A 54986-nucleotide genomic window follows, 5' to 3' on the forward strand; every position below is an offset into this window, starting at 1 on the left:
CCAGGACAGGGCGACCACCGACGCCGCCACCGAGATCGCCGCCCAGGGTGCGACGAACCCGCCGACCAGCACGCCGAGCACGACGTTGCGACGCAGCAGCCAACCCAGTGACGGGCGGGGCATCCCGACCGGCCAGGCCAGCAGCACCAGGCCGGTGGTGAACAGGCCCCGGGCTACCAGCACGTAGGTCAGCCAGAGCGCGAACTCCCACCACGACCGGTGGTAGACGTAGAGCCACCGCAGGTCGTGGTACGTGTCGTACGGCCACAGGGCGGTCAGCTGCGGGGGGATGCCCTGGGCGGCCCGGAACCCGAGGGCGACCAGCACGGTGGCCTCGATCATCGGCACCAGGCTGGTCACCAGCAGCAGCCCGACGAACCTTCGGTTCAAGACCACCCCGTTCCGCCGTACCGTGCGCGATCGCGTCTCTCGCAGGCTCCACCGGAACGACGGCCGGCGTCGGCGAATCCGGCACATTGCCCCGGTTCGACCGACGCCGGCGCGTACGGCGACGACGCGACCAGGTCACCCGGACGGGTCCGGGTGACGCGGCGGACGGCGGCCGGTCCGGGGTGCCCCGGACCGGCCGCGGCGCGGATCACTGGACCAGGCAGACGCCTCCGTTGAACTGGAAAGCGGCCGGACGCGGGTTGCTCGCACCGAAGGTGCCCTGGACGCCGAAGCTGACCGTGCCGCTCTGCGGCACGCTGCCGTTCCAGGCGGCGTTACGGGCGGTGACCGCGGAACCGGACTGGGTGACCTGCGCGTTCCAGGCGTTGGTGATCCGCTGGTCGGCGGCGAAGGACCAGGTCAACGTCCAACTGGTGACCGGGAATCCCAGATTGGTGATCGACACCTCGGCGGTGAACCCGCCGTTCCACTGGTTGGGCTGCCAGATGACCCGGCAGGAGACGGGCGGCGGGGTGCCCGGCGTCGTGGGCGGAGGCGGCGTCGTCGGCGGGGGCGGCGTCGTCGGCGGGGGCGGCGTCGTCGGCGGGGGCGGCGTCGTCGGCGGGGGCGGCGTCGTCGGCGGGGGCGTGGTGGGCGGAGGCGTCGTCGGGGGCTGGGTGGTGGGTGGCGGGGTGGTGTCCTTCGGCGGGAAGCGCAGGATGCGGTCGTCGGTCGACGCCGGGGTGCCACGCCCGTCCCGGTTGCTGGTGGTGACCCAGAGCCAGCCGTCCGGCCCGTACTCGACGGTGCGCAGGCGGCCGTAGGCCCCGGTCAGCTCGGCGGTCGGGGTGCCGACCCCGCCGGTGCCGGTGAGCGGCACGGTCCACAGCCGGGTGCCGCGCAGGGCGGCGACGAAGAGCCGGTTGCCGGCGACCGCCGCGCCGCTCGGGGACGCCTCGGCGGTCGTCCAGACCAGCAGCGGGTCGCGGAACCGGGGATCGTTGGCCCGGCCCTCGACCGTGGGCCAGCCGTAGTTGCCGCCGGGCACGATGAGGTTGACCTCGTCCCAGGTGTTCTGCCCGAACTCGGCGGCGTAGAGCCGACCCTGGGCGTCCCAGGTCAGGCCCTGCACGTTGCGGTGTCCGAGGCTGTAGACCAGGGAGCCGGCCGTCGGGTTGTCCGACGGTGCGGACCCGTCCGGCCGCATCCGGAGGATCTTGCCGTTGCGGCTCTGCGGGTTCTGCGCGTTGGCGGTCTGTCCCGCGTCACCGACCCCGGCGTAGAGCATCCCGTCCGGGCCGAAGGCGATCCGGCCGCCGTTGTGGATGGTGGAGCGGGCCAGCCCGGTGAGGATCGGCTCCTGGTTCTGCGGGGCGCTGAGCCGGAACCGGACGATGCGGTTGTCGGTGGTGGTGGTGAGGTAGACGTATACGTAGCCGTCCTGGGCGTATCCCGGGGAGACCGCGAGGCCGAGCAGGCCGCCCTCGCCGCTGGCGCTCACGCCGGAGATCTGCGCCACCTGCTCCGGCGCCTGCCCGGGACGGACCCGCACCACCTGGCCGGAGTTGCGCAGCGCGGTCAGGGCGCTGCCGTCGGGCAGGAAGTCCATCCCCCAGGGCACGGTCAGACCGGTGGCGACCACCTGGGGGCGGGTGAAGTCGAAGTCGCCGACGGCCAGGGTCGTGGCGGCCGGTGCCGGGTCGGCCGGCGCGGCCCCGGCGAGCGTGGCGGTGCCGACGCCGGTGGCCGCCAACCCCGCCATGACCGCTGCCGCCACCATCGAACGGACTCTCACGTCGGGCACCTCCAGAGCAGTGAGTGACTTGCGTCAATATATCCCGACCTCGGGGAAAGCCGCAGTGGTGGACGAACCCGACGCCCGCCGGTGGAACCCCCGCTCGACCCGGCGGGCCAGGTCGACGGTGTGCCGTAGCGCGTCGGCGACGGTCCCACCGGCGGGCACCGGGGAAAGGTCGGGCACGGACAGGGCGGTCGTTGGCGTGGGTCGCCCCGTTTCTGCTCAGCGCGGTGGCGTCGGCGGTTCCCCGGTCATCGCGGCCCGCAGGGTCACCGCGTCCGGGTCGTCGGGGTGCCACCGGCAGACGGTGACCGGTCCAGGCAGTCGGTTTCGTCGGATCGGGATGCCGGGATCGCGCCCGTCAGGCGGCGGGCCGACGGGGGACGCCGTCCAGGCCACCGGGCAGGCCGGCGTAGCGGCCCCGGTGGTAGAGCAACGGCGACCCCATGTCGGCGTGCCGCACCAGTTCCGGCTCGGCGAGCACGATCGCGTGGTCGCCGACCGCCACCCGCTCGACCACCCGGCAGAGCAGCCAGGCCAGGGTGTCGTCGAGGATCGGCACCCCCTCCGGCCCGGCCTGCCACCGGGTCGGCGCGGCGAACCGGTCGATGCCGCTGGTCGCGAACGTACGCGCCAGGTCCTGCTGGTGGTGGGCGAGCAGGTGCACCGCCACGTGCCGGCTGCGGGCCACCGTGGGCCAGCTCGACGCCCCGAGGTTCAGGCAGAACGAGACGATCGGCGGGGCCAGCGACACCGAGGTGAACGAGGTGGCGGTGAAGCCGACCGCCGGGGCACCGGGGGCGGTGACCACCACGACGGTGCTGGCCTGGTGGCGCAGCAGCGTACGCAGGGTGTCGGCGTCGGCCTCGACCGGCGGTGGACGATGGTCGGACTCGGTCATCGCAGGGCCTCCCGCACGGGGGTCGAAGGGTCACGGCGGCACGGCGGACGCCGCGCGGGCCTGAGGAACCGTCCCCTGCCGGCGGCGGTGGCGGCCAGCGCTGTGGTGCGGCGACCGCAGCCGGTCAGGCGGCGGGGGACGGCCCGGGACACCGCTGGGCGGCGACCCGCATCAGGTCGACGACCCGGCGGGAGGTGAACAGCCGGACGAGCAGCACCGGACCAGTTTCCTATCGAATCGATAGGATTTCAAGCCCCGCCCCCGTAGGCGGGCCACCCCGGCCGCCCGCCGTCACCCCACCGTCACCCGGCGATGACCTCCCGCAGCCGGACGGCGAAGCCGGCCGGGTCGTCGGTGAAGCCGATGTGCCCGCCGGGGAACATGGTGGGCGGCACGCCCAGCGCGGCGGCCAGCGCACGGGAGCTGCGGTCGCACAGCTCCCCGGCCGACTCCTCACCGAGGCCGACCAGCACCCGGGTCGGGCCGTCGCGCAGGGCGGCGACGTCCGGCTGGTAACGGGTCGTGCCGCGCAGCGTGTGCAGGTACTGGTAGCGCTCGTCGGCGGCGTCCTGCGGGTCGGGTTCCTGGCCGAACATGCCCTGGATCATCTCCTCGGGCATGACGATGTTGGCGGTGGCGAGGAACTTGCGCCAGGCCCCCAGCCGGTCCCCCCGCCGGTAGGTGGCGATCATGTCGTCCTCCCGGGCGAGCAGGTCGTCGCGGTCGTCGAGCAGCAGCAGCAGCGGCGGCTCGTGGGCGATCACGGTGTGCGCCGCCTGCGGGTGCGCCTGGGCGAGCGCCAGCACGGTGACCGCGCCGCCGCTGGAGCCGAGCACCGTCGCCGGGCCGGCGTCGAGGTGGGCCAGCAGCCGGGCCAGGTCGTCGGCGCGCAGTTCGGGCGTGGAGTCCTGCTCGGGGTCGTGCAGTCGGCTGCGACGGATACCACGCGGGTCGGTGGTGAGCACGGTGTGGTCGGTGGCGAGCAGGTCGGCCAGCGGGGCGAACGCCCGGGCGTCCATCGGGGCGGCGACCAGCGCCACCAGGGGCCCCTGGCCGCGTACCTCGAAGTGCAGGGTGCCGTCGGGGACGGCCAGGGTGGCGGTGGTCACCGGGACGGTGGTGGAACTACTCATGATCGGGTCCTCCGGGTCGTGACGTGCGGCTCGTACACGGTGCAGACTCCCGGCGTGGGGCAGAATCGTCGGTCGTGAGCAGGATTCTCGCCGAGATCACGGCCGACGACCACGCCGCGACGCTGACCCGGGCCCGGGGCGGGGACGACGCCGCGTTCACCGCGCTGGTCGCGCCGCTGCGACCGGAACTGCACGCACACTGCTACCGGATGCTGGGTTCCCCGCACGACGCCGACGACGCGTTGCAGGAGGCCCTGCTGCGGGCCTGGCGGGCGCTACCCCGGTTCGAGGGGCGCAGCTCCCTGCGGACCTGGCTCTACACCGTCGCCACCCGCACCTGCCTGGACCTGGCGACCGGGCGGGGGCGGCGGGCGTTGCCGGTCGACCTGGGGCCGGCCAGCGAACACGCCGTGCCGGGCGACGTCGCCGCCGACCACGTACGGTGGCTCGGCCCGTACCCCGACGCCGCCCTGGCCGCCGGCCCGGCCGCCCCGGACGTCCGCTACGAGCAGCGGGAGGCCGTCGAGCTGGCGTTCGTCGCCGCGCTGCAGCACCTGCCCGGCAACCAGCGGGCCGCGCTGCTGCTGTTCGACGTGCTCGGCTTCACCGCCGCCGAGATCGCCGCCATGACGGGAACCTCCGCCGGGTCGGTCAACTCGGCGCTGGCGCGGGCCCGTCGGGTCGTCGCCGAGCGGGTGCCCGCCCGCAGCCAGCAGCAGGCGCTGCGGACCCTCGGTGACGCCCGGCTGCGGGAGGTGGCCGCCGGCTACGCCACCGCGCTGGAGAACGGCGACGCCGACGCCCTGGTCGCCCTGCTCACCGAGGACGTCACCTGGTCGATGCCGCCGCTGCCGCACTGGTACGCCGGCCGCGACGCGGTGCTGGACTTCGCCCGGGCGATGCCGTTGGGCAGCTGCGGCAGCTGGCGGCACGTGCCGGTCGCCGCCAACGGCCAGCCGGCGGTGGCCAACTACCTGCGCACGGGCGACACCGGCCCCTACCTGCCGTGGTCGATCACGGTGCTGACGGTGCGCGACGGCCGGATCGCCGAACTCGTCTCGTTCCTCGACACCACCCTGTTCCCGACGTTCGGCCTACCGGCCACCCGCTGACGGCCGGTGGGCGTGACTCCCACCCACCGGCCGACACGTCGGCCCGCTCAGGCCAGCGGCGCGGTGAGGGTGTACGAGGCGTCCCCGGCGAAGGTGCTGCCGGCGGCGTACGGGTCGACCCGCAGCACGTAGTCGTAGTGGCGCAGGTAGCGGCCGGGATGGTTCCACGACTCGAACGAGTAGCTGCCACCCCCGGCCAGCCCGGTACGGCTGCAGAAGGTGGCGTCCCCGGCGAAGACGGCGCTACCGTCGTTGCCGGCGAGCCGCATCGTGAAGTCCCAGTGCCGCAGGTAGGAGCCGTTGACCGCGCGGAACGAGTAGCAGGAGGCGTTGGCGAGCCCGGCGACGATCTGGAAGGTGGCGTCCTGCCGGTCAGCCAGCGCGCTGCCACTGCCCAGAACGTCGATGCGGGCGACGTTGTCACGGTGACGGACGTAGCGGTCGGGGAAGTTCGCCGAGCGCAGCGAGCGGCTGCCGGTGGGCGGGGCGGAGTTGTCCCCGACGCTCTCCCGCAGCACGGTGAAGTGCCGCACCGTGCCGGACAGCCCGGCCAGTTCGGTCTTGCCGGTGAAGCCGTACAGGTCGCTGCTGTCGGCGGAGTAGTAGCGGCCGGCGCCGTACTGGTCGAAGTAGATGCGCCACCGGTTGTCGGGCAGCCGGACCAGGGCGGGGCCTTCGAGGCCGGAACCCCAGCCGGCCCAGTTGCCGGTGCCGACCCAGCTCCACGGGCCGGTCAGCGCGGGGGCGGTGGCGTGCTCGATGTACTTGGTGGTCTCGTTCTTCATGAAGTTGTGGTAGGTGTTGCCGACCTTGACGATGAAGCTGTCGATGTGGTTGGTGCCGATGCCGTTGAGCGCCGCCGGTGCGCTCCACGCCGACAGTGCGGCGTTCGTCGCGGTGATCCGGTAGGGCTGGAACTGCCCGGCGGTGCCGGTCTGCGAGACGGACACGACGATGTGCACGCTGCCGTCGCTGTCGACGAACCACTCGGGGGCCCAGGTGCTGCCGTTGGCCGGCGCGACGCCGATGGTGACGTTGCGCTGGAACGTCCAGGTCAGGTAGTCGCTGCTGCGGGCGATGCCGATGGTGTTGCCGGTCCAGCCGGTGGTGTAGACGAGGTAGTAGTAGCCGTCGGTGTGCCGGATGACGCTCGGGTCGCGGACCAGCCCGGACGGCGGGGTGTAGGCGTTGGCCCGTTGGAGGGTGAACCGGGTGGCGTCGGCCGAGTCGTAGACGTACATGTTGGATTCGCTGCTGTTGGTGAACGCGGTCATCAGGTAGTGCGGGACCGGCCCGGCGGCGTTGGCCCGCGCCGGCCCGGCGACCAGCAGGCCACCGAGCACGCAGAGCACCGCCGCCAGAGCGCCGTAGCGGAGACGTCCCATCGACACACCTCTCTCTATAAATAGATGGTTGTCATCCTGCACTATTGCCAACGGTTTTCGTAAGTGTTGCGATAAGCGCCATGGCCCGGACCTCCCGCGACATCCGTTCCGCCAACCGGCTCACCGTCGTCCAACAGGTCGTCGCCGCCGGCACCACCAGCCGGCAGCGCCTCGCCGTCGACACCGGGCTCAGCCTCGGCACCGTCGCCACCCTGGTCGCCGAACTCACCGACCTCGGGCTGCTCACCGAGGCCGGCCGGGAGGACTCCGGCGGCGGCCGGCCCCGCGGCCTGGTCACCACCGACCCGCACGGCGGCCTGCTCGTCGGCGTCGACGTCGCCGAGACGTACGTGCACGTCGACCTCTTCGACACCACGCTGACCCGGCTGACCGGTGCCGAGGAGGCGCTACGCCCCCTGGAACGCCGCCCCCACCAGGTGGTCCGGCACATCGTCAGCGGCATCGACACCGTCCTGGCCGGCACCGGGGCCCGGGTGCTCGGCGTCGGGGTCAGCGTCCCCGGCCAGGTCGACCGGGAGGGTGGCGTGTCGGTGTTCGCGCCCAACTGGAACTGGCACGACGTACCGCTACGGGACCTGCTCGCCGACCACCTGCCGCTGCCGCTGCACCTGGACAACCCGCTGCGCGCGGCGGTGCTCGCCGAACTGTGGGCCGGGGCCGCCCGGGGCCGCGACGACGTCGCCGTGATCAACCTGGGCACCGGCGTCGGCGCTGGCCTCGCCTTCGGCGGCACCCTCTACCGGGGCAGCAGCAACAGCGCCGGCGAGTGGGGGCACACCACCCTGGTCCTCGACGGCCGGCTCTGCCGCTGCGGCAGCCGGGGCTGCGTCGAGGCGTACGTCGGCGCGCCCGGCATCATGCAGACCCTGCGCGACCTGGCCCCGACCAGCCCACTGCTGCACCCCGAGGACCAGACCGCCACCCTCGACGCCCTCGCCGCCGGACTGGCCGCCGACGACCCCACCGCCGCGAAGGTGGTCGCCGAGACCGCCCGCTACCTCGGCGTCGCCGTCGCCGACCTGGTCAACCTGCTCAACCCGGAGGTCGTGGTGCTCAGCAGTTGGGTCGCCGACCGGCTCGGCGACCGGCTGCGCGACGAGGTCCGCGCCGTGGTCGCCCAGCACGCGCTGCGCCGCCCGCTCGCCGCCACCGGGATCGTCCGCTCCCCCGTCGCCGGCAACCCGGTCAGCCTCGGCGCGGCCACCCTCGCCCTGGAGGGCCTCCTCACCCAGGGCCGCTGAGCCCGCGCGCATGATGGGCGCTATGTCGGCGATCCAGCGGTATCGGAGCGCTCGGAAACCACTGGATCGCCGACATGGGTCTCACCGAGCCGGGACAGTCAGTCCAGGATCGCCGTCGCCTCGACCTCGACGAGGACGTCGGGCTCGAAGAGATAATCGACGCCGATGAGCGACGACGGCGGCAACGGCTGCGGCAGGCCGAGTTCCTCCGCGACGTCCTGCACCCCGGCCATGAAGTCGCCGATCCGCTCGGGCGACCAGTTCGTCACGTAGAACGTCAGGCGGACGACGTCGGCGAAGCCCGCGCCGGCACCGGCCAGCCCGTTCCCCGTGTTGCGCAGCGCCTGGGCCACCTGACCCCGCAGGTCGCCGGTGGCGACCGGGCGGCCGGCCCCGTCCCGGCTGATCTGACCGGCCACGTGGACGTGGCGCGACCCCGACGCGACCGCGACGTGGTGGTAGGGAACGGGCTGCATCATGCCCGGCGCGGAGAAAAGCTGAACACCCATCTGAGTTCCTCCCTCGTTGGTATCTCATGGATACCTGGTGCTCCGAGGACACTTCAACGAGACTAGGTGTCATGCCGGAAACCACACCCCTGCCGTCGGAAGCCCTCCGGATCGCCCCGCCCCACCGCGAACTGCTGGACCAGGTGCTCGACAAGTGGTCGTTGGAGGTGCTCAACCAGCTCTGCGAACGGCCCTGCCGGTTCAACGAGCTGCGCCACGCCATCCCCGCCGTCTCCCAGAAGTCACTGAGCGCCACCCTGCGCCGGCTCGAACGCAACGGCATCGTCGCGCGGCACGTCCTGGCCTCGCGGCCGGTCGCCGTCGAGTACCGCATCACCCCGCTGGGCAAGACGCTCCGGCACCCGGTCGACGTGCTCCTCGACTGGGCCGGGCGGCACCTGCCCGCCATCGAGGCCGCCCGCCGGTCGTACGACGAGACGACCTGACCGGCGGGCGACCGTGCCACCTCCCCCGGGTGCCGCCTCAGACCAGGCGCTGGAGGCGTACCTTCGGGCGCTCGTTCCTGTCCGGCCAACTGAAGCCGGGCGACAAGCTGCCGTCGTTCGCTGCCCTGTGCGAGCGGTACGAGGTCAGTAACACCGTCATCCGGGCCGCGATGCTCATCCTCAAAGCCGAAGGCTTGATCGACGGCAGGCAGGGCAAAGGTGTGTACGTCGCGACGCCGCTCCCCCGCTAGCCTCGGTCATTCAGCGGGGATGGCGGCGGCACCGCCACACCGATCCTCGACCGGAGAACGCAGCATTCGGCGGCCGTCGAGCATGCACGAATCATCAGGGCTTACGGTCACTCATCGCCGCACAGAGGTCGACTGGAAGGTTCCCTTGAATCGCGCACAGCCCCCCGACTGTCGCGGCTACCACTACTGCGGTTCAGGTCGATCGCCGCCCGCCACCCCGGCAGGTGTTTGGCGTCGATCGCCACCTAACATCACCTCGTGGTTCCCACCAACACGGGATTAACCGGCGGGCGACCGCCTCGACACCTCCCGCCGGGAGTCAACATCGCCAGCGCGTTGTTCGCTCTCCAGGCATCGTTGCTGACATTTGCGGCCGTTTCCGCCCTATACACGCGAGGGGACATCAACGCTGCCGTTAACGACGCCGCGGAGCACTCCGGCACGCCGACAGACAGCAGTTCAATCGCCCTCAAGGCGTCCTACTTCCACTTCGAAGCCCGGCTCACCCTGTGGTATGCACTCTTCTTCGCGCCGGCATTGTTAGGCGTCGCCTTATGGGTCAGGACGGGTCGACAGACCGCGAGAGTAGCCGCCCTCACGACGGGCCTACTCAGCGCGCTTTGCTGCTGCGGGTCCGGATGGCGGCTGTGGCTGGCTGACGAAGCGACAGAGATTGACGAAGCACTTCCGGCAGCATTTGGCCGAATGTATCCGACATGGGTTGAAGTCGGCAAAATCGGACTGGTGGCGTCCTTTGTGCCTGCCATCATCGCGACAACCATCCTCGCCTTCAGCAGGCGTACCGCCACCCGCGCCTCCCCAGGGTCGAACCCGTGACCTCCACGGCGTGAAGGGCGACGCGGGCGGGAACATCAGGGCGCTGTCACCGTCCGGCCCCCGCTCACCCTGCGGGTCTACACCCACCTCCGGCCGCCCGGCGAGGACCGCACCCGCCGGGCGATCGACACCGCCGTCGGGCACGGCCCCACGACCCCCGACTGCCCGGCCACGGCCCAGCGGGGTGCCGGAACGGTGTCCGCGCAGCTCAGGATGGGTAACGGCGTCACTTGGCGTTGAACTGGTGCCTGGTGTCAGGCGAACCGGGCAAAGGGTGCCCATTCCCTGCCTGAGCTGCGCAAACACTTGGCATCGATCGCCACCGCTGGGTATCAATGGTCAACGTTCCACGGCCTGGCGACGGCCTGACTCCTTGAACCTTAGGCATCGTTCGAACCAGACCGTCTACGCTGAATTTCTGCCTTGATCTCCAACGCCCGCCGCCGCAACGACAACGCCTCCTCCGCCCGACCCAGACCCCCCAACGTGTACGCCAGGTTGTCCAACCGGATCGCGATATCGGGATGTCCCGCCGGCAACGCCGCCTCGCTGATCTCCAACGCCCGCCGCCGCAACGACAACGCCTCCTCCGCCCGACCCAGACCCCCCAACGTGCCCGCCAGGTTGTCCAACCGGATCGCGATATCGGGATGTCCCGCCGGCAACGCCGCCTCGCTGATCTCCAACGCCCGCCGCTGCAACGACAACGCCTCCTCCGCCCGACCCAGACCCCCCAACGTGCCCGCCAGGTTGTCCAACCGGATCGCGATGGTGGGGTGTCCCGCCGGCAACGCCGCCTCGCTGATCTCCAACGCCCGCCGCTGCAACGGCAACACCTCCTCCGCCCGCCCCAGATCCCCCAACGTGTACGCCAGGTTGTTCAACTGGAGCGCGATATCGGGATGTCCCGCCGGCAACGCCGCCTCGCTGATCTCCAACGCCCGCCGCTGCAACGACAACGCCTCCTCCGCCCGACCCAGACCCCCCAACGTGCCCGCCAGGTTGTCCAACCGGATCGCGATGGTGGGGTGTCCCGCCGGCAACGCCGCCTCGCTGATCTCCAACGCCCGCCGCTGCAACGGCAACACCTCCTCCGCCCGCCCCAGATCCCCCAACGTGTACGCCAGGTTGTTCAACTGGAGCGCGATATCGGGATGTCCCGCCGGCAACGCCGCCTCGCTGATCTCCAACGCCCGCCGCCGCAACGGCAACGCCTCCTCCGCCCGACCCAGATCCCCCAACGTGCCCGCCAGGTTGTCCAACCGGATCGCGATGGTGGGGTGTCCCGCCGGCAACGCCGCCTCGCTGATCTCCAACGCCCGCCGCCGCAACGGCAACGCCTCCTCCGCCCGACCCAGATCCCCCAACGTGCCCGCCAGGTTGTCCAACCGGGTCGCGATGGTGGGGTGTCCCGCCGGCAACGCCGCCTCGCTGATCTCCAACGCCCGCCGCCGCAACGGCAACGCCTCCTCCGCCCGACCCAGACCCCCCAACGTGCCCGCCAGGTTGTCCAACCGGATCGCGATGGTGGGGTGTCCCGCCGGCAACGCCGCCTCGCTGATCTCCAACGCCCGCTTCTCAGCTTGGAGGGCCTGGCCGTACCTGGCCTGCGTGTAGTGATAGAACCCAACCTGGCCTAGCAGGAAAGCGAAGGTCAGATCTACGGTGTCCTCGGGCATGTGTTGAGCAAACGCTTCGACGTGTGAGGCGAATGCTCTCCACTGCGGCCAGATATCTACGTCCTCTGATGGATTGCCTCGTGGACGGGCTTGGTCGAGCAGAGCCAACGCACGGTCAAGGACTTGCTGCCACAACGACTCGGGTAGGTCGCTGCGCTCGTCGCGGTAGTCACCCTCGGCCCGCATCTGCGCCTGACCGCGAACCACCGTCTGAAGAAGCCGGTGAGTGCTGACTGTCGTCTGCGTGAGCGTGACCAGGTTGTACGACGCCAACGCCGACAGCACCTGATCGACAGCACCGGGCTGTTCGGCAAATCCGGCCAGGATAGAACGCGGCACGTCGTCCGGCGCATAGCACGACAGAATCCGCAGCAGGTCGATCGCTGCCGGCCGGACCTCGCGCAACCGGTCAAGGGTCAGCAGCCACACCTGCGCCACCGCCCGCTCCGCCTGGTCCCCCTCCGCGATCGTGTTCAACACCTCAGCAGGCTGCACCCGCAGCCGATCCAGATAGACCGACACCGGCAGGCGGGTCTGCCTCAGATAGCCGGCCGCCTGCTGCAACGCCAACGGCAGATACCCCAACTCGTCAGCCAACACCGCCGCCGCCAACGAATCCTGCTGCTGGCCACTCTCCAACAACAGCCGCACCGCCGACTCACGATCCAGCATGTCCAGACGTAGACACCCGTCAACCAGCGACTCCCAGTTCACGTCACGCCGCGTCGTGATCAGAAGATGTCCCGTGTCCAACTGCGCCAACAACGGCTCGACATCCGAACGCTGCTCCACATTGTCCAACACCAGCAACCAACCCGACTGATTCTGCAACCAACCGACCGCCCACCCCGCAGCCTCCGCCGTGGTCGCCGCCAACACCAGCTCCGGGTTCAGCCGGGCCGTCAACGCCGCCAAACCGCTCTCGATCGCCGCCGGGCTATCAGCAGTCACCCACCACCGCACCAGATACCGCTCACGCCCCCGGTGGGCATACTGCAACGCCAACTCCGTCTTACCCACCCCACCCAGGCCATGCACCGCCTGACAGATCACCCCACTACCGGCCGACATCACCTCCTCCAGCTCAGCGAACTCCTCCTGACGACCCACAAACAACCGGGTCGGAGGCTTGGGCAGATTATGCAACCGCTTCCCCAAATCGGGTGCCGTCGATTGCCGATGCAGCTCGATCCTCCGCGCATCAACTTTCGCGTCATCCCCGGTGATAGCAAACCCGCTGATCTCACCCGCCGCGACCGACCGGTCACCCTCAGCGCTCACCCCACCAGGGCCGGCAGCATCGCGATCGGTCACCGAGTCACCTGGCCGCCATCCCCGGTGATCACCACCCCACTGATCGTCTGCGCGGCAACGGACCGCTCACCCGATGCCGTGACCGTCACTCCCGCCGACGCCAACAACTGCGACAACTCGGCAGCCAACTGCGCATCGGCAACCACCGCCTTACGAATCTGCAGCCGCAACGCCGCCAACCTATCCCCATCGGCCGGATCCTCGGCCACATCCAGCACCGCCGCCTCCACCATCGGCGCGGACTCCTCCCGCCCCAACAACCGACGCAACAACCGCCCACCCAAACCCACCGTCGCGTCCGCCGCCACCTCCTGCACCCGCGCCACCACACCCGCCCCATACACTCCCGCAGCCGCCGCCACGTACGGCACCACCACACCAGCCAACGCAGTCACATCCGGATCCATCAATCCTCACCCTCCAAGCCCTCTATCAGCGACCCCGATCAGTACCACACCGACACACACAGTGTCACGGCACAACCACAACCACTGCCATCCCGTCCGCCGTCGACCCGCACTCCTGTGGAGCGGGCCGCCGCCCGGCCCGCCACGTCAAGCGGACCTTGACGCACGGTCGGACGCTGGCGGGTCGGGCGGTGGTCTGCTCGGCTCGCCCGGGTCGACGGTGGGCGGGATGGCTTCCCACCGCCACCACCCACGAACCGCGACGCGCCGACGGAGCCCCGGCCATCCTGGAGCCGGAGCGCCCCCGCCGGAGGCGCAGTAACCGCAACCCCGACACCGACCCGGCAGCCGCCGACGGTCCCGGCGTCCGCTGCCCCTACGCCGCGCGGTGCTCGCCGCGCGGCCCGGCCGGCTGCCGGCCCCACCACCCCACCGGGGAAACGGCCTGTCGTCATCCGGCGGCCCATCGGGCTACCCGCCCTCCGCGCCAGCCGCCGGGCGTGTTGCGTGGCCGGAGTCGGAGCGCCAGCGGAGCGACGGACGCGCGCCCAGGCGGCGGCGCGTGCGGCCCGTTCAGGGCCGCCTTGAAGACGTACAGAAACTTTGAACCACATCGCCGGCAGCCGGCCGCCTCGGTCGCCGGTGACTGGACACGGGATGGTGCGTGGACCGGGTCGCTCCGTACCCTGGCGGGATGGCCGACATCGTCGATACCGCTCGGGAAGTTGCGCGACACCTGTTGGAGACGCCGTTGCCTCGTCGGTGGAGTCACGTCCAGGCGGTGGCCGCCAAGGCGGACCGGATCAGCGCGGCGGTCCCGGTCGAAGATCGCGCGGTGCTCGTAGCGTCGGCGTGGCTGCACGATGTGGGCTACAGCCCGGACCTGGTCGACACCGGCTTCCACTCCCTCGACGGTGGGCGCTGGTTGCGGCGTGAGCGGTTCAACGAGCGGATTGCCGCCCTGGTGGCTCATCACTCCTGCGCGTGGTTGGAAGCGGAGGAACGTGGGCTCGGTGAGGTCCTGGCCGCCGAGTTCCCTCGGGAGGAAACCGCGGTCACCGACGGGCTCTGCTTCTCGGACATGACGACCGGGCCGGACGGCCAGGACTTCGAGGTGTTGGAGCGGCTGGCGGAGATCAGGTCGCGGTATGGGCCAGACCACCTGGTGACCCGGTTCATCGGTCGGGCGGAACCGGAGATGGTGGCCGCTGTGCGGCGGACTCAGGAGCGGCTTGCCGGCGGTGTCCGTCAGCCGATGTAGGGCTCGGGGCGGTCCTCGTAGCCGTGGGTGATGCGGAGCAGGGTCGACGGGTGGATGTCGAGCGCGGCCAGCTCGTCAGGGGCAACCCACCGGGCTTCGTGTGACTCGTCGCTCGGGGTCGGGGTGCCGCTGACCGGTACGGCGCGGAAGCAGAGCGAGAACTGTTGCCGTACCTCGCCGTCTGAGTACGCGATGACGTGACCGGGGTCGGAGTAGACGCCGACCATCCCGGTCACCTCGACGCTGATGCCGGTTTCCTCGCGGGTTTCCCGGACTGCCGTCTCGGCGACCGATTCGCCGATCTCCTGGCCGCCACCGGGCAGGGACCACAGACCGTTGTCGGTGCGCCGGATCAGCAGCACCCGGGCCTGCTCGTCCCGGACGAAGACGGAAACGGCGACGACGATGCTGTTGGCCTTCGGCGCGTTCGGGTCGTGGTAGTGCTCGGTTCTCGCCATGTCCCTAGGCTGCCATCTCGTCGCCGGGTCGGCGCTTCGAGGCCAACACGACTCGATCGAAGCTGTCGGAGTAGGTGCGGAACAGGTCGCCTCCGTTGAGCTTGCGTAGGTGCATGACGGGCGCGTGTGGTGCCGGGAAGCCGAGGACGTGCATGTTGACCAGCATTTCGTCATCGAAGCGGTAGATCGAGTTGTAGAGGGTCGTGTCGTGGTAGAGCACGTTCACCCCGGGCGCATCCTCAAGCCGCTTGTAGTACCCCTGAACCTGGCGGATCTTTGCGGCCATCACGCCGGGGGCACCCTCCTCGACGCTCCTTCGCTCGATCGCGGTGCTGGTCGGATCACCGAGCAGGATGTTCACCGTTACGCCGTCAAGGCCCTTTTGACGCAGGACGTCGACAAGCATCGGGTCCTGCTCCACGAGGAATAGGCCGGCGTAGGCCAGTACGTCGATGCGCTGCTCGGCCCGTTCGATCAGTCGACGCCACAGTTCGTTCGGCACCGAGGACCGCCGGGAGTAGAGCTGGACCATTTCGCTCTGCCCGATCTTCGACGCCCGTTCCGGTGTCACTGCCTCCGGCCAGAGATACGGGACGTCTTCGCGCACCATCGCCGCGATGGCGTGCCGATGACGCGGATACGGCGTCCGATTCTGGGTGATCCAGCGTTCCACGGTCTTCGCGTCGACCCCGATCCTCTCGGCTACGGCGACGGGAGTCAGGCCGTTGCGCAGGATGGCATCGCGTAGCCGGTCGTTCGGCATCGGACACTCCTCAAGGGACGACTTTAGGACGACTACAAGGTAGCCGAGACGTCCCATAGTCGTCCAGTCCATCGGATGGGCTGTCCCCCGCTTTCCGGGAGTCTTTACCGCAGAGGCCAAGAGCAGAAAGTCCACCGGGGACAAGCTCACTACCTGGCCCGAGACACAGGAGGTTTGTTGTGAAGCTGTACGTGGACACCCAGAGCAAGCAGGTTCAGGTGACGAGGGACCCGGAGCCGAAGAACGACCAGAACGGCAACCAGCGGTCGGAGAAGAACACTGGCCGGCTCATGTGGTCCACCCAGGTCTTCGTGCTCGACGAGACCGGTGGCGAGATCATCACCATCACCACGGCGGGAGAGAAGCCGAGCGTGACGGTGGGACAGCTCGTCGCTGTCGAGCAGTTGGAGGCCATTCCGTGGGCGACCAACGGGCGTAACGGCGTCGCGTTCCGTGCCATCTCGCTGAAGCCGAAGGCTGGTGCATCGGCGGCCAAGTGAGGTTCTTCGCTCACCGTGCTGTGTGAGCCTCTGGTGTCTTCACACGAAGCGGCCTGACGGTCCGCTGATCTGATCCGCCCAAGGTTCCGGGAGCGTTTCTGGCTCCTACTCTCCCGGCCCTCGGCAACTGCGGTTGCCCTCTCGATATGGCGCGGGGTCGGTACTGGCTCCTACACCTGCCGACCCCGCCTGCCATCCAACCCGTCTGCCCATTGTCGTTGGGAGTGGTTGTCATGCTCGTTTCCGCCATCGTGTTCGCCGTCGTCGCGGCGACCTTCTACGCCGGCCACCAGGTGGCCGATCACGTCTTCGGTCAGTCCGACAAGCAGGCCGCCCACAAGGCCGCTCCCGGCTGGGACGGCTGGCGTCACCTGCTGGGCCACATCGTGGCCTATCACCTCGTGGTGGTGGTCATGCTGACCATCGCCATCGTCGCGCTCGACCTGCCCGTCACCGTTGTCGGGCTCACTGCCGGTGTCGGCTTCTCCGCCGTCTCCCACGCCATCCTCGACCGGCGTTGGCCGGTGCGGTGGCTGCTCATCCACACCGGAAGCGCGGACTTCGCCGACCGTCAGGCCCCGATCTGCGGCATGTACCTGGCGGATCAGTCCCTGCACGCGGCCTGCCTGTGGGTGTCCGCACTGCTCGTCGCCTGCATCTGAGCCCATCGGCTGCTGCGGCGGCCTGAGTGATTTCGAGCGCGGGGCCGGTACTGGCTCCTACACCTGCCGGCCCCGTGCTCTCCAACCCATCCAGCCCAATCGCTTGGGAGGACGTGTCGTGTCCAAGTCTAGCCCTCGCCGCTCGTTCGGGCGGAAGTCAACCGGAACCGTGACGGTTATCGAGGCCAAGGTTCACCGGTCGTCGGCCCGGAACGCCCGCATGGCGTTCATCCTCACTGCGGTCATCATCGGCGTACTCGCTGCCGTGGTGGCCGCTGCCTACGTACACCCGATCATCGCGCTGTTCATCGGCGCGGCCGTCAGCGTCCCGTGTGGTGCGCTGGCCTGGCTGCTGGTCCGCATCTGGCCGGTACTGCGGCTGCTGTGGTGGTGGACCCCGGAAATCGTCCTGGCCGTGCTGCTGCTCACCGGCTGGGTGCAGCTCGCCATGCACACTCCGACCCTGGTCACCCTGGCCGTCGTCGCCGTCGTTCTCGGCGTCCCGGCTGCTGTCCCTGCTCTCCGCCGTCAGGTCGTCGCCTGGGTGTGGTGCCTGATCGTGCGCCACCGGCTGCGGGTGTGCTTCGCACAGTTCATCATCGCCAACCAGTCGGGTTCCCTCCCGCTGATCCTGTGGGCCACGCCGACCCCGGTCGGTGAGCGGGTCTGGGTCTACCTGCGGCCCGGCCTGTCCCTGGCGGACCTGGAAGGCCGCCTCGACAAGATCGCCGTGACCTGTCACGCCTCGTCCGTCCTGGTCGAACGGGCCTAGGAAGGCAACGCCGCGTACCTGCGGTTCGACATCAAGCGCCGCGAGGTGCTCACCGCGACCGTCACGTCTCCCCTGGCCGACGTCATCGATCCCGACGCCCCGGCCACCGACCGGCCGACGCCGGTCATCCCCACCGCCCTGGACCTGCCCGACGTCCAGACGTCGACCATCACCCTGCCCGTCCAGCCCAAGAAGCAGGCCGCCACGTCGGTCAACGGCAGCAAGCCGGCCCCCGCGCCGTCGTCGGACGCCGACGACCTCTCCGACTGGCTCTGATCCCGCACCCAACCCGACCCGGACGCGGGGAGCCCTACGGGCTCCTTCGTGTGGCTTCCCGCGCCCACCAACGCCCAAGGAGGGCACACATGGCTACGGCATCCGCCCCGACCGCCGGCATTCCGGTGGGGCCTGGCCTGTCGATGTTCGACCCGATCTTCATCGGCATCGACGAGTTCGGCCAGCACGTCTACATCACTCTGGCCTACCGGAACCTCCTCGCCGGGGGTGAACCCGGCGGAGGCAAGTCCGGCCTCCTCAACACCATCGCCGCTCACGCCGCGCTCTCAGTCGACTCCCGCCTTGTGCTGCTGGACGGCAAGCTCGTCGAGCTGGGGCAGTGGGAGGACTGCGCCGACGCGTTCATCGGCCCCGACATCACCGCCGCCCTCGACGTCCTGCGACGCCTGCAAACGGTGATGAACAACCGCTACGCCTGGCTACGCGCCCACGGACGTCGCAAGGTCACCGCCCTCGACGGACTCTCCGTCATCACGGTGCTGGTTGACGAGATCGCCTTCTACTCCGCCACCATCGGCAGCAAGCAGGAGCAGGAAGAGTTCGTCGCCCTGCTCCGCGACCTGGTCGCCCGGGGACGTGCCGCCGGCATCCCCGTCATCGCCGCGACTCAGCGGCCGTCCTTCGACATCATCCCCACCAGCCTGCGGGACCTGTTCGGCTACCGCGCCGCGTTCCGCTGCACCACCCCCAACAGCTCGAACATCGTCCTCGGTCACGGCTGGGCCGAGCAGGGCTACACCGCCACCGACATCGCCCCCACCAACCAGGGCGCGGCCTACCTCATCGCCGAAGGCGGGACCCCTCGCCGCATCAAGGTGGCCTACCTCGATGACGCCCAGATCGCCGGCATCGCCGACTACGCCACCTGGACCCGTCGCCCCACCCGCTTGTCCGCACCCACCGGAACCCGAGTCGACTGGGAGACCGCCGCATGAGCCTGCTCCAGCGCATCCACGCACGTCGCACCCCGCGACCGACCACCCGGTACGTCAACCGCTTCGTCGTCGGCACGCCCGCCGAACTCGCCACGCTCCTGAAGCTGGCCGCCGATCACGGGATTCTCGCCTTCGCCTCCGCGCCCGTTCCGCTGCCCGACGACCCCACCCGATTCCGCCGCTACCTGCGGCTACGCACCAACTGAACGGCCGACGGAACCGGCTCAAGCCCTGGAAAGCAGACCGGTTCCGCCGACCTCCCACCAAGCCCTTCTGAAAGGACGTGGCTGCCGTGAAGGCTACCCAGAACCCACCCACCACCGGAACGGTCACCCCTGCTGACCTGCTCCGAATGGCTGCCCTCTACCTGCGCCGGCACGGCTGGCACCAGGGCACCTACTACGCCCCCACCACCGACATCCCCACCCCGCCGGCCTGCGCCGCCGGGGCCATCCGCATCGCCTGCGCCGGTCGCCGGGTCGAACAGTTCACCCAGCTCGATGGCAACACCATCGCCGACTACGTCACCGCTCTCGACGTGCTGGTCGACCACCTCGACGCCACCGCGCCCATTTTCTTCATCGACGAGGACGGCTACCTCCTCGACGAACACGCCTCCCCCTACTCCTGGAACGACGACCCGACCCGCACCGCCGAGCAGGTCATCACCGCCCTTGAGGCCGCCGCCGACGAGTGGGACCGCCTCCACACCGCCGGGGGTGAGAACCGGTGAGCACCGTCAAGGCGTCCTTGACGCCATCCGTCCCGGCGCAGAAGCGTCGTGAGGTCGTCGAGAACGACCAGTTTGCCGCCTTCACCCGGCGCATCATCCGCGCCCACGGCCGCCGCGTCGCCACCGGTGACGTCGAAGCGCTCCGCGACCTCGTCGCCCTCTCCGCCGACCTCGACCGGGCCATCGGTGACGCCGTCATCGGCCTGCGGGCCTTCGGCTACTCCTGGGCCGAGATCGGCTCCCGCCTCGGCATCTCCCGCCAGGCCGCCCAACAGCGTTGGGCAGACCGCTCATGACCGTCTTCTACGACCCGACCGGCAGCCGATACGGCATGCCCACCTACCCCTACCGGATGGCCCCCGACGGCCTTGCTACCCGGCGGCAACTCCGCGCCGCCGGCCTCCGGCCCGCCGGACAGGAGCCCGCCTGCCAGATCCTCTGGCGTCGCGGTAAGCGCGTCGCCTACCTCTACCGCCTCGATCTCGCCAAGCCGAAGCGGACCGCCACGCCCGCCCAGCGGGAGGCCGTCGCCAAAGCGCTCCGCGCCCGCCGCACCTGCGCCGTCTGCGGCCTGGTGCAGCCCTACTACATCCCTCGCCGCTACGGCTGCTGCCTCGACTGCCACGGAGGCCACTGATGCCCGCGAAGACCCCCACTGCCGGCACCCGTGTAGAGGGTGTCGTCCTGGTCCTCATCCTCATCGTCGTCGCCGGCTTCGCCGGAGCGGCCTCGTTCACCCACGTCAAGGACTGGACCCTCGCCAACTCCCCCACCGGCACCGGCGAATGGTTCGGCTGGGCCAACGCCGTCATCTCCGAACTCGTCCCCATCGCCTGCCTACTGACCATCCGCCGACGCCGCCGGGCCTGCGCTTCCATCGGCTACCCACTGTTCCTGCTCCTCGCCGCCGCCGGCCTCTCCCTCGCCGCACAACTCGCGGTCGCCAAACCTGGCCTCTCCGGGTGGCTCCTGTCCGCCGTACCCGCTCTGGCCTTCATGGCCCTGGTGAAACTCGTCCTCGCCCCCGCCCCGGCCGCCACCGACAACGTTCCGGCCGCTGAGCCGGCCGAGCCGATTCACGTCCAGGTGACCGAGCAGGTCACCACCGAGCCGGCACCACCGGCCGCCATCACCACCGACCCGGCACCCATCACGGTCACCCGGCCCACCGAGCCGGAACCCGTCACCACTGCGCCTGTCGCGCCGCGACCCGCCACCATGCCGGCACCGGAGCCGGTCGACGTCCCTACCCACCTGCTGCCCATGGCCCGCTTCGCCGCCGTCCAGCACGAGCAGAACACCGGGGCACCCATCACCCCGGACGAGCTGGCCGACCGGCTCGACGTCACCCCGGCCGTGGCCGGGCAACTCCTCACCACCCTGACCGGTGGTGCCCGATGACCATCGTCATCGTCGACATCGAACACGTCACCCACACCTGCCCCGTCTACCCCGACGGGCACCCGTACGACATCCGGCGCACCGTCGTCGACGTCATCCCCGGCGGACCCTGCCGGGCACCGGTCACCGTCCGCTGCGGCGAACAGACCGCACTCATCTCCTGCCACCGGCACGAACCGACCAAGCGCCAATGCGGTGCCTGCCGGGTCATCGTCACCGAACGCACCATCACCACCCGCACCCCCGACGGGACTGCGGCCTGATGGCCTCGACGCTGGACCTCACCCCCCGCGCTTCGGCCCGGGGGGTGGGCTCGAACGCCGACGTCCCACCTATCTACGGCTACACCGCCGCCGGGGCCGCCTTCGAACGCGCCACCCGACCGGACTACTTCGGCTGGATCGAGCACGTCCGCGCCGCCGCCGGCTGCACCCGCCCGATCCGCCTCGCCGGCAGTCTCCTCACCGTCGACTCGGCCACCGGTCGGGTTATCGACCAGCGGCACACCGACGCCATGCCCGACGCGGTTATCTACACCGCCTGCGGCAACCGACGCGCCACCGTCTGCCCCTCCTGCGCCCACACCTACCAACGCGACGCCTACCAGCTCCTGCGCACCGGCCTCGTCGGCGGCAAGGGCGTACCCGACACCGTCACCCGACACCCTGCCGTGTTCCCCACCTTCACCGCACCGTCGTTCGGACCAGTCCACGTCCGGGCCGTCCGCAAACACACCTGCCGGAACCGCAAGCGCTGCGACTGCCGCCCCGACCCCTGCCACGCCCGCCGTGCCACCGACCCGGCCGCCGGCCGCTGCCCCCACGGCCGACCCGTCGCATGCTGGGCAAGGCACGAACCCGGTGACGCCACACTCGGTCAACCGCTCTGCCTGGACTGCTACGACCACGACCACCAGGCCGTCTGGAACCTCTTCTCCGGCGAACTCTGGCACCGCACCAAGCAAGCCGCGGAACGGCACCTCGCCAAACTCGCGCGCCACCGCGGCATCCCCCGCGTCCAGGTCGTCACCGCCGCCGGCAACACCCGCACCGTCCCGCCCGTGCGGCTGTCCCACGGCAAGGCCGCCGAGTTCCAGGCACGCGGCGCAGTCCACTTCCACGCCCTCGTCCGCCTCGACGGCGTCGACCCCGACGACCCCGCCGCCGTCGTCCCACCATCGGCCGCGTTCACCGTCACCGACCTCGTCGACGCGCTCCGGCACGCCGCCGTGCAGGTCGCATTCGCCACCCCCGCCCACCCCGACCGGCCCGACGGCTGGCCCATCGCCTGGGGCGAGCAGCTCGACATCCGCCCCATCACGCTGAACGGCCACGGCGAGGTCACCGACAGCATGGTTGCCGGCTACCTTGCCAAGTACGCCACCAAGAGCACCGAGGTAACCGGGCACCGCTCCGCCAGGCTCACCGCCGACACCATCGGCGACCACGCCGACCCCGACGGCGACCACACCGCCCGCCTCATCGACGCCTGCTGGCGCATCGGCCGACCCACCGGCACCCCCGTCCCGCTGTCCCAGCGGCCCCGCGACCACCGACCCCGGCCCGGCTTCGTCGACCACTGGGAGTGCCCCGACTGCGGCACCCACACCCGATACGCCGCCTGCCCCGTCTGCGTCGCCCACCGTCAAGCCGCCCTTGACACCAAACCGGCCAACAGACCGACGACCAACCCCTACGCCCGGCTACGCCGATGGGCGCACATGCTCGGTTTCGGCGGCCACTTCCTCACCAAGGCCCGGCGGTACTCCGTCACCTTCCAACTCCTGCGCGACACCCGCCGCCACCACCGGCAGCGTGAGGACCAGGACCACAGGCACCCGGCCGCCGGCGGCCAGCTCGTCAACGAGCACGACGACACCACCCTGATCGTCGGCACCCTCACCTTCGCCGGCGTCGGCTGGCACACCACCGGTGACGCCCTCCTCGCCAACACCGCCGCCGCCATGGCCCGCGAGCGACAAGCCACCGGCCGCGAAGAACTCGCCCACGAACTCGGCACCAACCCGGCCGGCATCGCGCCGGCTGCTGCCTGACCCCTCCGACTGTTGGGAGACGACATGGCCCCCGTGTCACCGCTCAAGCTCTGGACCGTCGACGACGTCTCGGCGTACCTCGGTGTTCCCGTCCAGACCCTCTACACCTGGCGCAAGCGCCGCACCGGGCCACCTGCGGCCCGGGTCGGCCGTCATCTGCGCTACGACCCGGATGCCGTCCGGGCCTGGTTCGTCCAGCAGACCGCAGCCTGAGGGGAGGAACCACGTTGGCTCACATCGAGGATCGCTGGTACAAGACGGTCGTCGTCGACGACCGCAACGTCCAGGTGCCCAAGACCACCCACGGCAAGGGGATGCGCTACCGGGTGCGCTACATCGGCCCGGACGGACGGGAGCGTTCGGAGTCGTTCCCGGACAGGCGCAAGCGGGACGCCTCGGCGTTTCTCGCCCAGGTCCAGGCCGACATCCTCAAGGGCACCTACGTCGACCCGGACGCCGGTCGGGTGACGTTCCGCAAGTACGCCGACGAGTGGCTGAGTGCCGCATCCTGCGACGAGTCGACCCGGGAACGGTTGGAGCGACAGTTCCGCCTGCACGTCTACCCGGTCTTCGGTGACCGCCCCATCGCCGCCGTCCAGCCGAACACGATCCGGGCCTGGGCCAAGCAGCTCCAGGACTCGGGCATGGCGGCCAGCTACCGCCGAAACCTGTTCAACGACGTGTCGATGATCCTCAACGCGGCCGTCGACGACCGGAAGGTGATCAGCAACCCCTGCGCACTCAAGACGGTCCGGGCTCCCCGGTACGTCCCGGCCAAGGTCGTCCCCTGGTCGACGGAGCGCCTCGCCTCGTTCCGTGCGGTGATGCGGGAACGCTATCGGATCGCCGTCGACCTGGGTGCCGGCTGCGGACTCCGGCAGGGCGAGATATTCGCCGTCAGCCCGGACGACGTCGACACCTCGCGGCGACTGCTCCATGTCGTCCGCCAGGTCAAGATCGTGCGGGGAACCCTGGTCTTCGCCCCGCCCAAGGGCGGCAAGTTGCGGGAGGTCCCGCTACCCGACGCGGTAGCGGCACGGCTACGCGAGCACGCCGACCAGGTCCACCCCGTACCGGTGACCCTGCCGTGGGGCACCCCCGACGGCGTACCCCGGACGGTCACGGTCTACCTCAGCACCGCCAACGGCGACCCGGTCAGCCGACCGTCGTTCAACGCCAACGTGTGGAAGCCGGCCATCCGGGCGGCCGGCGTCGAGGACACCCGGCAGAACGGCATGCACGTCCTACGCCACACGTACGCCTCAGTGCTGCTCGACGCGGGCGAGAACATCAAGGCGCTGTCGCTGTACCTCGGCCACGCCGACCCCGGCTTCACCCTGCGGGTCTACACCCACCTCCTGCCGACCAGCGAGGAGCGCACCCGCCGGGCGATCGACACCGCCTTCGGGCACGGCCCCGCGACCCCCGACGGCCTGGCGACGGCCTAGCAGGGTGCTGGAACAGTGTTCGCGCAGCTCAGGCAGGGTGACGACGTCACTTGGCGTTGAAGTAGTTCGCCTCCGGGTGGTGCACCACGATCGCGTCGGTGGCCTGCTCCGGCACCAGCTGGAACTCCTCCGACAACTGCACGCCGATCCGCTCCGCCCCCAGCAACTCCACCATCTTCGCCCGGTCCTCCAGGTCCGGGCAGGCCGGGTAGCCGAACGCGTACCGGCAGCCCCGGTAGTCGTTGCGCAGCAGGCCGGCCAGGTCGGTCGGGTCGCCGGTGGCGACCGTGCCGCCGCCCGGCAGGGTCAGCTCGGAGCGGATCCGCCGGTGCCAGTACTCGGCGAGCGCCTCGGTGAGCTGCACCGACAACCCGTGCACCTCCAGGTAGTCGCGGTACTCGTTGGCGGCGAACATCTTCGCGGTGTACTCGCTGATCGGCTGCCCGACGGTGACCAGCTGCAACGCCACCACGTCCAGCCCGTCGCCCTTGGGACGGAAGAAGTCGGCCAGGCAGAGCCGCCGCTCCTGCCGCTGCCGGGGGAACGAGAACCTAGCCCGCTCACTGTTGCCGTTCTCGTCGAGCACCACCAGGTCGTTGCCCTCGGAGTACGCCGGGAAGTAGCCGTACACCACGGCGGCCTCCAGCACCTGGTCGGCGATGAGCCGGTCCAGCCAGTACCGCAGCCGGGGCCGCCCCTCGGTCTCCACCAGTTCCTCGTACGACGGGCCCTGGCCACCCCGCGACCCGCGCAGCCCCCACTGACCGAGGAACGTGGCCCGCTCGTCCAGCAGCGCCGCGTAGTCGGCCAGCGGCACCCCCTTGACCACCCGGGTGCCGAAGAACGGCGGGGTGGGCACCGCCACGTCGGTGGCCACGTCGGAGCGGACCGAGGAGTCGTTCAGCTCCGGCAGCGCCTCGGTGACCATGGTGCGCTGCTTCTCCCGGCGGGCCCGCCGGGCCGCCAGCGCCGCCTCCCGCTCCGGATCGATCACGGGCGCGCCGCCACGCTTGGCGGTCATCACCCGGTCCATCAGGGCCAGCCCCTCGAAGGCGTCCCGCGCGTAGTGCACCTGGCCGGGGAACATCGCCCGCAGGTCGTCCTCGACGTACGCGCGGGTCAGCGCCGCCCCGCCCAGCAGCACCGGCCACCGCTCGGCCACCCCGCGCGACGCCATCTCGGCGAGGTTCTCCTTCATGATGACCGTGCTCTTGACCAGCAGCCCGGACATGCCGATCGCGTCGGCCCGGTGCTCCTCGGCGGCGTCGAGGATCGCGTTGATCGGCTGCTTGATACCGATGTTGACGACCTCGTAGCCGTTGTTGGACAGGATGATGTCGACCAGGTTCTTGCCGATGTCGTGCACGTCGCCGCGCACGGTGGCCAGCACGATCCGACCCTTGCCGCCGTCCTCGACCGCCTCCATGTGCGGCTCCAGGTAGGCCACCGCCGTCTTCATCACCTCGGCGGACTGGAGCACGAACGGCAACTGCATCTGCCCGGAGCCGAACAGCTCACCGACGACCTTCATCCCGTCCAGCAGGATGTCGTTGATGATGGACAGCGGGGACCGGCCCTGCGCCATCGCGGCGTCCAGGTCGGCCTCCAGGCCGTTGCGCTCGCCGTCGATGATCCGCCGCTTGAGCCGCTCGTCCAACGGCAGCCCGGCCAACTCCTCGGCCCGGGTGGCCCGCGCCGACGCGGCGTCGACGCCCTCGAACGCCTCGATGAACCGCTGCACCGGGTCGTAGCCCTCGCGCCGCCGGTCGTAGATCAGGTCGAGGGCGACCTCGCGCTGCGATTCGGGGATCTTCGACATCGGCAGGATCTTGCTGGCGTGCACGATCGCCGAGGTCAGCCCGGCCTGCACGCACTCGTGCAGGAACACCGAGTTGAGCACCTGCCGGGCCGCCGGGTTGAGCCCGAACGAGACGTTCGAGATGCCCAGGGTGAAGTTGACCCCCGGGTAGCGGGCGGCGATCTCCCGGATCGCCTCGATCGTCTCGATGCCGTCGCGCCGGGTCTCCTCCTGGCCGGTGGCGATCGGGAAGGTCAGCGCGTCGATGAGGATGTCCGACCGGTCCATCCCCCAACGCCCGGTCAGGTCGTCGATCAGCCGGGCCGCCACCCGGACCTTCCACTCCCGGGTACGGGCCTGCCCCTCCTCGTCGATGAGCAGCGCCACCACGGCCGCACCGTGTTCGGCGATCACCGGCATCACCCGCGCGTAACGGGAGTCGGGGCCGTCGCCGTCCTCGAAGTTGACCGAGTTGACCACGCAACGCCCGCCGAGCATCTCCAACCCGGCCTCGATCACCGCCGGCTCGGTGGAGTCCAGCATGATCGGCAGGGTGGACGCGGTGGCGAACCGGCCGGCCAGCTCCCGCATGTCCTGCGTGCCGTCCCGGCCGACGTAGTCGACGCACAGGTCCAGCAGGTGCGAGCCGTCGCGGGCCTGGCTGCGGGCCACCTCGACGCATGCCTGCCAGTCGGCGGCGAGCATCGACTCACGGAACGCCTTGGAGCCGTTGGCGTTGGTCCGCTCCCCCACCATCAGCACCGAGGCGTCCTGGGCGAACGGCACCGGGTGGTAGATCGACGAGACGCCCGCCTCGTGCCGGGGCTCGCGCGGCGTCGGGGTCGCGCCGTGCAGCCGCTCGGCCAGCGCCCGGATGTGCTCCGGGGTGGTGCCGCAGCAGCCGCCGATCAGCCCGACGCCGTAGTCGGCGACGAACCGTTCCAGGGCGTCGGCCAGCTCGGCCGGGCTCAGCGGGAAGTACGCCCCGTCGGCGGTCAGCACCGGCAGGCCCGCGTTCGGCATCACCGACAGCCGGATCCGGGAGTGCTGCGACAGGTAGCGCAGGTGCTCGCCCATCTCGGCCGGGCCGGTGGAGCAGTTCAGCCCGATCAGGTCCACCCCCAGCGGCTCGATGGCCGCCAGCGCCGCCCCGATCTCGCTACCCACCAGCATGGTGCCGGTGGTCTCCACGGCCACGTGGCAGATGATCGGCACCTGCTGGCCCAGCTCGGCCATCGCCCGCTTCGACCCGACCACGGCCGCCTTGACCTGGAGCAGGTCCTGGCAGGTCTCGATGATCAGCGCGTCCGACCCGCCGGCGATCAGCCCGGCCGCGTTCTCCTGGTACGCGTCGCGCAACGTCGCGTACGGGGCGTGGCCCAGGGTGGGCAGCTTGGTGCCGGGGCCGATCGAGCCGAGCACGAACCGGGGGCGCTCCGCCGTGGCGTACGCGTCGGCGGCCTCCCGGGCGATCCGCGCCCCGGCCTCGGACAGCTCCCGGATGCGCTGCGGGATGTCGTACTCGGCGAGGTTGGCGAGGTTCGCGCCGAACGTGTTCGTCTCGACGCAGTCCGCGCCGGCCGCCAGGTAGGCCTCGTGCACGCCGCGCACCACGTCGGGCCGGGTCACGTTGAGGATCTCGTTGCAGCCCTCCAGCCCCTCGAAGTCGTCGAGGCTCAGGTCGGCAGCCTGGAGCATCGTCCCCATCGCGCCGTCGGCGATGAGAATCCGGTCGGCCAGCACATCCCGCAACGAAGTCCGCACCACATCAGGTTAGTGCGGTCGATCCGGTGACTGTCGACGCCCGGGGTCGTCCCACTATGTGTCCATCCGCACCGCGTCCCGGTTCGTACCGGTTCGGCGGCGGGGTGGGCCTACGTCCCGGCGCGGCCGGCGGGCCACGCGCCGCGCCGGGACGTAGGCTTGCGGACGTGAAGGACATCAGGGACGCCACCGTGCACGGCGGGCGGGTGACCGGGCCGACCCCCGGCACCGTCGGCGACGAGCGGGGCGAGGTGACGGCGTGACCGAGTTCGACGGGCTGCCGGTGCTGCGGTCCCCGGTGGCGATCGCCGCCTTCGAGGGCTGGAACGACGCCGCGGACGCCTCCACCGCCGCCGTGGAACACCTGGAACAGGTCTGGCAGGCCCGCCAGATCACCGAGATCGACCCGGAGGAGTTCTACGACTTCCAGGTCAGCCGCCCGACGATCACGATGTCCGACGGCGAGACCCGCCGGGTGGAGTGGCCCACCACGAAGTTCGTGGTGGCCAGCCCCGAGGGCACCGACCGGGACGTGGTGCTGATCCGGGGCATCGAGCCGAGCATGCGCTGGCGCACGTTCTGCGAGCAGGTGCTGGAGATCTGCCACAGCCTGGAGGTGGAACGGGTGGTGCTGCTCGGCGCGTTGCTGGCCGACGTGCCGTACACCAGGCCGTTGCCGATCAGCGGCAGCGCCTCCGACGCCCAGGCGGCCCAGCGCTACCAGCTCACCCCCACCCGCTACGACGGGCCCACCGGCATCGTCGGGGTGCTCCAGGACGCCTGCACCCGGGCCGAGGTCGACGCGGTGTCGTTCTGGGTGCACGTGCCGCACTACGCCAACAACCCGCCCTGTCCCAAGGCCACCCTGGCCCTGCTGCACCGGGTCGAGGAGGTGCTCGACCTGCCGGTGCCGATGGCCGACCTGGCCGAGGAGGCCGCCGAGTGGGAGCAGCGGGTACGCGGCGCCGCCGAGCAGGACGCCGAGCTGGGTGAGTACGTGCGGGAGCTGGAGGAACGCGTCGGAGACGCGGGCATCACCCCGTTGACCGGTGACGAGATCGCCCAGGAGTTCGAGAAGTACCTGCGCCGCCGGGGCGGTTCCGCCGGCCCCACCGCCGGTTCCTGGTAGTCGTCCCCGTAGGGCCCCGGGCGTCGTGGCGTCCGGGACCCTCGGCGTGTCCGGGGTGGCGTCGTCACCCCGTCTAGGGCATCCTAGGAACCTAGCTGTCAGGAGGAGGCGGGCGTGCAGATCAACCCGGGAGCCGCCGAGTTCCCGCACCGGCAGATCGCCGCGCAGCTCAAGGCCCAGGTGCGGCGGGGCGACTGGGGGCCGGGCGAGCGACTGCCGTCCATCCCGGCCATCGCCGAGATGTTCGGGGTGGCGAAGCAGACCGTGCAACGCGCCGTCGACCAGCTGCGGGTCGAGGGCATCCTGATCACCAAACCCGGCTCCGGTACGTACGTGCGGGGCACCCGGCGGCGGCTCAACCGGCTCTCCCGGGGCCGCTACGGTGGTTTCCGCGGCTACCACGCCGACCTCGCCGCGCGGTACCGCCAGCAGCTCGTCTCGGTCGGTCGGTCGCCCGCCCCACCCGAGGTGGCCGACGCGTTCGGGGTCGCCGACGGCACCGAGCTGCTCTGCCGCCGGCACCTGGTACGCACCGACGAGTCCCCGGTGGAGGTGGGCGCGTCCTGGTTCCTGCCGAAGGACACCGCCGGCACCTCCCTGGAGCGGGCCGAGGCGTTCGGCCGACCGCTCTACCAGGAGGCCGAGGAAGCCACCGGCCGGCGGTACACCACCGCCGCCGACACCATCAGCGCCCGCCAGCCCAGCCGGGAGGAGGCCGAGACGCTCCAGATCCGCCCCGACACGCCCGTGCTGCACCTGCTGCACGTCGCCTACGACGCCCACCGCAAGCCGATCGAGGTCGCCCAGGCCACCTGGCCCGGCCCGATGACCACGCTGACCGAGGAGTACCAGGTCCCCGCCCCCGCGCCGGACCCCGACCCCGATCCGGGCCTGGTCCTCGGCTGATCCCGGTCGGGGCCACCCGCCGTCCCGGCCCGGCCCGGGGCGTGGTCGTCACCGGTCACGACGCCCCGGAGCTCCGGGGCGGGTTGGCGGTGTCCATCGACGTACGCCCCGACGCCGCAACCGGCCACGGGGCCTTCGTCCGACACCGTGCACATGACCGCACCTGCTGCGGGACCCGGCTCCATGATCGACAGGGCGTCCGGGGGCAAGGTGGGGTGGGTGGGGGTGGGCGTTAGAGGTGGATGCCGAGGAGGGCGTCGACGGTGGTGGCGAAGAGGGCGGGGGCATGGGGGTCGTCGCCGGTGCCGGCCAGGGCCGCCCCGGCCCAGTCGTCGGCCAGGGCGAGGGCGCCCGGGGTGTCCAGGTCGTCGCCGAGGCGCTCGCGTACCCCGGCCAGGAAGGCCACGCCGGACGGCCCGGACGGCGCGGCGGCGGCCCGCCGCCAACGGTCCAGCCGCTGCTGCGCGGCGGTCAGCACGTCGTCGGTCCAGGCCCGGTCGTCCCGGTAGTGGCCGGACATCAGGCCGAGCCGGACGGCCATCGGGTCCACCCGGTCGGCGCGCAGCCGGGAGACGAAGACGAGGTTGCCCTTGGACTTCGACATCTTCTCGCCGTCCAGGCCGATCATGCCGGCGTGCACGTAGTGGTCGGCGAAGGGGGCGGTGCCGGTGAGCCGCTCGGCGTGCGCGGCGGAGCACTCGTGGTGCGGGAAGATCAGGTCGTTGCCGCCGCCCTGCACGTCGAGCCGGTCGCCGAGCAGGTTCAACGCGATCACCGTGCACTCGATGTGCCAGCCGGGCCGGCCGGGGCCCAGCTCGCCCCCCGGCCAGGACGGCTCGCCGTCGCGGGCACCACGCCACAGCAGCGGGTCCAGCGGGTCGCGCTTGCCGGCCCGCTGCGGGTCACCACCGCGCTCGGGGAAGATCTCCAGCATCTGCTCCCGGGTCAGATTCGACTCGTAGCCGAACGCCGGGGCGGCGGCGATGTCGAAGTAGACGTCGCCGGTGCCGTCGTCGAGCCGGTAGGCGGCGCCGTCCTTGAGCAGCTCCTGCACCCGGTCGGCGATGTACGGGATCGACTCCACCGCGCCGACGTAGTGCGCGGGCGGGATGATCCGCAGCGCCTCCATGTCCTCACGGAACAGCGCCGTCTCCCGCATCGCCAGGACCTTCCAGTCCTCGCCGTCGCGCTCGGCGCGTTCCAGCAGCGGGTCGTCGATGTCGGTGACGTTCTGTACGTACCGGACGGTCAGACCGGCGTCGCGCCACATCCGCTGCAGCAGATCAAAGGTGATCATGGTGGCGGCGTGGCCCAGGTGGGTGGCGTCGTACGGGGTGATGCCGCAGACGTACATGGTGGCGGGGCCGGCGGGGCGGCTCGGGTGGACACCGCGTCGCGCCGAGTCGTACAAGCTCAGCGGCCCGCCGTCACCCGGCAGCCGTGGCACCTCGTGTCCCGCCCAAGACTCCATGACCGCCAGCCTAACGAGCCGCCCGGCCGCCGGAAGGAACCGCCCGGGTGATCAACACGACAACGGCTCAGATCGGCGGCCACGGCATCGCCGGCCAGTCCTGCGGCGGCAGCGGGTACCGGCCGGTGTCGCGCAGCCGCCGTACCCGGGAGACCACCTCGGCGACCTCGCCCAGGGTCAGGTGCTCGGCCAGCTCCTCCCCCAGCTCGCCGGCGAGCTGCCGGTCCAGGGCGTCGAGCACCTGCACCGCGTCCGGGGGGAGCTGCCGGCCGGCCCAGCCCCACAGCACGGTCCGCAGCTTCTCCTCGACGTGGAAGCAGACCCCGTGGTCCACCCCGTAGATCCGGTCGTCCGGGCCGGCCAGCACGTGCCCGCCCTTGCGGTCGGCGTTGTTGATGACCGCGTCCAGCACGGCCAGCCGGGCCAGCCGGGGGTCGTCGGCGTGGGCCAGGGCGTACGCCGCGCCGTCGTCGTCGCGGGCGGCCGCCACCGGGAACCAGCGCGGCGGCACCGCCTCGGCCGGAACGAACCCGACCAGCGGCTCGGCGTCGTCCGGCTCGTCGATCCAGAGCTGGCACGACCCGGGCCCGAGCGGCCCGTCGCGCAGCACGGTCGGCGGGACCAGATCCCAGCCGGTGGCCCGGGAGACCAGGTAGGCCGAGACCTCCCGGCCGGCGAGGGTGCCGTCGGGAAAGTCCCAGAGCGGGCGCTCGCCGCGCACCGGCTTGTAGACGCACCGGGCGGTACCGCCGTCAAGCGTCAGCGTGGCCCGCAGGGTGGTGTTGGAGGCGTCGACGAGCCGACCCTCCAGCTCCAGTTCACCGTCGCACAGCAGCCGGAGCGCGGCGCTGGCATCCTGGCGCTGCACCTCCGACGACGTCACCGGTGGTAGCCGTTGTGCCGGGGGCAGAGGTGCCCGGCCGGGTCGAGCGGCTGGCCGCACAGCGGGCAGGGCGGGCGGCCGGCGTTGACCACCCGGCGGGCCCGTTCGATGAACTCGCGGGTCGCCTCGGGGGTCAGCCGCACCCGGAGCCGGTCGAGGTCCTCGTCCGGTTCGTCATCGTCGTCGTCCTCGTCGACCTCGTCGTCGCCCAGCTCGACCTCGGCATCCGCCTCACCGGCGGCGATCGCCTCGATCACCACCGTGGCGGAGTCCACGTCGAAGGCCAGCCCGAGGGTGCCGACCCGGAACTCCTCGTCGACCGGATTGTCCAACGGGTCGTTGTCACCGACGGACACCGGTGACTCCGGCAGCTCGACGCCGAAGCGGCGCTGCGCCTCGGAGAGCAGTTCCTCCAGCTTCTCGGCGAGCAGGGAGACCTGTACCTTCTCCAGCGCGACGCTGACCAGCCGGCCGCCTCCGCGGGCCTGGAGAAAGAACGTGCGCTCCCCGGGCGGCCCGACGGTCCCGGCGACGAACCGCTCGGGCGGCTCGAAGGCGTGCACCTGGTGGGTCATACCCACGACCCTATCCGGAGCGTGGAACGGTCGCGCAAGGCACCGACGCCGAATCAGCCGAGGGCGAAACGGCGTGGCCCGCGCCCTCCGGCCGACGGGCGGCTCAGCCGGTGGCGCCCGCGCCCCCGCCGACGGCCGCGTCGGAGTCGGCCGGCCGGGTCGCCCGACGCCGCCGCCTGGCCGGTGGCGGCACCAGGGAGGCCAGGTCACCGCCGGTGTCGTTGAGCCGGACCAGGAACGGCCGCAGCGGGGTGTAGCGGATCGCGGTGACCGAGGCCGGGTCGGCGACGATGCGTTGGAACAGGTCGAGGTGCACTCCGAGGGCGTCGGCGACGATGGCCTTGATCACATCGCCGTGGCTGCACGCCAGCCAGACCGCCTCCGGTCCGTGCTCGGCGGTGATCCGGGCGTCCCAGGCGCGTACCGCGGCGACCGCGCGGGCCGACATCTGCGCCATCGACTCCCCGTCGGGGAAGACCGCGGCGCTCGGGTGCTGCTGCACCACCGGCCAGAGCTTCTCCTTGGCCAGCTTCTTCAGCGGCTGCCCCTCCCAGGCGCCGTAGCCGCACTCGATCAGCCCGTCCTCGACCAGCGGGGTGGTTTGCGGAAGCGCCAGCTCAAGGGTCTGCCGGCAGCGGATCAGCGGGCTGGTCACCACGGCCGCCAGCGGCAGGCCGCGCAGCCGCCGGCCGACCGCCTCCGCCTGGGCCCGCCCGGTGTCGTCCAGCTCGACCGGCTGCCGGCCGGCCAGCCCGCCGTCGGCGTTCGCGGTCGTCCGGCCGTGTCGCAGAAGCAGAAGGGTCGCCACGCCACCACCCTAGGGGCAGCCGGACCGCAGCCGGCCCCCGACACCTGAGGTGGTGCCGGGGGCCGGCGGCCGACGTACGGTCAGGTGGCGCTGATCGTGCCGGTGAGCAGCAGCGCCAGCACCAGGGTGCCGAGCGCCACCCGGTAGAGCACGAAGACGTACAGGGTGTGGTGTGCCACGTAGCGCAGCAGCCAGGCGATGGCCGCGTAGCCGATGCCGAACGCGATGATCGTGGCGACCACCATCTGCGCCACCGAGGGCACCGAGGTGCCCGGGGCGGCCGGCTCGAAGACGTCCCCGACGCTGAAGATGCCGGACATCACCACCGCCGGGATGGCCAGCAGGAACGAGTACCGGGCGGCGGCCTCCCGGGTCAGGTTGAGCAGCAGGCCGGCGGTGAGCGTGCCGCCGGAGCGGGACACCCCGGGGACCAGCGCCATCGCCTGGGCGAAGCCCATCACGATGCCGTCGCGCATCCGGAAGTTGGCCAGGGTGCGGGTCTGCCGCCCCCAGTACTCGGCGAAGGCCAGCACGAACGCGAACACGATGAGCGTGGTGGAGACCACCCACAGGTTGCGGCCGGCGGTGCGGATCTGGTCCTTGAACAGGAAACCGAAAAGCCCGATCGGGATCGAGCCGACGATCACGTACCAGCCCATCCGGTAGTCGAGGCTGGAGCGCACCGAGCGGTCCCGCAGACCCACCAGCCAGGTGCGGGTGATCCGCCAGATGTCCTTGGCGAAGTAGATGAGCACGGCCGCCTCGGTGCCCAGCTGGGTGACCGCGGTGAACGACGCGCCCGCGTCCCGGTCGAAGAAGATCGCCGAGGTGATCCGCAGGTGCCCCGACGAACTCACCGGAAGGAACTCGGTGAGCCCCTGGACGATGCCCAGGACGATGGCCTCGACCCAGGTCACTCGCCGACTCCCGAGAGGTCGAGGGCCTCGGCGACGGTCCGCAGGGTCTGCACACCGCTGTCCCGGTCGGCCACGAACAGGGTGACCGACAGGGTGGTCACCCCGGCGGCCGCGTACTCCCGCATCCGCTCGGCGATGCGTTCCTTGGGGCCGAGCAGCGAGGTGCGGTCGATGAACTCCATCGGTACCGCCGCCGCCGCGTCGCGCTGCCGCTTGGCCAGGTAGAGGTCCTGCACCTCGCGGGCGGCGTCGGCGTAGCCCATCCGGGTGGCGAGCTGGTTGTAGAAGTTCTGCTGCCGGCTGCCCATGCCGCCGACGTAGAGGGCGGCGTACCAGCGGACCAGCTCGGCGCAGGTGGCGATGTCGTCGCCGACCACCACCGGCACCGAGGGCACCACGTCGAATCCCGCCAGTTCCTTGCCGGCCTTCGCCCGGCCGGCGCTGACGGAGGCGAGCTGCTCGTCGGCGAACTCGGGGGCGTAGAACACGGCCAGCCAGCCGTCGGCGATCTCGCCGGCCAGCTCCAGGTTCTTCGGGCCGACGGCGGCCAGGTAGATGGGGATGTGCTCGCGTGGCGGGTGGAAGCCCAGCCGCAGCGCCTTGCCGGGGCCGTCGGGCAGCGGCAGGGTGTAGTGCTCGCCGGCGTAGGCGACCTCCTTGCGGGCCACCGCCAGCTTGACGATGTCGACGTACTCGCGGGTGCGGGCGAGCGGCTTGGCGAACCGGACGCCGTGCCAGCCCTCGGAGACCTGTGGGCCGGAGACCCCCAGGCCGAGCCGGAACCGGCCGCCGGAGAGCGCGTCGATGGTGGCCGCCGTCATCGCGGTCATCGCCGGGGTACGGGCGGGAATCTGCATCACCGCGCTGCCCACGTCGATCCGTTCGGTCTGCCCGGCCATCCAGGCGAGCATGCTCGGGGAGTCCGAGCCGTACGCCTCCGCCGCCCACACCACCGAGTAGCCGAGGCGGTCCGCCTCCCGGGCGAGCGCCAGGTGGTCCGCCGGCGTACTCCACGCTGTCTGATATCCGAGGCTGAGCCCGAGTCGCACTGATCCTCCCCATCCCGCACCACAGGTCGCATCAGGTTACGCAATGGCCCGGGGCCGGCCGCCCACCGGCTCGCCACCGGGCACCGGCCGTCCGGACGCCGGGCGGGGTGGGCGGTCGGGGGCGCGCCGGGACGGGTGGACAGCCAGCGACCGGACCGGAGCATCCGGTACACGCCGTGGCGTCGCGGATGGTGGTGACGGTCGGATCGGCGACGCGACAGGCAGAGATGCCGGGAGCGAGGATATCGGTTGCGCCGCGTTCGAAATAAGGTTCACCCATGCAACAGCGACCGCTCGGCCGAAGCGGGCTGGCGGTTTCCCGGCTCGCGCTCGGCACCATGACCTGGGGCCGGGACACCGACGCCGACGACGCGGCGGCCCAGCTGAAGAGCTTCCTGGACGCGGGCGGCAACCTGGTCGACACCGCCGACGTGTTCGCCGACGGCGACGCCGAGTCGGTACTCGGGTCGCTGCTGGGCACCCTGGTCCCCCGCGAGGACGTGCTGATCGCCACGAAGGCGGGACTGCGGCCGGGCAGCGGCCGGCGGCGGGACGGCTCGCGCGGGCACCTGCTGCGGACGTTGGACGCCTCGTTGCGCCGGCTCGGCACCGACCACGTCGACCTGTGGCAGGTGCACGGCTACGACCCGGACACCCCGCTGGAGGAGACGCTGGCCGCGCTGGACCACGCGGTCGCCTCGGGGCGGGTCCGCTACGTCGGGGTGTCGAACTTCTCCGGCTGGCAGACCGCCCGCGCCGCCGCCTGGCAGGCCGCCTGGCCGGGACGGGCCCCGGTGGTCGCCACCCAGGTGGAGTACTCGCTGCTGGAGCGGGGGGTGGAGCGGGAGGTGCTGCCGGCCTGCGCCGCGTTGGGCCTGGGCGTGCTGCCCTGGTCGCCGCTGGGGCGGGGGGTGCTGACCGGCAAGTACCGCAACGGCCGCCCGGCGGACTCGCGGGCCTCCTCGGCCCACTTCGAGGCGTTCGTCGCCACCTACCTGGAGCCGCGCTGCTCCAGCATCGTCGAGGCGGTGAGCATCGCCGCCGGCGGGTTGGGCGTGTCCCCGCTGGAGGTGGCGCTGGCCTGGATCAGGGACCGGCCGGGGGTGACCGCGCCGGTGCTGGGCGCCCGCACGGTGGGGCAGTTGCTCGGCGCGTTGCAGGTGGAACGGATGACCCTGCCGGAGGAGATCACCACGGCGCTGGACGACGTGTCCGCCGTGCCGGTCGGCTACCCGGAGCGCGAGGGCTGATCGCGCCGCCGGCGCACAAGGTGGCGGACCGGGCCAAAAGCACACCGGTGCGTGTCAATTCCACCGATCGTCCTTTACCAACTGCCAGTGCCCATAATTGGTTGAGGCTGCTTGGACTGTTCCGTCCGAATAGGTGGCTTAGAACCCCCTGGTGTTGTTGGGCCGGGTTTCGGCGTCCGCTTTTCGGTGGGCCTGTCCGGAAAGAGATTCGGCCCGGCGAAAACCGTCTGATCCGGCCGCCGCAAACATTGTGGCGGACCAATGACGGTGCTCTAATGATTGCGGCGTGAGCGACCCCCGCCGCGCCGTTTCTCCCATTTCGTTGGAGGACCCGTGGACCGTAAGACCGACGTCAAGCGCAAGCCCGCCAAGGTCGTCGTGCGCAAGCTGGAGCGGCTCGAGACCACCGTCGCCATCATCACCGAGCCGGGCTGCCGCAACGACGTCTGCGGCTGACCCCACCCCGCTTCGGCCGGGGCGCGGCGTGCCGCGCCCCGGCCGGCCATTCCCCAGGAGGTCTTCGCCCGATGCAGCGGCCCCGGATCAAGGGCATCCACAAGCCGGTACGGCTCCACCCGACCCTGATCAACATCGGCGGTCGGCAGCTGGGGATCGGCGCGGAGATCGACGACGAGGACGGCAGCCTCTGGGAGTTGCTGCGCCTGATGGACGGCACCCGGACCCGGGCGGAGATCGTCGCCGCGCTGCTCGCCGTACGCCCGGAGATGGCCGCCGAGGACGCGGCCGACGCGATGCAGACGATCATCGACGCCGGGTACGTCGAGGACGCCGCCGCGCCGCCCCCGCCCGAGCTGAGCCCCGCCGAGGTCGACCGGTACGACCGGGCGTTGACGTACCACGCGTGGGTGGACCTGACCCCGCGCACCTCCCGCTACGAAGTGCAGGCCCGGCTCAAGGCGGGCCGGGTCGTCGTGCTGGGGCTCGGCGGCTCCGGGTCGGCGGTGGCCGCCTCCCTGGTGGCCGCCGGGGTCGGCACGGTGCACTGCGTCGACTTCGACGTGGTCGAGGCGGGCAACCTGACCCGGCAACTGCTCTACACCGAGGACGACATCGGCGCCGCCAAGGTGGACACCGCGGTGGCCCGGCTGCGCCGGATGAACTCCCACGTCACGGTCACCGGCGAGGAGGCCCGGGTCGACTCGACGGCGGACGTGGCGGCGTTGATGCGCGACCACGACCTGCTGGTGCTCTGCGCCGACCAGCCCCGGCACGCCATCCGGGAGTGGACCAACCGGGCCGCCCTGGCCACCGGCACGGCGTGGATGCTCGCCCAGTACGCCGGCCCGATGGCGGTGATCGGACTGTTCGTGCCCGGTCAGACCTGCTGCGAGGCGTGCCTGCCGAGCGTCACCGACCGGCTGCGGGAGGAGTACGGCAGCGAGCCGGAGGAGTTGTTCCCGTTCACCGGGCACGCGGTGATCGCCCCGACCGCCAACCTCACCGGGCACCTGGCCGCCCTCGACGTCGTCTACCACCTCGCCGGCATCCCGACGACCACCCGGGGCCGGATGTTCCATCTGAGCCTGACCGACCTGACCTACCACTACGTGGTCGAGCCCCGGCCCGGCGCGAAGTGCGACACCTGCGGCTGGTTCCAGGAGGAACGGTGACCGTGCTCGGGTTGGACAGCCGCCCCGCGGTGGCGCACCTGGTGGTCCGCCAGGAGGAGGACGACGAGTACGTCGTCGGCGACCTGGCCAGCGGGAACTTCGTGGTGGTGCCCGAGGTGGGGGCGCGGCTGGTCGCGCTGCTCGCGGCCGGCCGGAGCATCGCCGAGGCCGCCGACGAGGTGGAACGCGAGACCGGTGAACCGGTCGACGCGCTGGACTTCGTCGAGGTGCTCGTCGAGGCGGGCATCATCCGGCCGCAGTCCGACGACGGTCCGCCGCCGGCGCAGGCCCGCCCCTGGTCGGTGTCCCGCATCCCGGCCCGGCTGGTCCGGCCGCTGTTCGGCCGGGTGGCCTGGACGGTGTACGTCGGCGCGCTGGTCGCCACGCTGGCGATGTTCGTCGCCGAACCGTCCCTGCTGCCGACCTACGAGGACACCTTCATCTTCCCGGACGTGGTGCTCAGCCTGCTGATCACCAACGTCACGGTGGCCCTGCTCACGGTGGTGCACGAGGCGTGGCACGCGTTCGCCGGGGCGGCCGTCGGCATCCGGTCGCAACTGCGGCTGGAACGCCGGGGGATCTTCCCGGTGCTGGAGACCGACCTGACCGGGCTCTGGGCGCTGCCGCCGGAACGCCGCTACGGCCCCTTCCTCGCCGGCATGGCCATCGACGGGATCCTGCTGTTCGCCGCTGTCGCACCACGTTTCGCCTGGTCACGGGGCTGGTTGGAGCTGCCGCCGGGAATGGTGCGGTTCCTCGCCATGGTGGTGTTCAGCCAGGCCGTAAAGCTGGCCTTCCAGACGCTGGCCTACCTGCGTACCGACATGTACCTGGTGATGGCCACGGCGACCGGCTGCCGCAACCTGCACGAGGTGACCCGGCTCAGCCTCAAGAAATGGGTCCGCCGGTTGACCCCGGCCGAACGTGCCGTGCTGCGCGACGCGCACGCCCGGGATCTGCGGGTGTCCCGCTGGTACCGGTTGTTGTATGTCGCCGGGGTCATCTGGATGGTCTGGTTCGCCATCCATTTTCTGCTACCGGGGGCGAAAGTGACACTCGGGTGGGCCGCCGGGGTGCTGATCGGAACACCGTTCGGCAGCGCCTACTGGTGGGAGGGAATTGCATTGGCCGCATTTGCCTCGCTGAACGTGCTGCTTCCGCTCGGGGTGGTCGTCCGTAATCGTTACCGCGCCGGAAAGTTGGCCACGTGAACCGCAGATGGCTCGGCCCGGTGGTCAGTGTGGTGGTCACCGTACTCAGTGTGGCGACCATGTCCAGCCTGGGCGTGGGGGTGCTGGTCGGTCTGGTGGGCGGGGACACCGCGCTGCCCTGCGACCGGCTGCCCGGCACGGCGCAACCGTTCGAGGGCGACCGGCACATCGCGTACGAGGGGGCGCCGCACGAGCCGTACCGGACGTTGCCGCCCACGTCGGGCCCGCACTCCCCCCGGGTCGTCGTGCCCGGCGTCTACCGCGACGCGGTGCCCGAGGAACTCCAGGTGCACGCCCTGGAACACGGGCACGTGCTGGTGCAGTACGCCCCGGACGTGCCGCCCGGCGACGTCGAGAAGCTGGAGCGGATCGGCCGCCGCCATCCCCGGGACGTGGTGGTCGCCCCCTACCCGGCGCTGGGCCACGGCATCGGGTTGACCGCCTGGCAGCGGCTGGACCGGCTGGACTCCCTCGACGAGCGGGCGGTCGAGGAGTTCGTGCAACGGCTCGCCGGCCGCTACGACCACTCCTGGCAGCACGGGGCGACCGACTGCGCGGCGGTCTGACCGGCGGTGGCGGGTGGCGCGGCGCACCGGCCAAAGGGTGGCGCGGGGCCGCCGGGCTGGGCAGCATAGGTGCCATGGACTACGAATACGCGCCGCTGCGGTTGCCGCCGAATGTCGACAGGTTGACCGCCGCGGCGCAGCTGGCGATCCAGGCGGAGTTCTCCGGGTGGGAGCTGGCCCGGGTGCAGCTGTTCCGGGACGGCACCCGCAAGGTGGTGTTGCGCCGCCGCCGGGTCAACCAGCCCCAACCGGGCCTGTCCTACTGACCCGGCGGCGGCACCGACCGTCGCCCGGGTGGCCCGGGGCCGCCGGCCGGCCCGCACCGGGCGACCCCGGTGGTGCCGGCCAGCGGCCCCGGCCGCCGCCTAGTGCCGGTGCCCGGCGTGGTCGTGGTCGTCCTCGTCGAGGAACGGGTGCTCGTCGAGCCGGCCCACCAGCCGGTCGTCGGCGGCCGGGGTGAACGGGCCCACCGGGTCGTCGTCGTCGAACGACTCCAGGTCGACCGGGGTGCCGACCTCGCTGACCATCACCACCCCGTCCAGCGGCTCCAGCTCCGGCACGTCCAGGGCGGACAGCGAACCGTCGCCGCTCTGCAGCAGCTCCAGCACCGCCTCGCCGACCCCCTCGACCGGCGCCGGCTCGTCGTCCTCCGGGGTGCCCTCGCGGCGGGCCACCTCGGCGACCCGCAGCAGCGCCGAGACGCTCGGCACCCGGTAGTCGCGGCGCTGGCGTACCGAGATGACCTGCGGGTGCGGGTCGGTCGCCTCGGCGTCCCCGGCCGCCCCGCCGAACCGCTCGTCGGCCTCGTCCGGGTCGATGGACTCGACGTCCCAGGGCGTGACCTCGCCGAACGCGTCGAGCAGCTGCTCGTCGTAGGCGAAGGAGGCGTTGTTCAACGCCACGTACGCCTGCCACACGTCGTCGTCGTCGATCCGACCCTGCGCGGCCCGCACGGCCGTCAGGTGGGCACGGGCCGCGTCGATCACGCGTTCCAGGGCGGCGTCCAGCTCACCGTGCTGGTCGGTCATGAGGCTGTCCCTTCGAGACATGGGGGGAGGTGCGGCACCGGTCCGGTCAGCAGTTGCGGAGGAACCGGTCGAGCACCCGCACGCCGAACTGTAGTCCGTCCACCGGCACCCGCTCGTCGATGCCGTGGAACAACGCCGAGAAGTTGAGGTCGGCCGGCAGCCGCAGCGGGGCGAAACCGAAGCACCGCATGCCGAGCTGCGCGAACGCCTTGGCGTCGGTGCCGCCGGAGAGCATGTACGGCACGGGACGGGCCCCCGGGTCCTCGGCCCGCAACGCCGCCGACATCGCGTCGACCAGGTCGCCGTCGAAGGTCGTCTCCAGGGCGGGCTGGCGCTGGATGTACTCGATCTCGATGTCCGGGCCGACCAGCTCACGCAGCTGCCGTTCCAGCAGCTCGGACTGGCCGGGCAGGCTGCGGCAGTCGATGGTGGCGGTGGCCCGGCCGGGAATGACGTTGTCCTTGTAGCCGGCGGCCAGCCGGGTCGGGTTGGCGGTGCTGCGGACGGTCGCGCCGATGATGTTGGCGATCGGGCCGAGCTTGGCGATGGCGGTCTCCGGGTCGTCCGGGTCCAGCTCGACGCCGAGCACGTCGGACAGCTCGGTCAGGAACGCCCGGACGGTCGGTGTGACGGTGAGCGGGAACCGGTGCCGCCCGATCCGGGCCACCGCCTCGGCCAGCGCGGTGACCGCGTTGTCGTCGTGGACGAACGAGCCGTGCCCGGGACGGCCCCTGGCGTGCAGCCGCATCCAGTCCAGCCCCTTCTCGGCCGTCTCGATCAGGTAGAGCCGCTGGGCGTCGCTGATCGAGTAGGAGAAGCCGCCGACCTCACCGACCGCCTCGGTGCAGCCGTCGAAGAGGTCCCGGTGCTGCTGGACGAGGAAGTGCGCGCCGTAGTCGCTGCCCGCCTCCTCGTCGGCGGTGTAGGCCAGCACGATGTCGCGCGGCGGACGGACGCCGGTGCGCTGCCAGTGCCGCACCACCGCCAGCACCATCGCGTCGAAGTCCTTCATGTCGATCGCGCCCCGGCCCCACAGGTAGCCGTCGCGGACCTCCCCGGAGAACGGGTGCACCGACCACTCGGCGGCGTCGGCGGGCACCACGTCCAGGTGACCGTGCACGAGCAGGGCGTCGCGGCCCGGGTCCGTGCCGGGGATCCGGGCGATCAGGTTGGCCCGGCCCGGCGCGGACTCGTGGATCTCGGCGGTCACGCCGACCTCGGCGAGCTTCTCCGCGACGTACTCGGCGGCCCGGCGCTCGCCCGCGCTGGTGTCGTTGTCGCCGGTGTTGGTGGTGTCGATGCGCAGCAGGTCACGGCAGAGGTCGACGACCTCGGCGGTGGGGTCGGGCGCGGCGGGGGCGGCATCGCTCGTCATCGCCTCTTTCTACCAGTCGCCGGCCCGACCGCGAACGGCCCGACCGCGAACGGCCCGACCGCCGCGGCGGCGGCCACCCCGGACCACCCGCCGGCCGGGCCGTACGCGGCGCGAACGCCGCCCCGGTTTGCCGATCACCGGGTACGGGTACCGGCGCTGGCGTCCCCGTTCCGCCCGTCGCACCGGCCGGCGACCCGCGCCGGCCCCGCCGAGGAGGACGTCATGTCCGCCGTTCCCCTGCCGCCGCTGCCGCCGTCCGCCGACGACGCCTACCGTCCGGGTGGGCGGAGCATGGCCGACCTCGCCGACACCGAACACCGGCAGCTGCTCGCCCTGGTCGACGAGGTCACCGACGCCACGGTGGCGCCCGCCCGGCGGCGGGAGGTGCTCCAGGTGCTCACCGCCGTGGTGTCGCGGCACCTGTCGGCCGAGGAGCAGTACCTGCTGCCCACGGTCCGCGCGGCGCTGCCCGACGCCACCGCCCGGGTGGAGCGGGAGATCGCGGCGGACGCGGCGCTGCAGACCGCGCTGAAGGCCCTGCGCGGGCCGGACGACCCGACGCTCGCCGACGTCGCCGCCCGGGTGCGTCGGCACGTCGCCGCGGTGGCCGAGCTGATCACCCCGTTGCGCGAGGTGGCCTCCGACGCGGAGCTGATCCGGCTGGGCAACCGGTGGGAGATCGCCGAGGAGGCGGCGCCGACCCGGCCGCATCCGGGCACCCCGGCCACCCCGCCGTGGAACCGGATCGTCGAACCGGCCGTCGGGGTGGTGGACAAGCTGCGCGACGCGGTGACCGGCCGGCGCACCCAGTTGGCCGACCTGAACCGTCGTCCGCGAGAGTGATCGACCGATCCCGATCCGCCAGGTTCACCGGCCCGGTTCGGTCCGGCCCCTTCCGTCTATCGACGTGTGGCCATACCGTCACCATATGAATCTGGAGCTGCGTCACCTCCGGGTGGTCTGCGCTATCGCCGAGACGGGCAGCGTGACGAAGGCCGCGTCCACCCTCGGCCTGGCCCAGCCGGCCCTGACCGCCCAGCTTCAGCGCATCGAGCGGGCGTTGGGCGGTCCGCTGTTCGAACGCGACAGGCGGGGTGCCCGGCCGACCGCGCTGGGTGAGTTGGTGCTCTCCCGGGCCCGGGTGCTGCTGCCGGCGATGAAGGGCCTGCAGGACGAGGCGGCCCGGCTGGCGGGGGCCGACGACGCCCTCGGCCGGTACCGGTTCGGCGGGGTGAACAGCCCGATCCTGGGCCGGCTGGTGCACCGGCTCGCCGCCGAGCAGCCGCACGCGCAGATCACCACGTACGCGTCGTGGTCCGCCGACGAGCTGGCCGCGCTGGTCGCCGGTGGCCGGCTGGACTTCGCGCTGACCGGCGTGTGCGGCGACGCCGCCCCACCGGCGGAGTTCGGTCTGGCCTGGCGGGAGGTGGCGGTCGATCCGGTGCTGGTGCTGCTGCCGTCCGCCCACCCGTTGGCCGACCGCGACGAGGTCGGCCTGGCCGACCTGCGCCACGAGCAGTGGGTGGCCGCGCCGGGCGACGGCTGCTTCGGCGACTGCTTCGCCGCCGCCTGCGCCCGCGCCGGGTTCACCCCCCGCAAGGTGTACGAGACCGACGTGCGCGGCTGCATGGACCTGGTCGACGCCGGGGAGGCCGTGGCGTTGTGCCAGGCCACCTTCCGTCCCGTCGCCGGCCTGGTGACCCGGCGGCTGGCCGGTACCCCGCTGCGTTGGCGGCTGCTGCTCGGCTGGCACCCGGAGTCCCCGGCGGCCCGGGTCGCCGAGGCGGTGCTGGACGACGCGGTCGCCGCGTACACCGACTCGCTGGCCGCGCACCCGGACTACCTGGCCTGGCTGCTGCGGCATCCCGAGTTCGGGGCCCGGGACACCGGCACGGCCCGCCCCGCCCCGCGGGTGCGAACGGCGTGACGGCGGGTATCAGCCCTGCATGACCGATCTCTATCCGGCCGCCGACCAGCGGGAGTTGCTGCGTCGGGCGGCCAGCGCGCACACCGCCGCCGCCCGCGACGTCGAGACGTTCCTACGCCGGCTGCCCGAGGTGCCCGACCCGGCCGACATCACCGAGTACGCGACGCTGCTCACCCGGGAGGAGCAGACCCGCACCGAGCGGCAGGACGCCGCCGACGCCGCCGGCCTGCGGCTGCCCAGCCTGGAGTCCGAGTAGCCGCACCGACGCGTCGGGCACCCGGGACGCACGTCCCGGGTGCCCGCGCCATGCCGGCCCTGGTCCGGGTCCGGTCGGCGGGTCAGCGTTCGACGAGGACGTCGTGGCCCAGGTCGAGCAGGGCGTGCCGCCACTCGTCGTCGGCGTTACCGTCGCCGGGCTTCTCGTCCACCAACGACCGGATCCGGTCGATCGCCGCCCGCATCACCGCGACGTCGGCCGGGGTGAGGTCGACCTTGCGCTTGCGCAGCACCGCCAGGATCTGCCGGCCGGGCTCGGGCAGGTCGAGGTCCGGATCCGGGCCGAACGCCTCCTCGCCCGACCCCCGGGTCAGCAGCCACTGCCGTAGCTGTTCGGAAGGGACGTTCACCTCGGCGTGGAAGTCCTCCCAGATCAGCTCGACCTCGGCGTCCAGTCGCTGTTCGCGTGCCATCACGCCTCCTCTTCCGGTGGCCCGGGTGGTGCCGGGTCGCCGTCGTCGGTCCACTGCCCCGGGCCCTCCGGCGGCACCTGGATCCGGGCCGGGTTCGCCGTCGGGGGCGCGAGGATGGGTGCGGTCTGCTCGGCGTACTCCTGCGCCTGCTCGGGTTCGGTCATCTCCGCCCTCCGGTCATCGGGGATGCGAGGTGGTGGCGGGCGCGTAGTCGCGATCGCCGGCGGACACGTCGAAGGTGAGCTGTCCGTCCCGCGCGTCGACGGTTACCTTCTGCCCCGGGGAGAGCTGGTTCTCCAGCAGCATCCGGGACAGCCGGTTGTCCACCTCCCGCTGGATCACCCGGCGCAGCGGGCGGGCCCCGAACTCCGGCTGGTAGCCGTGCTCGGCCAGCCAGTCGGTGCCGGCCGGGGTGACGTCGACCTGGATGTCCTGGGCGTGCAGCCGGCGGCGGGTCTCCTCCAGCAGCAGCCCGGTGATCTGGCGCAGCTGCTCGGCCTCCAGCCGCTGGAAGATGATCGTCTCGTCGATCCGGTTGAGGAACTCCGGGCGGAAGTTCTCCTGGAGCCGGCGCATCAGCCGCTCCCGCAGCTCGTCGGCCTCCTGCTGCTCGCCCTGCGCGCCGACGCCGAACCCGACCGTCCGCTGGGCGCCGGTGATCAGCTCCGAGCCCAGGTTGCTCGTCATGATCAGCACGGTGTTCTTGAAGTTCACCGTACGGCCCTGGCTGTCGGTGAGCCGGCCGTCGTCGAGGACCTGGAGCAGGATGTTGAACACGTCCGGGTGGGCCTTCTCGATCTCGTCGAGCAGCACCACCGCGTACGGGCGGCGACGGACCGCCTCGGTGAGCTGGCCGGCCTCCTCGTAGCCGACGTAGCCGGGCGGCGCACCGACCAGCCGGGCCACCGTGTGCCGTTCCTGGAACTCGCTCATGTCCACCCGCACCATCCGGTCGGCCTCGCCGAACAGCGCCTCGGCCAGGGCGCGGGCCAGTTCGGTCTTGCCCACGCCGGTCGGGCCGAGGAACAGGAAGCTGCCCATCGGCCGGTTCGGGTCGGCCAGTCCGGTGCGGGAGCGGCGGACCGCCTCGGCGATCGCGCTGACCGCGTCGTCCTGGCCGACCACCTTCTGGTGCAGGTGTCCCTCCAGGCGCAGCAGCCGGTCGCGTTCCTCCTCGGTGAGCTGACTGACCGGGATGCCGGTGGACCGGGAGACCACCTCGGCGATCTCGGTGGTACCGACCGAGGGCACCTGGGTGTCCCCGCCGTCACCCCGGGCCCGCCCGATCTGCGCTTCCAACTCGGCGAGCCGGTCGCGCAGCGCGGACGCCTTCTCGTACTGCTCGTCGGCGACCGCCTGTTCCTTGTCCCGGCGGACGTCCTCCAGTTGCTGTTCCAGCTCCCGCACGTCGGAGGCGGGGGTGCGGGTGCGCAGCCGGACCCGCGCGCCGGCCTGGTCGATCAGGTCGATCGCCTTGTCCGGCAGGAACCGGTCGGTGACGTACCGGTCGGACAGTTCGGCGGCGGCGACCAGCGCCTCGTCGGTGAAGCGGACCTGGTGGTGGGCCTCGTAGCGGTCCCGCAGGCCACGCAGGATGGCCACGGTGTCCTCGACGCCGGGCTCGGGCACCAGCACCGGCTGGAACCGGCGGGCCAGGGCGGCGTCCTTCTCGATGCTGCGCCGGTACTCGTCCAGCGTGGTCGCCCCGATCACCCGCAGCTCACCCCGGGCCAGGGCCGGTTTGAGCATGTTGGACGCGTCCATGCCGCCCTCGCTGCCGGCACCGCCCGCGCCGACCAGGGTGTGGATCTCGTCCAGGAAGATGATCAGCTCGTCGCGGTGGGTCCGGATCTCGTCGATCACCTTCTTGAGCCGCTCCTCGAAGTCGCCCCGGTAGCGGGTGCCGGCGACCAGGCCGGCCAGGTCGAGTTGGACGACCCGCTTGCCCAGCAGGGTCTGCGGCACGTCACCGTCGCAGATCCGCTCGGCCAGGCCCTCCACGATGGCGGTCTTGCCGACGCCGGCCTCGCCGATGAGCACCGGGTTGTTCTTGGTCCGCCGGGACAGGATCTCGACCGCCTGTTCGATCTCGTCGGCCCGGCCGATCACCGGGTCGATCTGGTCGTTGCGGGCCAGGTCGGTGAGGTCCTGGCCGTACTGGTCGAGGGTGGGTGTGCCCCGGTCCGGTTTCGGGCCGGCCGTCGCCCCGCGTTCGGCCCCGGCCGCCTGCAACGACTCGGGCTGGATCCGGCCGGCGGCGAGCATCCGACCGGCGGGCGACTCGGGGTTGAGCGGCAGCGCCATCAGGATGTGCTCGGGACCGATGTAGTTCGCCCCCATCGCCCGGGAGAGCTGGTGGGCGTCGAGCAACGCCCGCTTCGCCGCCGGGGTGAGGGAGAGGTTGGGTGGCACCTCGCCGCGCGGGGCGCCGTCGGCCCGGCCGCCGAGCGCGTTGACCAGGGTGTCCGGGTCGGCACCGGCCCGGCGTACCAGGTCACGCAGCGGCTCGCGCTGCAACGCCGCCCAGAGCAGGTGGTCGGTGTCCAGGTCGGTGCTGTGCTTCTGGGCGGCCCGCCGGGCGGCGTCGGCCAGCATCTCCCGGGCGTCGGCGGTCATCAGCCGGGTGATGTCGACCCGATGGGCCGGCCGGCGTCCGCCCTCACCCCGACCGAAGTACCGGGCCAGGAACTCGTCCCACGGGTCGGAGCCGAAGTCACCGGGTCCCATCATGTCTGTCCTCCGCTCCTCGGGCGCGGCCGGGCCGCCGAGGGCGGCACGCAGGCGCGACACGATCGCCGGTGGCTACCCGACGGTCGCCCCGACAAACGCCGACAGGTGGCAGGGTGGGGGCATGGACACCCATCCGCTGCTGATCGTCGACGGTGCGAACGTGGTCGGGTCCCGGCCGGACGGCTGGTGGCACGACCGGGCCGGTGCGGCGGCCCGGTTACGCGACCGGCTGGTCCCGGTGGCCGACACCGGCGTACCCCCGGAGCTGCCGGCGCCCGTCGAGGTGGTGCTGGTGGTGGAGGGTGCGGCCCGCGACGTGCCGGGCGTGGCCGGGGTACGCACCGTCGCGGCTCCCGGTTCCGGGGACGACACCATCGTCGAACTGGTCCGCGAGTCGGCGGACCGGCGGCGGCTGGTGGTCACCGCGGACCGGGAGCTGCGCGGCCGGGTGGGCGAGCTGGGCGCCGAGGTGTACGGCCCACGCTGGCTGCCCTCCTGACGTCCGTGCGCGGCGCGGGCGGGTGGTGCGGCAGCCCGTCGCAGCGGTCCCGTCGACGGGATTCGGTGTCCCGCTACCGGGACCGGGTCGGCGGCTTCCCGCACGTCAGGGCGGTAACCGGACAACGGGGCCGCAACACCGCCAGGGCGGATGTTCTCTCCCCGTCGGGTATACGTTGTAATGGAGATCTCCCCGCCCCCAGGAGGTCACCCGTGGCGAGCGTCGCCGAGCTGAAGGCCGCGATCGACATCGCCCTCCAACAGATCGGTGACGGGCAGAGCGCCGTCCAGGCCGCCGGGGAGAAGCTCGCCGAGGCGCAGCAGACCCTCGCCGGGGCGCTGGAGGGCAGCGGGCACGAAACCGTCGAGGCCGCCCAGGCCTCCCTCACCCAGGCCGGCCAGGAGCTGGAGGAATGTCTCGCCGCGACGCTCGTCGCGGTGGAACAGGCGCAGCTCTACGTGTCGTCGCTGTAGCGGGGCGTCGTGTCGATCGTCGAGGACGTCGGAGCCCAGGTGCGGGCCGCCGCCGAGGAGTTCCCCCTGGCCCAGCTCGCCCTGGCCCTGGAGAAGTTCGGCCAGGCCACCGAACGGCTGCGCTGGGTACGCCAGGAGTCGGCGAACCCGATGGGGGTGCCGGAACTCGCCGCCGCCACCGAACACGCCGAGTCGGCCGGGCACGCCCTGCGGGTCGCCCAGGAACAGCTCTCCGGCTACCTGGCCGCCATCGGGCTGGCCCCCGACGGCCCGCCCCCGGCCCGCGCCGACGGCCCCGCGCCCCGCCACGACGGGCCCCGCGGCGACACCACCGCGCCGCCGGCCGCCCCGGCACCGGCCGCCGACGAGGATCCCACCGTCAAGCGCTGGTGGGCGGTCCGGGTGGCCGAGCTGACCGGCGGCCGGGAGGGCCCGCCCGAACAGCCGGACGAGCGGGTCGCCGACTCCCGGGAACTGCTGCACCGGGTCGTCGCCGGCATCCGCTCCGGCGACCGGGACCGGCTGCACCGGGAGCTGCGCGCCGCGCACGCCGACGTCGGCCTCGGGCTGGCCGCGATCGCCCCGCCGCTGCTGCGCGACCTCGCCGGGGAACTGCTCGGGCACCCGCCCCGCGCCGACGACCTGCCCCGGCTGCGCCGGGAACTGGACGGCCGGGTCCGCGACCTGCTGCCCGGCCTGCCGCCGCCGGTGCTGCACACCCTGCTCACCCGGGTCTGCCGGATGCCCCCGCCACGCAGGGGCGAGGACGGGCAGGAGCAGCCGCACGCCGCAGACTCGGCCGTCACCGCCGGGGTGCTGACCGGCGTACTGCTGGCCCGGCTCGGCCGTGACCTGCCCCGCGAGGAACGCGACCCGCAGCGGGAACCGACGCCACGGCGGGCACCGGAGGCCGACCGGTCGTCGCCCCGACCGCCCGCCGACCGGCACCCCGGGCCCCGTGCGCCGCGCCGTCCCGAACCGGCCCCGCAGCGTCGGCCCGAGCCGACGCCACCGCCGCCGCCCACCGGGTCGGCCCCGCCGCGCCCGAGGAGCCCGTGGGCGGACGGTGGACCCCGTGGCTGATCTGCGGGCCCAACTGGCGACGCGGGTACGCGGAATGCTCTCCGAGGCGCTCGGCGTCACCCGTACCCGGGTCGCCACGGCCGAGTCGGAGCTGGCCGCCGCCCGGGACCGGCTCGCCCGGGTCCGGCGGGCCGCCGCCGGAGTCCCGGAAAAGGTGGGCGTCGAACGTGACAGGCGGCTGGCCGAGATCGACAGGCGGCACGCCGCGCGGCTCGCCGAACTCGCCCACCGGGCCGCCGAGGCGGCCCGCCGGGAGGCCCCCGGCGCGGCCAGCGCCCCCTGGTCCCAATGGCAGGTCACCCCGGCCGGTCGCGGCGAGAGCCCCGGACCGCTGCGGGTCGGCACCCTGCGGGTCGCCGACGCCGAACCGGTCCCGGCGCTGGTGCCGCTGCTCGACGCCGGTCACGTGCAGCTGGACGGCGACGACCGGGAGGGTGCCGAGGCGGTGGTGTCGGCGCTGCTGCTGCGCGGTGTCGGCCGGACCGACCCGGGCACGGTCCGGCTCTACGGGTACGACCCCGAACACCTCGGCGGCGGGCTCGCCGGCTTCGCCCCGCTGGGCACCGCCGGGCTGCTGACCTTCGTCGGACCGGGCGGGCTGGCCCGGCTCCTCGACGACCTGGTCGAGCAGATCCGCCGGATCAACGAGACGGTGCTGGCCGGTGAGTACGGCTCGCTGCGGGCCCTGGCCGCGGCCACCGGCCGGCGGCCCGAGCCGTGGCGGGTCGCGGTGCTGCTCGGCGGCGACGAGCTGTCCCGGCACGAGCGCGGCCAGCTCGACCGGGTGGTCCGCACCGGCGCGGCCTGCGGGGTGCACCTGGTGGTACGCGGCATCGAGCTGCCCGACGACCCCGGCCTGACCCGGATCCGCACCGGCGCGGACGGCACCCGGATCGGCACCCCGCCCGGCCCCCCGGTACGCCTCGACCCGCCCCCGCCGGCCACCCTGGTCACCGAGACCTGCCGCGAGATCGCCGCCCGGGTCAACGCCGGCCCGCCGCCGACCCCCTTCACCGACCTGCTGCCCCCACCGGAGCAGATGTGGAAGGAGGACTCGGCGCACGGGCTGACCGCCCCGATCGGCGAGGGACCACACGGCCGGCCGGTGCTGCTGACCCTCGGCGACTATCCCCCGCACGCGCTGATCGGCGGGCCGTCGGGCACCGGCAAGACCAACCTCATCTTCGCCTGGATCGGCGCGCTCGCCGCCCGCTACTCCCCCGCCGAGCTGGAGTTCTACCTGCTCGACTTCAAGGAGGGGGTGTCCTTCGCCCGGTTCGCCCAGGGCCGGCGCGACCCGAGTTGGCTACCGCACATGCGGCTGGTCGGCATCAACGTCAACACCGACCGGGAGTTCGGCCTGGCGCTGCTGCGGTTCCTCGCCGAGGAGCTGCGCCGACGGGCCGACGCGGCCAAGAAACACGAGGTCACCAAGCTGTCCGAGCTACGGGCGGTGGACCCGGCCGGGCACTGGCCCCGGATCGTCGCGGTGGTCGACGAGTTCCAGGCGCTGCTCGCCGGCCGGGACGTGGTCGCCCGGGAGGCCGCGGACCTGCTGGAGGACCTCGCCCGACGGGGCCGCTCGCAGGGCATCCACCTGGTGCTCGCCTCGCAGGACGTGCGGGGCATCGAGGCGCTGTGGGGCCGGCCCGCGCTGGTCGCCCAGTTCACCCTGCGCATCGCACTGCCCAAGGCGCTGCGCATCCTGGCCGAACGCAACGACGCCGCGCAGGCGCTGCCCCGCTACCACGCGGTGGTCAACGCCGAGTCGGGCCTGACCGAGGGCAACGAGGTGGCCCGCATCCCGTCGGCCAGCGACTGGGAGACGTGGAGCGAGTTGCAGCACCGGCTGTGGCGGATGCGACCCGCCGACGCCGCCCCGGCCCGGCTCTTCGACGGTGACGCCATCCCCCGCCTCACCGAAGCCCCCGACTTCCGGGCCCTCGCCCCGCCGCCGGGCGACACCGCCCCGCGCGGCCCGGTCGCGGTGCTCGGGGAGATCATCGACGTGCAGGCCCGGTCGGCGGCGCTACGGCTGCCCCGGGCGCCCGGCCGTAACCTCGCGGTCCTCGGCACCCGGGTCGACGAGGCGTGCGCGGTGCTCGACGCCGCCGCCCGGTCGCTGGCCCGGCAGCACCGCCCCGGCACCGCCCGGTTCTCCATCGCCTGCCTCGACCCGGACGCCGACCCGGCGGCCCGCGCCCTCTACGAGGACCTCGCCGACGACGCCGCCTGGTACGACGACGAGACCGTCGCCGAACTGATGGCCGAGACGGCCACCGCGCTGACCCGCCCCGGCACCTCGGGCACCCCGCACTACCTGTTGCTGTTCGCCGTCGACGCGGCGGCCGGGGCGTTGGCGACGGGTTCGCCCGGATCGACCGGCCTGGACCGGCTGCGTCGCATCCTGCACGACGGGCCGGAGCGGCGTACCCACGTGCTGGCCTGGTGGCGCGGGGTGGCCCGGATGCGGGCCGACCTGGGCGGGCCGGCCGCCCGCACCGACCAGATCGGCGCCTGGGTGGCCCTGGACGTGCAGGGCGGCGAGCTGGGCTCGGCGCTCTACCCGGGTTCCGGGGGGCCGGACTGGTACCCGCGTCCGTGGCGGGGGCTCTTCTTCGACCGGGCGGTGCACCGCACCGGACAGGTGATCATCCCTTATGGTCCGTCCCGATGAACGAACCGGTCGCCAGTGACACCTACGCCGCGCACGTGCGCCGGCTCGCCGAGCTGACCGGCCGGGTGGCCGCCCAGCGGGCCGAGGCGCAGGCCTGGCACGACCAGCAGTGCGCCGCCGCCGAGCGGGCCGTCGCGCAGGCCACCGCCCAGCTCCGCGACGCCGAGCAGGAGGTCGTCGACGCCCGGTCGATGCTGGAGCGGGTCGACGCCGAGGTGGGGCACCTCTGGGCCGAGTTGCGGTCCCGGCTGGGCACCCGACGGCCCGGCGACCCGCCGGGGCCGGCCCGGGACGTCTCCGGTGACCCGGTGCCGCTGCTGCGCGGGGTCCGCGAGCTGCTGGACCGGGCCGGCCAGCGCGGTGAGCTGCCGGGGTCGGTGAACCCGCTGCTCGCCCTCTGCGGGGTGGCCGGCGCGGTCGTCGCGTACGCCCTGGGGGCCGTCGCCCGCGCGGTGGGCGAGCGTCACGGCGGTGACCTGGCGGTGGGCATGCCGGTGCTGGCGCTGGTGGTGACGTTGCTCGGCCCGGTTGCCGGGCTGGCGCCGGCGAAACGGTTGGCGGACCGCCGGCACGCCCTGCTCGGCCCCCGCCCGCTGGCGATCGTGTTGGTCACCGGGGTGCTGACCACGGTGCTGCTGCTGGTGTCGGCCCGCTGACCGCCCCGGGCGGTACCCGGGACGGTCAGGGTGGCTCACGCCGGCACGGCGACCGCCTCGCGCAGCAGCCGGCGGGCCAGCACCAGCCGGTCGGCGTCGTCGTCCAGGCCGGGCAGGTCGCCCACCCGTAGCCCGGTGGAGCCGAGCAGGGCGTGCAGCGCCGGCCCGCACTGGTCGGGCAGGGTGACGGTGCGGTCCACCAACCGCAGCGCCACCCGGGCGTCGGCGGTCGGGGTGAGCTGCCAGCGCAGGCCCGGGCGCGGGGCGATCCGGCTGTCGGCGGTCAGCGCGGTGAGCGCGGCGGCCTGTGCCAACGGCCGGATCGGCGCCGGGCGGGCGGCTGGCCAGGCCCGACCCCGCAGCCGGGCGGCCACCGCAGCCGGGTCTGCCCGCAGCAGCCAGTCGCGCAGCGCCTCCACCGTCTCGGTCAGCTCCGGCTCGATGGCGTCCGGGTCGGCCACGTCGGTGCCGAACGGCAGCCCGGCCCGCAGCCGGGGGTCCTCGGCGGCCAGCGCCAGCAGCTCCTCGACCAGGGCGTACCGGGTCAACGCGCGGATGCCGACGGTCAGGTGCAGCGAGCTGGTCTCCTGTGCCTGGGCGCTGTGCAGCCAGCCGCGCGGCAGATAGAGGGCGTCGCCCGGTTCGAGGACCACGTCCAGCGCCGCCGGCCCGTCGGCGGTGGCGGACACCTCGTCGGCCCGGCCGCCCCAGGGCTGCTTCTCCAGCGGGTCGATCAGCACCGGCGGGTGGATCCGCCAGTGCTTGCGGCCGTCGACCTGGAGCACGAACACGTCGTGGGTGTCGTAGTGGGTGGCGAAACCCTGGTTGCCCGGTGGGGTGAGGTAGGCGTTGACCTGCAACGGCTGGGTCAGGGCGGTGCCCAGGTCACGGGCGAAGTCGATCAGGGCGGGCCAGAGCCGGTGCAGCCCCTGCAACACCAGGGTCGCGCCGCCGGCGTACAGCTCCAGGACCCGCTCGTCGAGGACCTGGTCGCCGATCTCCGCGCCCGCGCCGCCGCCGCCGGTGAACCGGGCCGCCGGCACCAACTGGCCGTCGCGGGCCACCCGCAGGAACGGGGTACGCAGCCCGCGCCGGCTGAGCAGTTCGTCGGCGTCGGCCGGGCTGAGCAGGTCGGTGAAACCGTCGGGGTTGGGCAGTTCGGCGGCCCGCGACAGCAGTGGCGC

Annotated in this window: 58 protein-coding genes and 2 pseudogenes (2 of these 60 running past the window's edge); 35 read left to right on the forward strand and 25 right to left on the reverse strand. The window is 72.3% G+C overall.

The window, feature by feature from the left end; genetic code table 11:
* The 6 genes and pseudogenes from ACN260_RS15575 to ACN260_RS15600 form a co-directional block, all read right to left on the reverse strand.
* Positions 1–477, reverse strand: partial view of a hypothetical protein gene (locus tag ACN260_RS15575; RefSeq protein WP_422751806.1) — the 5' portion only. Its footprint begins 1227 nt before the window's first position; 477 of the gene's 1704 nt are visible here — the first part of the coding sequence; the start codon lies at positions 475–477; the stop codon falls past the left edge of the window.
* A gap of 121 nt (positions 478–598) precedes the next feature.
* On the reverse strand, positions 599–1111 hold the full coding sequence (locus ACN260_RS15580) for a cellulose binding domain-containing protein (RefSeq protein ID WP_422756729.1): 513 nt from the start codon (positions 1109–1111) through the stop codon (positions 599–601).
* Positions 1103–2152 (reverse strand): annotated as a pseudogene (locus tag ACN260_RS15585) (PQQ-dependent sugar dehydrogenase); the annotation flags it as partial. The pseudogene ACN260_RS15585 and the gene ACN260_RS15580, both read right to left, overlap by 9 nt.
* A gap of 66 nt (positions 2153–2218) precedes the next feature.
* A complete protein-coding gene (locus tag ACN260_RS15590; protein WP_422751807.1) occupies positions 2219–2353 on the reverse strand; it encodes a hypothetical protein in 135 nt (44 codons plus the stop codon).
* Positions 2354–2549: 196 nt separating this feature from the next.
* The gene (locus ACN260_RS15595; protein ID WP_422751808.1) at positions 2550–3089 is read right to left on the reverse strand and encodes a flavin reductase family protein; all 540 of its coding nucleotides are present in this window, start codon (positions 3087–3089) and stop codon (positions 2550–2552) included.
* Between the two features lie 302 nt (positions 3090–3391).
* Entirely contained in the window at positions 3392–4222 is an 831-nt protein-coding gene (locus tag ACN260_RS15600) for an alpha/beta fold hydrolase (protein ID WP_422751809.1), read from the reverse strand.
* Positions 4223–4296: 74 nt separating this feature from the next.
* Here ACN260_RS15600 and ACN260_RS15605 point away from each other — a divergent pair, with 74 nt between their 5' ends.
* On the forward strand, positions 4297–5334 hold the full coding sequence (locus ACN260_RS15605; protein ID WP_422751810.1) for a sigma-70 family RNA polymerase sigma factor: 1038 nt from the start codon (positions 4297–4299) through the stop codon (positions 5332–5334).
* Between the two features lie 47 nt (positions 5335–5381).
* Here the strand turns inward: ACN260_RS15605 and ACN260_RS15610 are convergent, their stop codons facing one another.
* Complete coding sequence (locus ACN260_RS15610) at positions 5382–6719, reverse strand: glycoside hydrolase family 43 protein (protein WP_422751811.1); 1338 nt, start codon at positions 6717–6719, stop codon at positions 5382–5384.
* 80 nt (positions 6720–6799) lie between these two features.
* Here ACN260_RS15610 and ACN260_RS15615 point away from each other — a divergent pair, with 80 nt between their 5' ends.
* Positions 6800–7981 (forward strand): ROK family protein, encoded by a 1182-nt coding sequence (locus tag ACN260_RS15615; RefSeq protein ID WP_422751812.1) that lies wholly within the window; start codon positions 6800–6802, stop codon positions 7979–7981.
* A 98-nt stretch (positions 7982–8079) separates the two neighbouring features.
* Here ACN260_RS15615 and ACN260_RS15620 read toward each other — a convergent pair whose 3' ends face one another.
* Complete coding sequence (locus ACN260_RS15620) at positions 8080–8490, reverse strand: RidA family protein (protein ID WP_422751813.1); 411 nt, start codon at positions 8488–8490, stop codon at positions 8080–8082.
* A gap of 71 nt (positions 8491–8561) precedes the next feature.
* On the opposite strand from ACN260_RS15620, the gene ACN260_RS15625 reads away from it, so the two are divergent.
* The 3 genes from ACN260_RS15625 to ACN260_RS15635 all read left to right on the forward strand — a co-directional run bounded on the left by ACN260_RS15625 (position 8562) and on the right by ACN260_RS15635 (position 10024).
* Entirely contained in the window at positions 8562–8936 is a 375-nt protein-coding gene (locus ACN260_RS15625) for a winged helix-turn-helix transcriptional regulator (protein WP_422751814.1), read from the forward strand.
* Between the two features lie 29 nt (positions 8937–8965).
* The gene (locus ACN260_RS15630) at positions 8966–9187 is read left to right on the forward strand and encodes a winged helix-turn-helix domain-containing protein (protein WP_422751815.1); all 222 of its coding nucleotides are present in this window, start codon (positions 8966–8968) and stop codon (positions 9185–9187) included.
* Positions 9188–9445: 258 nt separating this feature from the next.
* On the forward strand, positions 9446–10024 hold the full coding sequence (locus ACN260_RS15635) for a hypothetical protein (protein WP_422751816.1): 579 nt from the start codon (positions 9446–9448) through the stop codon (positions 10022–10024).
* 380 nt (positions 10025–10404) lie between these two features.
* On the opposite strand, the gene fxsT is transcribed toward ACN260_RS15635, so the two are convergent.
* Both fxsT and ACN260_RS15645 read right to left on the reverse strand, forming a co-directional pair.
* Positions 10405–12813 carry an FxSxx-COOH system tetratricopeptide repeat protein gene (gene fxsT / locus ACN260_RS15640; protein ID WP_422751817.1) on the reverse strand — a complete coding sequence of 803 codons (2409 nt, stop codon included), beginning with the start codon at positions 12811–12813 and terminating at the stop codon, positions 10405–10407.
* Positions 12814–13013: 200 nt separating this feature from the next.
* Positions 13014–13424: a hypothetical protein gene (locus tag ACN260_RS15645; RefSeq protein ID WP_422751818.1), complete on the reverse strand. Its 411-nt coding sequence runs from the start codon at positions 13422–13424 to the stop codon at positions 13014–13016.
* Between the two features lie 694 nt (positions 13425–14118).
* Between ACN260_RS15645 and ACN260_RS15650 the strand changes: the two genes are divergently transcribed.
* Positions 14119–14685, forward strand: coding sequence for an HD domain-containing protein (locus ACN260_RS15650; protein WP_422751819.1), 567 nt, complete (start codon positions 14119–14121; stop codon positions 14683–14685).
* Here ACN260_RS15650 and ACN260_RS15655 read toward each other — a convergent pair.
* Together ACN260_RS15655 and ACN260_RS15660 are read right to left on the reverse strand one after the other, a co-directional pair.
* Entirely contained in the window at positions 14673–15143 is a 471-nt protein-coding gene (locus tag ACN260_RS15655; protein WP_422751820.1) for an NUDIX hydrolase, read from the reverse strand. The genes ACN260_RS15650 and ACN260_RS15655 overlap by 13 nt on opposite strands.
* Before the next feature lie 4 nt (positions 15144–15147).
* Complete coding sequence (locus tag ACN260_RS15660) at positions 15148–15906, reverse strand: XRE family transcriptional regulator (protein ID WP_422751821.1); 759 nt, start codon at positions 15904–15906, stop codon at positions 15148–15150.
* 179 nt (positions 15907–16085) lie between these two features.
* Between ACN260_RS15660 and ACN260_RS15665 the strand changes: the two genes are divergently transcribed.
* The 13 genes and pseudogenes from ACN260_RS15665 (at position 16086) to ACN260_RS15725 (ending at position 24707) form a co-directional block, all read left to right on the forward strand.
* Positions 16086–16406: a hypothetical protein gene (locus ACN260_RS15665; protein WP_204958695.1), complete on the forward strand. Its 321-nt coding sequence runs from the start codon at positions 16086–16088 to the stop codon at positions 16404–16406.
* A 251-nt stretch (positions 16407–16657) separates the two neighbouring features.
* On the forward strand, positions 16658–17068 hold the full coding sequence (locus tag ACN260_RS15670; RefSeq protein WP_422751822.1) for a DUF3307 domain-containing protein: 411 nt from the start codon (positions 16658–16660) through the stop codon (positions 17066–17068).
* A gap of 169 nt (positions 17069–17237) precedes the next feature.
* Positions 17238–18116, forward strand: a pseudogene (locus tag ACN260_RS15675) (hypothetical protein).
* 89 nt (positions 18117–18205) lie between these two features.
* On the forward strand, positions 18206–19072 hold the full coding sequence (locus ACN260_RS15680; RefSeq protein ID WP_208566250.1) for an FtsK/SpoIIIE domain-containing protein: 867 nt from the start codon (positions 18206–18208) through the stop codon (positions 19070–19072).
* Positions 19069–19278, forward strand: coding sequence for a hypothetical protein (locus ACN260_RS15685; protein WP_194823645.1), 210 nt, complete (start codon positions 19069–19071; stop codon positions 19276–19278). The genes ACN260_RS15680 and ACN260_RS15685 overlap by 4 nt, the downstream gene beginning before the upstream one ends.
* A gap of 86 nt (positions 19279–19364) precedes the next feature.
* Complete coding sequence (locus tag ACN260_RS15690) at positions 19365–19805, forward strand: DUF6197 family protein (RefSeq protein ID WP_422751823.1); 441 nt, start codon at positions 19365–19367, stop codon at positions 19803–19805.
* On the forward strand, positions 19802–20101 hold the full coding sequence (locus tag ACN260_RS15695; protein WP_194823647.1) for a hypothetical protein: 300 nt from the start codon (positions 19802–19804) through the stop codon (positions 20099–20101). The genes ACN260_RS15690 and ACN260_RS15695 overlap by 4 nt, the downstream gene beginning before the upstream one ends.
* A complete protein-coding gene (locus tag ACN260_RS15700) occupies positions 20098–20442 on the forward strand; it encodes an RRQRL motif-containing zinc-binding protein (RefSeq protein WP_422751824.1) in 345 nt (114 codons plus the stop codon). The genes ACN260_RS15695 and ACN260_RS15700 overlap by 4 nt, the downstream gene beginning before the upstream one ends.
* Entirely contained in the window at positions 20442–21206 is a 765-nt protein-coding gene (locus ACN260_RS15705; RefSeq protein ID WP_422751825.1) for a hypothetical protein, read from the forward strand. The genes ACN260_RS15700 and ACN260_RS15705 overlap by 1 nt, the downstream gene beginning before the upstream one ends.
* Positions 21203–21469 carry a hypothetical protein gene (locus ACN260_RS15710; RefSeq protein ID WP_422751826.1) on the forward strand — a complete coding sequence of 89 codons (267 nt, stop codon included), beginning with the start codon at positions 21203–21205 and terminating at the stop codon, positions 21467–21469. Before ACN260_RS15705 ends, ACN260_RS15710 begins: the two co-directional genes overlap by 4 nt.
* Positions 21469–23259, forward strand: a complete 1791-nt coding sequence (locus ACN260_RS15715; RefSeq protein ID WP_422751827.1) for a replication initiator — start codon at positions 21469–21471, stop codon at positions 23257–23259. Before ACN260_RS15710 ends, ACN260_RS15715 begins: the two co-directional genes overlap by 1 nt.
* A gap of 24 nt (positions 23260–23283) precedes the next feature.
* Positions 23284–23472: a helix-turn-helix domain-containing protein gene (locus ACN260_RS15720; protein ID WP_422751828.1), complete on the forward strand. Its 189-nt coding sequence runs from the start codon at positions 23284–23286 to the stop codon at positions 23470–23472.
* A gap of 14 nt (positions 23473–23486) precedes the next feature.
* Positions 23487–24707: a tyrosine-type recombinase/integrase gene (locus tag ACN260_RS15725; protein ID WP_422751829.1), complete on the forward strand. Its 1221-nt coding sequence runs from the start codon at positions 23487–23489 to the stop codon at positions 24705–24707.
* Between the two features lie 46 nt (positions 24708–24753).
* Here the strand turns inward: ACN260_RS15725 and metH are convergent, their stop codons facing one another.
* Complete coding sequence (gene metH, locus ACN260_RS15730; RefSeq protein ID WP_422756730.1) at positions 24754–28257, reverse strand: methionine synthase; 3504 nt, start codon at positions 28255–28257, stop codon at positions 24754–24756.
* Positions 28258–28528: 271 nt separating this feature from the next.
* Between metH and ACN260_RS15735 the strand changes: the two genes are divergently transcribed.
* Both ACN260_RS15735 and ACN260_RS15740 read left to right on the forward strand, forming a co-directional pair.
* The gene (locus ACN260_RS15735; RefSeq protein ID WP_204924493.1) at positions 28529–29398 is read left to right on the forward strand and encodes a PAC2 family protein; all 870 of its coding nucleotides are present in this window, start codon (positions 28529–28531) and stop codon (positions 29396–29398) included.
* Positions 29399–29512: 114 nt separating this feature from the next.
* The gene (locus ACN260_RS15740) at positions 29513–30304 is read left to right on the forward strand and encodes a GntR family transcriptional regulator (RefSeq protein WP_204960249.1); all 792 of its coding nucleotides are present in this window, start codon (positions 29513–29515) and stop codon (positions 30302–30304) included.
* 232 nt (positions 30305–30536) lie between these two features.
* Here ACN260_RS15740 and mshC read toward each other — a convergent pair whose 3' ends face one another.
* The 6 genes from mshC to ACN260_RS15770 form a co-directional block, all read right to left on the reverse strand.
* Positions 30537–31775, reverse strand: a complete 1239-nt coding sequence (mshC, locus tag ACN260_RS15745; protein WP_422751830.1) for a cysteine--1-D-myo-inosityl 2-amino-2-deoxy-alpha-D-glucopyranoside ligase — start codon at positions 31773–31775, stop codon at positions 30537–30539.
* 67 nt (positions 31776–31842) lie between these two features.
* The gene (locus ACN260_RS15750) at positions 31843–32658 is read right to left on the reverse strand and encodes an SCO1664 family protein (protein WP_422751831.1); all 816 of its coding nucleotides are present in this window, start codon (positions 32656–32658) and stop codon (positions 31843–31845) included.
* Entirely contained in the window at positions 32655–33233 is a 579-nt protein-coding gene (locus ACN260_RS15755) for a DUF3090 domain-containing protein (protein WP_422751832.1), read from the reverse strand. Before ACN260_RS15755 ends, ACN260_RS15750 begins: the two co-directional genes overlap by 4 nt.
* Before the next feature lie 103 nt (positions 33234–33336).
* Positions 33337–34041: a histidine phosphatase family protein gene (locus tag ACN260_RS15760; RefSeq protein ID WP_422751833.1), complete on the reverse strand. Its 705-nt coding sequence runs from the start codon at positions 34039–34041 to the stop codon at positions 33337–33339.
* Positions 34042–34121: 80 nt separating this feature from the next.
* A complete protein-coding gene (locus tag ACN260_RS15765) occupies positions 34122–34958 on the reverse strand; it encodes an undecaprenyl-diphosphate phosphatase (protein WP_422751834.1) in 837 nt (278 codons plus the stop codon).
* The gene (locus tag ACN260_RS15770; protein ID WP_422751835.1) at positions 34955–36007 is read right to left on the reverse strand and encodes an LLM class F420-dependent oxidoreductase; all 1053 of its coding nucleotides are present in this window, start codon (positions 36005–36007) and stop codon (positions 34955–34957) included. Before ACN260_RS15770 ends, ACN260_RS15765 begins: the two co-directional genes overlap by 4 nt.
* Positions 36008–36285: 278 nt before the next feature.
* Here ACN260_RS15770 and ACN260_RS15775 point away from each other — a divergent pair, with 278 nt between their 5' ends.
* From ACN260_RS15775 to ACN260_RS15800, 6 genes are all read left to right on the forward strand, one after another.
* Entirely contained in the window at positions 36286–37257 is a 972-nt protein-coding gene (locus tag ACN260_RS15775; RefSeq protein ID WP_422751836.1) for an aldo/keto reductase, read from the forward strand.
* A gap of 333 nt (positions 37258–37590) precedes the next feature.
* Positions 37591–37713 (forward strand): hypothetical protein, encoded by a 123-nt coding sequence (locus ACN260_RS15780; RefSeq protein ID WP_357777160.1) that lies wholly within the window; start codon positions 37591–37593, stop codon positions 37711–37713.
* A 71-nt stretch (positions 37714–37784) separates the two neighbouring features.
* Complete coding sequence (locus tag ACN260_RS15785; protein ID WP_422751837.1) at positions 37785–38888, forward strand: HesA/MoeB/ThiF family protein; 1104 nt, start codon at positions 37785–37787, stop codon at positions 38886–38888.
* Positions 38885–40099: a PqqD family protein gene (locus ACN260_RS15790; protein ID WP_422751838.1), complete on the forward strand. Its 1215-nt coding sequence runs from the start codon at positions 38885–38887 to the stop codon at positions 40097–40099. The genes ACN260_RS15785 and ACN260_RS15790 overlap by 4 nt, the downstream gene beginning before the upstream one ends.
* The gene (locus tag ACN260_RS15795) at positions 40096–40665 is read left to right on the forward strand and encodes a DUF3105 domain-containing protein (RefSeq protein WP_422751839.1); all 570 of its coding nucleotides are present in this window, start codon (positions 40096–40098) and stop codon (positions 40663–40665) included. Before ACN260_RS15790 ends, ACN260_RS15795 begins: the two co-directional genes overlap by 4 nt.
* A gap of 74 nt (positions 40666–40739) precedes the next feature.
* Positions 40740–40931, forward strand: coding sequence for a DUF5703 family protein (locus ACN260_RS15800; RefSeq protein WP_088646215.1), 192 nt, complete (start codon positions 40740–40742; stop codon positions 40929–40931).
* A 99-nt stretch (positions 40932–41030) separates the two neighbouring features.
* Here ACN260_RS15800 and ACN260_RS15805 read toward each other — a convergent pair whose 3' ends face one another.
* Complete coding sequence (locus ACN260_RS15805) at positions 41031–41693, reverse strand: hypothetical protein (RefSeq protein ID WP_422751840.1); 663 nt, start codon at positions 41691–41693, stop codon at positions 41031–41033.
* 46 nt (positions 41694–41739) lie between these two features.
* Positions 41740–43068: a M20/M25/M40 family metallo-hydrolase gene (locus tag ACN260_RS15810; protein WP_422751841.1), complete on the reverse strand. Its 1329-nt coding sequence runs from the start codon at positions 43066–43068 to the stop codon at positions 41740–41742.
* A 222-nt stretch (positions 43069–43290) separates the two neighbouring features.
* On the opposite strand from ACN260_RS15810, the gene ACN260_RS15815 reads away from it, so the two are divergent.
* The 3 genes from ACN260_RS15815 (at position 43291) to ACN260_RS15825 (ending at position 45251) form a co-directional block, all read left to right on the forward strand.
* Positions 43291–43911 (forward strand): hemerythrin domain-containing protein, encoded by a 621-nt coding sequence (locus ACN260_RS15815; RefSeq protein WP_422751842.1) that lies wholly within the window; start codon positions 43291–43293, stop codon positions 43909–43911.
* Between the two features lie 85 nt (positions 43912–43996).
* Positions 43997–44995 carry a LysR family transcriptional regulator gene (locus ACN260_RS15820; protein ID WP_422751843.1) on the forward strand — a complete coding sequence of 333 codons (999 nt, stop codon included), beginning with the start codon at positions 43997–43999 and terminating at the stop codon, positions 44993–44995.
* Positions 44996–45014: 19 nt separating this feature from the next.
* Positions 45015–45251 (forward strand): hypothetical protein, encoded by a 237-nt coding sequence (locus ACN260_RS15825; protein WP_363654313.1) that lies wholly within the window; start codon positions 45015–45017, stop codon positions 45249–45251.
* Positions 45252–45333: 82 nt separating this feature from the next.
* Here ACN260_RS15825 and ACN260_RS15830 read toward each other — a convergent pair whose 3' ends face one another.
* The 3 genes from ACN260_RS15830 to ACN260_RS15840 are packed head-to-tail and all read right to left on the reverse strand — an operon-like array spanning position 45334 to position 48414.
* The gene (locus ACN260_RS15830) at positions 45334–45684 is read right to left on the reverse strand and encodes a DUF3140 domain-containing protein (protein WP_422751844.1); all 351 of its coding nucleotides are present in this window, start codon (positions 45682–45684) and stop codon (positions 45334–45336) included.
* The gene (locus ACN260_RS15835; RefSeq protein WP_422751845.1) at positions 45684–45848 is read right to left on the reverse strand and encodes a hypothetical protein; all 165 of its coding nucleotides are present in this window, start codon (positions 45846–45848) and stop codon (positions 45684–45686) included. The genes ACN260_RS15830 and ACN260_RS15835 overlap by 1 nt, the downstream gene beginning before the upstream one ends.
* Before the next feature lie 13 nt (positions 45849–45861).
* The gene (locus ACN260_RS15840; RefSeq protein WP_422751846.1) at positions 45862–48414 is read right to left on the reverse strand and encodes an ATP-dependent Clp protease ATP-binding subunit; all 2553 of its coding nucleotides are present in this window, start codon (positions 48412–48414) and stop codon (positions 45862–45864) included.
* 121 nt (positions 48415–48535) lie between these two features.
* On the opposite strand from ACN260_RS15840, the gene ACN260_RS15845 reads away from it, so the two are divergent.
* The 5 genes from ACN260_RS15845 to ACN260_RS15865 all read left to right on the forward strand — a co-directional run bounded on the left by ACN260_RS15845 (position 48536) and on the right by ACN260_RS15865 (position 53802).
* Positions 48536–48913, forward strand: a complete 378-nt coding sequence (locus ACN260_RS15845; protein ID WP_422751847.1) for a hypothetical protein — start codon at positions 48536–48538, stop codon at positions 48911–48913.
* A 212-nt stretch (positions 48914–49125) separates the two neighbouring features.
* On the forward strand, positions 49126–49386 hold the full coding sequence (locus tag ACN260_RS15850; protein ID WP_088646224.1) for a hypothetical protein: 261 nt from the start codon (positions 49126–49128) through the stop codon (positions 49384–49386).
* 9 nt (positions 49387–49395) lie between these two features.
* A complete protein-coding gene (locus ACN260_RS15855; RefSeq protein ID WP_422751848.1) occupies positions 49396–50469 on the forward strand; it encodes a hypothetical protein in 1074 nt (357 codons plus the stop codon).
* Entirely contained in the window at positions 50462–53146 is a 2685-nt protein-coding gene (locus tag ACN260_RS15860; RefSeq protein ID WP_422751849.1) for an FtsK/SpoIIIE domain-containing protein, read from the forward strand. The genes ACN260_RS15855 and ACN260_RS15860 overlap by 8 nt, the downstream gene beginning before the upstream one ends.
* Complete coding sequence (locus ACN260_RS15865; RefSeq protein WP_422751850.1) at positions 53143–53802, forward strand: hypothetical protein; 660 nt, start codon at positions 53143–53145, stop codon at positions 53800–53802. The genes ACN260_RS15860 and ACN260_RS15865 overlap by 4 nt, the downstream gene beginning before the upstream one ends.
* Positions 53803–53837: 35 nt before the next feature.
* Here the strand turns inward: ACN260_RS15865 and ACN260_RS15870 are convergent, their stop codons facing one another.
* Positions 53838–54986, reverse strand: the 3' portion of a protein-coding gene (locus ACN260_RS15870; RefSeq protein WP_422751851.1) for a cupin domain-containing protein. It continues 123 nt past the right edge of the window; the window shows 1149 of its 1272 coding nt (coding positions 124–1272); its start codon lies off the right edge, out of view — the gene reads right to left on this strand; its stop codon occupies positions 53838–53840.

The organism is Micromonospora sp. WMMD708, from assembly GCF_049315245.1.
Taxonomy (GTDB): Bacteria; Actinomycetota; Actinomycetes; order Mycobacteriales; family Micromonosporaceae; genus Micromonospora; species Micromonospora wenchangensis.

What these genes read in the sequence shown, in the direction of transcription:
- ACN260_RS15595 (WP_422751808.1), bottom strand. Translation starts at nt 3,089, where the DNA reads ATGACCGAGTCCGACCATCGTCCACCGCCGGTCGAGGCCGACGCCGAC.
- ACN260_RS15600 (WP_422751809.1), bottom strand. Translation starts at nt 4,222, where the DNA reads ATGAGTAGTTCCACCACCGTCCCGGTGACCACCGCCACCCTGGCCGTC.
- ACN260_RS15610 (WP_422751811.1), bottom strand. Translation starts at nt 6,719, where the DNA reads ATGGGACGTCTCCGCTACGGCGCTCTGGCGGCGGTGCTCTGCGTGCTC.
- ACN260_RS15615 (WP_422751812.1), top strand. Translation starts at nt 6,800, where the DNA reads ATGGCCCGGACCTCCCGCGACATCCGTTCCGCCAACCGGCTCACCGTC.
- ACN260_RS15620 (WP_422751813.1), bottom strand. Translation starts at nt 8,490, where the DNA reads ATGGGTGTTCAGCTTTTCTCCGCGCCGGGCATGATGCAGCCCGTTCCC.
- ACN260_RS15625 (WP_422751814.1), top strand. Translation starts at nt 8,562, where the DNA reads ATGCCGGAAACCACACCCCTGCCGTCGGAAGCCCTCCGGATCGCCCCG.
- ACN260_RS15645 (WP_422751818.1), bottom strand. Translation starts at nt 13,424, where the DNA reads ATGGATCCGGATGTGACTGCGTTGGCTGGTGTGGTGGTGCCGTACGTG.
- ACN260_RS15650 (WP_422751819.1), top strand. Translation starts at nt 14,119, where the DNA reads ATGGCCGACATCGTCGATACCGCTCGGGAAGTTGCGCGACACCTGTTG.
- ACN260_RS15655 (WP_422751820.1), bottom strand. Translation starts at nt 15,143, where the DNA reads ATGGCGAGAACCGAGCACTACCACGACCCGAACGCGCCGAAGGCCAAC.
- ACN260_RS15660 (WP_422751821.1), bottom strand. Translation starts at nt 15,906, where the DNA reads ATGCCGAACGACCGGCTACGCGATGCCATCCTGCGCAACGGCCTGACT.
- ACN260_RS15680 (WP_208566250.1), top strand. Translation starts at nt 18,206, where the DNA reads ATGGCTACGGCATCCGCCCCGACCGCCGGCATTCCGGTGGGGCCTGGC.
- ACN260_RS15685 (WP_194823645.1), top strand. Translation starts at nt 19,069, where the DNA reads ATGAGCCTGCTCCAGCGCATCCACGCACGTCGCACCCCGCGACCGACC.
- ACN260_RS15700 (WP_422751824.1), top strand. Translation starts at nt 20,098, where the DNA reads ATGACCGTCTTCTACGACCCGACCGGCAGCCGATACGGCATGCCCACC.
- ACN260_RS15705 (WP_422751825.1), top strand. Translation starts at nt 20,442, where the DNA reads ATGCCCGCGAAGACCCCCACTGCCGGCACCCGTGTAGAGGGTGTCGTC.
- ACN260_RS15710 (WP_422751826.1), top strand. Translation starts at nt 21,203, where the DNA reads ATGACCATCGTCATCGTCGACATCGAACACGTCACCCACACCTGCCCC.
- ACN260_RS15715 (WP_422751827.1), top strand. Translation starts at nt 21,469, where the DNA reads ATGGCCTCGACGCTGGACCTCACCCCCCGCGCTTCGGCCCGGGGGGTG.
- ACN260_RS15720 (WP_422751828.1), top strand. Translation starts at nt 23,284, where the DNA reads ATGGCCCCCGTGTCACCGCTCAAGCTCTGGACCGTCGACGACGTCTCG.
- mshC (WP_422751830.1), bottom strand. Translation starts at nt 31,775, where the DNA reads ATGGAGTCTTGGGCGGGACACGAGGTGCCACGGCTGCCGGGTGACGGC.
- ACN260_RS15755 (WP_422751832.1), bottom strand. Translation starts at nt 33,233, where the DNA reads ATGACCCACCAGGTGCACGCCTTCGAGCCGCCCGAGCGGTTCGTCGCC.
- ACN260_RS15775 (WP_422751836.1), top strand. Translation starts at nt 36,286, where the DNA reads ATGCAACAGCGACCGCTCGGCCGAAGCGGGCTGGCGGTTTCCCGGCTC.
- ACN260_RS15785 (WP_422751837.1), top strand. Translation starts at nt 37,785, where the DNA reads ATGCAGCGGCCCCGGATCAAGGGCATCCACAAGCCGGTACGGCTCCAC.
- ACN260_RS15800 (WP_088646215.1), top strand. Translation starts at nt 40,740, where the DNA reads ATGGACTACGAATACGCGCCGCTGCGGTTGCCGCCGAATGTCGACAGG.
- ACN260_RS15805 (WP_422751840.1), bottom strand. Translation starts at nt 41,693, where the DNA reads ATGACCGACCAGCACGGTGAGCTGGACGCCGCCCTGGAACGCGTGATC.
- ACN260_RS15810 (WP_422751841.1), bottom strand. Translation starts at nt 43,068, where the DNA reads ATGACGAGCGATGCCGCCCCCGCCGCGCCCGACCCCACCGCCGAGGTC.
- ACN260_RS15815 (WP_422751842.1), top strand. Translation starts at nt 43,291, where the DNA reads ATGTCCGCCGTTCCCCTGCCGCCGCTGCCGCCGTCCGCCGACGACGCC.
- ACN260_RS15820 (WP_422751843.1), top strand. Translation starts at nt 43,997, where the DNA reads ATGAATCTGGAGCTGCGTCACCTCCGGGTGGTCTGCGCTATCGCCGAG.
- ACN260_RS15825 (WP_363654313.1), top strand. Translation starts at nt 45,015, where the DNA reads ATGACCGATCTCTATCCGGCCGCCGACCAGCGGGAGTTGCTGCGTCGG.
- ACN260_RS15830 (WP_422751844.1), bottom strand. Translation starts at nt 45,684, where the DNA reads ATGGCACGCGAACAGCGACTGGACGCCGAGGTCGAGCTGATCTGGGAG.
- ACN260_RS15835 (WP_422751845.1), bottom strand. Translation starts at nt 45,848, where the DNA reads ATGACCGAACCCGAGCAGGCGCAGGAGTACGCCGAGCAGACCGCACCC.
- ACN260_RS15840 (WP_422751846.1), bottom strand. Translation starts at nt 48,414, where the DNA reads ATGATGGGACCCGGTGACTTCGGCTCCGACCCGTGGGACGAGTTCCTG.
- ACN260_RS15845 (WP_422751847.1), top strand. Translation starts at nt 48,536, where the DNA reads ATGGACACCCATCCGCTGCTGATCGTCGACGGTGCGAACGTGGTCGGG.
- ACN260_RS15865 (WP_422751850.1), top strand. Translation starts at nt 53,143, where the DNA reads ATGAACGAACCGGTCGCCAGTGACACCTACGCCGCGCACGTGCGCCGG.